Origin of the sequence: Bradyrhizobium guangxiense, from assembly GCF_004114915.1 — a bacterium.
Classification (GTDB): domain Bacteria; phylum Pseudomonadota; class Alphaproteobacteria; order Rhizobiales; family Xanthobacteraceae; genus Bradyrhizobium; species Bradyrhizobium guangxiense.
Genome location: NZ_CP022220.1, coordinates 288,358 through 346,028, shown reverse-complemented (window position 1 = coordinate 346,028; position 57,671 = coordinate 288,358). Strand labels below are relative to the sequence as shown.

Here is a 57,671-nt window from a genome sequence, read left to right as displayed (position 1 = left end):
GCCGCCATGTCGGGCGCGAAAGCCTCGATCGCGAGTGCGGTCAGCGGGCCGACCCCCGGCATTGTCTGCAGCCGCTGCGCCGTGACCGTCCGCGTCGCCAACTTCTTGAGCTGCTCTGCCTTGGCATCGATCCGCTCCGTCTTGTAGGCGATCTGATCAATGAGACTCCGACATTCCTCGCGGACCAGTTCTGGTAGATCGCTGTTCGGATCTTCGAGGATTGCGTCAATGCGTTTAAGTTGTTCGATTCCTTGCGGGATGATATGGCCGAATTCGTAGAGAACAGAACGCAGCGCATTCACCAGATCGGTGCGCTGATGAACAAGGCGCTTCCGAGCCCGAAAGAGCACTGCCCTGGCCTGCTGTTCTTCCGATTTCGGCTCGACGAAGCGCATCTCGGGGCGCTGTGCCGCGATCACGATTGCTTCGGCATCAGCCGCGTCGTTCTTTTGGCGTTTCACAAAAGGCTTCACATATTGCGGAGCGATCAGTTTCACTTCATGGCCGAGCTTGACCATCTCCCGTGCCCAATAGTGGGCGCTGCCACAGGCTTCCATCACCACCACTGCCGATGGGTGGCCCGCCATGAACTTCCGAAACTGAAGCCGCGACAGTTTCTTTCGAAATTTCAAGTGTCCCGCCATTGACGCCCCGTGGAGCTGAAACACATTCTTGGCTAGATCCACTCCGATCACCGTATCCATCAATTTGCCGTCCTCTTCGCTTCGGGGTTCAAACACTGCGTTCTTGGCACATTACGATGCCGTCTGGGGAGGGCGGCAACCATCCCATCTCATCTGGTGGTCGGTGATGTGAAGGCCAGGCAAGGCATCGATTCCCTCTTGTCGAGACGAATCAACAGCTTGCACCAGCCGCACCCAGCCGCCAGACCGGTCCGAAAAACGCGACGCCGATGGGAACGGTCCTCCGGTCGGGCTACGCCCTCCCTTCGGTCCGTCCCCATCCGCGCAGTCTCATCCTGATTGTCGCTAAGGTCTCACCTTGATCGCCGCCGCCCATGCAGGCGAGGAACCATGATCTTATATACCTACTCACGCGAGATTGAGCCGAACGAAGATCGCTGGAAAGACACAGGAATCCAGAGTTTCTTTTTTGCAGAGCTGGAAGAGGTGCGACAGATCGTTCTCGAACTCCGCGAGGAAATCGCCTCGGATGAGGACAAGCAGCCTTCATGGAGTCCAGTTCGCATCGAGCGGATTGAACTCCTCGCTCCGACAACGCAGAACGTCCTGACCCTGCTCAACGAGGGGATCGGACCGCTGATCCGGCGCTATGAAATCGTGGAAACCATTGCTTAAGTCGAGAGCTATCCGGCCAATTCACACCCGCGCAGTTGGCAGCCTCCCTTTTTTTGCAGTCGCGTTGCAACGACTGTTCGCCAGATCGGTGAAGTAAAACTCTAGTGTCCTGAGTCACAAGTTCGCAATCGTAGATTCGCATTAGATTCGCGTCGCTGTGCCAAAGATGGCGGCAAACAGCGACGGAGTCTCCGATGGCGGTCCAGCAACTTGCCCCCCTGATATTGAGCGATGACGAGCGCGCCGAACTGACGTCGCTGACGAAGCGGCGGAAGACGGCGCAGGCGCTGGCTTTGAGAGCCCGGATCGTGCTGACCTGCGCGGAAGGTGGTCAGAACAAGGACGTGGCGGCCAAGCTAGGCCTGGAGCGGGGCACAGTAGGCAAGTGGCGACGACGTTTTGTGGAGCAGCGCGTGGCCGGGCTGCATGATGAGCCGCGCTCCGGCGCGCCTCGCACGATTGACGACGCCCGCATCGAAGCCGTGATCGTGAGAACGTTGGAGAGTTGCCCTGAGAACGCCACTCATTGGAGCTCCCGGGACATGGCGAAGGCGAGCGGCCTATCCGTATCGACGGTACAACGCATCTGACGGGCCTTCGGCCTCCAGCCGCACCGGATGGAGACGTTCAAGCTCTCGACCGATCCGAACTTCGTGGCCAAGGTGCGCGATGTCGTAGGCCTTTACGTCTCGCCGCCGGCACACGCCATCGTTCTGTGTGTAGACGAAAAGTCGCAAATCCAGGCGTTGGACCGCAGTCAGCCGATGTTGCCAATGCGTCCCGGCCAGCCGGCCCGAAGGAGCCACGATTACAAAAGACACGGCACCACATCGCTGTTCGCCGCCCTCGACATTGCGACCGGACGGGTTATCGGCAAGTGCTACGGACGGCACCGTGCCGCCGAGTTCCGCAAGTTCTTGGACGAGATCGAGGCCGCTGTGCCCCGCCAACTCGACGTCCATCTCGTCATGGATAACTATGCCACCCACAAGACTCCGCTGATCCGGAAATGGCTGGCTAAACGGCCGCGCTGGCATGTGCACCTGACCCCGACCAGTTCGTCATGGCTCAATCAGGTCGAGCGCTTCTTCGCGCTTCTTACCGATAAGAAGATCAGGCGCGGCGTCTATCGCAGCGTAGCCGCCCTCAGGGCAGACATCGCCTCATTCATCGAACGACACAACGCCGATCCGAAACCGTTCCGATGGACCAAATCCGCCGACGACATCCTTGCTTCCATCGAGCGCTTCTGTCGTTACAGCGCCCCGGAAAAACAAGACCCGATGTTGCGAACTTCTGGTTCAAGACACTAGGATAAGACCTCCTTCAACGCTTCGGCCAACCTCGTCATCGTGTGGATGTCCGGCGACCGTCTTAGCAACCAGACATCACAGGCATGAAATAGCCCCGTTAGAGGCCGGACAACGCGGAAATTCTGACACGGAACCGCAGCGCGACGCCAACAGAGCCCCCTAAATTGATTCCTCCCATGATCGAGCGCTTTGTGGCGACCGACCGCGCCTTGCGATGTCCCCAGCGAAGTGACACTCATTCCGTCCCTCGAGCGGCCGAGAGATCCGGTTAGCGCTCGCGAAGCAGGTCGAGCAACCTGCGCAGCGATGAACTACCTTTTAAATCAACAGCTTAGAAGGCGTTGGGGCGCAGAGTCGCCATTTCTGATCAGTTATGCAGAGGCTCTCGGAATTTCCTGTTCTACCAAACGCAACAATCGGGTGTTGCGTATCCCCGCAACTAACGGTTCTTGCGAAAGGCAGACACTCAAAAGCTCGGCTTCGGAATGGACGCAGGGCTTCTGTTCGCGGCGAGCCGGCGCAACCCATCACCGTTCAATTTCCGATAAATGTCGGCTGCCGACTTGTGGTGAACGCCAGGGCGCTTTCAGCGCATCTTGCGTGCTTAAGAGGAAACCGATTGAACAACTGCTCTACTCGGGGCCGTTGGTAACGCGACGTCCCTGGTGCGAACGGCAAGTTCCTTTGACTTCGCGTGATCGACGAGCGAGCTTGAGAGGCTGGCGACGCCATGGGCACGACACGCCCCTCCTGTGGATCGTCAGCCCGAGCACAATCGAGCTTTACAACGGCTTTGGCCGGCCGCTTGCACAAGGCGATGCGGAAGCTAACCGACTCCACACGTTCAAGATCATCGCTAGCGAGCTAACCGCGCTGGACGAACTCGCCGGGCGCCTCGCAATGGAGAGCGGCCAATTCTGGCTTCGAAACGATTCCATCAATCGGAAGAATACCGTCGATCAAAGGCTTCTGTCCGATCTAAGCGCTCTCGAGCGGGACCTCGTCGCTGATGACCTAGAGCGAGGCATCGCTCAAGGTCTAATCGGCCGAGTAATATTTACCCAGTATCTCGTCGACCGCGGTATCGTAGATAAGCGCAAGCTCAAAAAACATTGCGGCGAAGACACGTTGCCTGACGCCTTACGCAATACGACGTCTTCGCACGCGTTATTTGCATGGCTTCGCGCCACGTTCAACGGAGACATGTTTCCAGCCTCCATGCCAATGAGCCGCTTGCGCCATAAGCACTTTGTTCGGTTGCGGACTTTCTCGAAGCCATTGACCCGGAGACTGGGCAGCATTCGCTATTTCCATACCGCTTCGATATCATCCCCGTTGAGCTGATTAGCTCGATCTACGAGCAGTTTGCTCACTCACACAACGACAGCTCACGCGGCCCCCGACACTAGCGCACGAAAGTTAGGTGTTCACTACACTAGACTTCCCGTCGCCTCCCTCTCGGCGGTGAGTGTCGCGGTCAGTTTGGCGGGCTCCAACGCGGCAATGAACGCCCGGGTGATGGCGTCATCGACCTGAACGCCGCCGATATTGAGGCAGTAAACGCCTCGGTTCTCGACCAGCACTTTGCCAGCACAGTGATAACCTGGCGAAGAATTGCGTCCGCGATAGTGGGTGTGCAGGCGGCGGCCGCAATGGCCGCAACTGACAAGACCTTGCAGGAGGGCGTTGCCCTCTCTCACGGCGCCGCCGCCCTTGTGCGGCTGGGGTCGCGTGTTCGCGGCGAGACGTTGCTGATTTGCTTCATAGGTCTGCCAGTCGATGAACCCTGGATGATGCTCGGGGATGAGAACCTGCCATTGGGAACGCGGCAAGAATCGAATCCGCCTCTTGCGGGCACCAGTGCTAAAGAGAATCGTCTCTTGACGCGTTTTGCCATAGATATAGGCGCCGACATAGACGGGATTGGTCAAGACCTGGTGGATGGCGGTGTAGCTTGCCTCGACCCAACGGATCTGGGCACGGGCGTGCAGCTGCAGCGGGAACGTGAGCCCCTCGGAACGAAACCAGAGCCAAACGCGACGCGCCGATCCCATCTCGGCAAAGCGTGCAAAAACACTGCGAATGGCGATGACGACAGCTTCGTCAGGATGGAAGCGGACCTCGCCATCAGCCTCGCCCCAGACGAAGCCGACCGGCAGCCCGCGGCGCAGTTCACCCCGCGCCGCCTTGTTGCGGATTCGCCGTTGAGGCGAGCCCGCAGCACGTGCAGTTCGGCTTCGCTCATCGTGCCTTTGAGCCTCAACAAGAGGCGATCGTTGAAGACGGCCGAATGATAGATGCCGTCGGCATCGCCGATCAGCGTGTCGGTAAATCCGGCCAGATCAATCAGGCGGTACCATTCGGCGTTATTGCGCGCGAGCCGCGAGACTTCGAGACCGAGCACCAGGCCCACGCGCGCGAGCGCCACTTCGGCGGTGAGGCGGGCAAAGCCCGAACGCGCCACCGAGCCCAAACCGGAGAGGCCAAGATCCTCGTCGATAACGATGATGCGTTCATCGGGCCAGCCGAGGTCACGCGCTTTGCCGGCAAGCGCATATTGCCGGTCGGTTGATTCGCGGTTGTGCTCGACCTGTGCGGCGCTGGATTGGCGCAGATAGACGAAAGCCTGTCGAGAGAGATGACTTGACGTAATCTTGACGCGCTCACTCATCGCTTGCCTCCATCGCCAGGTCGTCCGGGAGCAGGCGTGCAATGAGGCGCGCCAGAATCTCGATTGCCGCCATGCGGGCGGCTTCGTCGATTTGGTCCCACGCTGCTGGCGCGCTTGGTGGAACATCGGGCTGATCGAAAAACTCCAGGTTCAATTGCATGGCGACTCTCCTTGCACGGCGCCGACTCGGCACCCCCGATGCAAAGAGCGTCGACGAGCTTGCGCAAGTGGAGCAAATCACCGAGCCTGCCGAGATCGTGGACAGCGTCATCGGTCGGCGGCGTGCCTCCAAGCGGCTCAACCTTCCAATCGGTCCAACTCGCCGGAATCAACGACCGACTGCCATCTGGCAGAACTGTGAGGAGATAGCGGACGCCGCGCCGCCTAATGGTGCCGATCACGGCCAACGCCTGACCTTCGAATGCGTGACGCTTGCGCGTGATCGTCACCGAAGCTGGGATATCATGGCGATGGGTAGTGTGTGGCCGCTTCCTTCGACTCGGTCGACCACGAGTGGCTGTTGCGGATGCTGGCGCACAGGATCGCCGATCCTCGCATTCTACGGCTCATTGGGCTGTGGCTGCGGGCCGGTGTTCTGGAGAGCAGCGAGAAGCAAGAAACGGACAGGGGTACTCCGCAAGGGGCGGGCATCAGCCCGCTCCTCGCCAACGTCTTCCTGCACTACGTCCTCGATCTCTGGGCCCACCAATGGCGCCGTCGCCATGCACGCGGTCGCACCGTGCGCTATGCCCGACGACTTCGTCATGGGCTTCGAGAGTAAGGCGGATGCGCAGGAGATGCTCTTGGCCCTCAAGGTGCGGCTGGCCAGCTTTGGCCTGATGCTTCATGAGGGCAAGACGCGGCTGATCGAGTTTGGCCGGTTTGAGGCCCTCTCGCGTCAGCGGCGCGGCGAGCGGCGGCCCGAGACCTTCGCCTTCCTCGGCTTCACCCACTACTGCGGGCGGACCCGGGACGGCCGGTTCATGGTGAAGCACAAGACGGACGGGAAACGCCTGACGCGCAAGCTGACGGCGTTGCGCCAGGACGCCTGGCGGCTCATGCACGAGTCACTGGCCACGCAGCACCAGTGGTTCGCCGCTGTTCTGCGTGGACACTACGGCTACTACGGCAGGCCGCACAATTATCCAGCGCTCAACGGCTTCTACCGCGAAGTGCGTCGGACGTGGATGCGCTGTCTGAGACGGCGTAGCCAGAAAAGTCGGCGCATGGGCTGGTCGGAGTTCGAGACCCTGACGACACACTTCCGTCTGCCCGGTCCGGGCATCACTCGCACTTGGGCGCAGGCGCGGATATGACGCGGGTTACTCTCGGGAAGAGCCGGGTGCGGGAAAGCCGCCTGCCCGGATCTGTGAGGGCGAAAGCCAAATGGCTGAGCTACTCGACCACGATCCAAACAGGCCAAGTAAGATCTCGATCTAGAGCCTGTTGTTTCTCCCGAATCGACATCGTCAGAGGGGAATTGTCTGATTTAATCCTATGCTGAGGAGGAGCGAGCTTGGATGATGCAACTCTATTCGGAAGGTCCTCGCCCTAGCGGAGGCGAGGCCTGTTCGTTACGGCGCTCATCAACCGGTTCCGAGGCATGGCGCCGAAACTGTACTCGCTGACCAGCACCGCGCAGCAGCAGGTCCCTTCCATTTATAGGCTGGTGTCAGAGTATGGACAGCTTAGGGGTCTACGAGTGGGTTGGTCAGCGGCCCGACACAATGCAAGACATGTGAACCATAGGAGAGTGCTCATCATGTACGGTCGAATCAACAATTTTTCCGAGAACGAAACTTATTATCGGCAAGATGCGGAGCATTCGAATTGCGAAAGCCAAGACTTCGCGGACGCGTTCGCTAGAATGCAGTTGCAAGATTCGGCCGGCAGCTCATCTTCGCATCCGCAATATGCCCTCCTTGCAAGGCCACCCGTGGTTGAGATCGATCAAGCGACATTCAGGAGAGAGGCGCGGAACTATCATGGGGAAGCTATCAATCGAATCGCCAACAATCCTCACGAATACTCTGAGCTTGTATCTGAAAGAGCAAGGCGCACGGTAGAGGTTGCCGAGAAGTACGCCGTCAGAAGAGATTCCGAGGACGCCCGATACTACAGCTACCAGTTAGGAAATATGAGCGTCGGCCTGCAAAGGACTGAACGCGGATTCAGCATGACTGAGTTCGAAAGCGGTAGGTGGCGAGACCAGTTCCCCGGAAGAAGTGAAGTCACCTCAGTTGTCGACTTTCAGGTGGCTCATCCGCTTGTCACGAATGCTGGCGATATTCTGCTCGAGCACCAACTTCGGCAAGACGGCGAACGACCGTTGGTGAATTGGCGTCCTGCTAATCCAGAAGCGAAAGCCCGCGCGCAAGCAATGGGGTTCGTTGAAGTGGATGAGGACGACATGGTGCTCGATCCCACCCAGTCCGGAAAGTGGGAGCTAAACAGCGATGGTGAATGGCAACGTGCAACTAGTTCTCGGCGCTATCTCTCCAAAGCGGACAGTGATACTGAAGCTGCAGCAGATTCCGACGAGGACGGTGACTTTATGTAGCGCGGATCTGCAAGCGTTCGTGTCGCGGCGGGCGGTGGAGCAACGTAAGTCGACATTGTCGGCTTACGTTGAGTCCTCGGCGGGGCGAAGCCGACCGCTTTGACCGGATGAGATCCCTGGTAACAACCGCACCGTGGTCTATGAGAGTTGCGCGGCGATGATAGCTCAACAAAAGCCCCGGCTTCGAGCCGGGGCTTTCCATTTGCATCCGGAGAGGAGGAATCATTCGCGGATTGACGCCATGGGGGCCACGCGTCATCGTGCCGGTTTCCAGCCCAGTCGCGGTGTGCGCCAATGTCCACCATCAGAACGGTCCAAAGTGATTTCCGTTTGAGGAGCGAATCTGATGGTGTGTCTTCGGCCGTTTCGATCGAAGACGCCAAATCTGGAGAGATGTCGAGCCACCTCGTGCTGAGCATACCATCAAGTTGTTCGTCGGCGGCCGGTGCGACAAGCAATGCGAATTGCTTGCGTCGTGCGTAATGTTTCTTCGGCGTTGCTGTAGAGAAAAACCAGCAAATGCTCTCTCCATCGCATACACTAGGTCGCTGGAAGACAGACATGAGTGTCAGAACCAGCACACGCAATCCCAAGCCTCGGGGATAAGAGAGCATCTGCACATTGACTCGCGACTAACCCGTTAGCCGAAAAAGGACCCCAGCGGATGCAGGCTGAGCCGTGCTCAACCTACCAAACCCTGCAGGAAATGTATCGTTAGCGAGCAACGGCGCTAGCGAGATTGCGCCCCCTGATGGGCGGCTAAAACTGCTGTAGGCTCGCGCTTCCTGTTTTGGCCTTCTCATTAAGTACGAGCGACAGCTTTAAGTTGTTGCGCAGCATCGGATTATCGAGGGTCGTTGCGAGAGCTTGCCGATATAGCGCTTGTGCTTCACGGTGACGTCCTTCACTGTCAAGCACAACTCCCTTCGCAATTCAGGGCGCGCAGGTCTGCAGGGACCGCGAGCAAGACCTTGTCGAGGACATCAAGCGCCTCATCCGGGCGCTTGCGCACCAGCAGGGCACGCGCCAGAGGAATCGCCGCATTGACCTTGCCCGGTTGTTGTTTCAACGTTTCGCGAAAAGTCTCCTCGTCAGCGTCCGCTTGGAGAGCGTAGGCAATGCGGTCGCGCATAGCAGGATCGATATCCTTGTCGCCTAGCGTTCTGGAGCGGTCTCTTGCTGCGATGAAGGACTGGGCTTAGGCGAGCTCGCGCAGCCTCCGAGTAGCAGAATGGCAAGCGGAGCGAGGATGGCTGAGTATAACTTCGGATCAAGTGAGAACAACCGCCGCCAGACATTCATTTTACATAAATTCAACTGCTATCTCACGACCACTGCTGTGCCTTTGTTAGCTGGTTGCGGCGATCGGGTCACGACGCTCTCCTGGGGAAGTCTTATGTTGTGAAGCCTCTAGCTTGACGGATCCAATCGGCTGAACCGTAAAATCCGCAGCGAGATCCTGATACGAAAGAACAGGAAGGTCGATCCCGTTGCGGGTGAGAAAACCCCGGACGAAACGCCGGATATCCATCGAACCCAGAATGACGGGTTGGCTCTGACCGCGTGCGATGCTCGAATGGATCTTGCGAAACTGCGAAAGCAGCATCTCGCTATCGCAATCGTCCAAAACGAGATAAGGACCCACGGCGGTGTCGCGCACCGCACCGCGCACGATATCCTCGGTGTGGCGCTCTACGATAAAGGCTGCCACGACACGGTGGGCGTTGGCATAGCGATGACAGATCTGCCGTTTCAGACCGGAGCGAACATATTCGGTAAGCAACACAACATTTTGTTCGCGCTCACTCCATTCTGCCAACACCTCCAGGACCAAGCGAGTGTTGCGAATTGGGATGCCCTCGTCCAGTAAGCGGCGCAGGACATCGGCGATCCGGGGAACCGGCATCGTGCGCAGCACCTCCTTCACCAGATCGGCATATTCCTGCTCCATTCGGCCCAGCAATTGTCGGGTCTCCTGAATGCCCACCAGGCGCTGTGCATAGCGCATCAATGTCGACTGGACGCGCAAGGCGACGACTTCGCTCGGACGGTGATACCCTATCCCGGCTGCTTTGAGAGCCGGCGCATGAAGTTGTTCGATCCAAATCCGATTTGTCTCTACGTCTTGCCGAAAGGGGATACCGCTCAATTCAATATTCGCTACGTCGTCGTTGAGCATGAGTTGCGTCGGATCCACAAAATCTCGCCCAACGGGCACTCCCTCAACGTCTACCCTGAATTGCGATTCAGGTAAAAGCTGGTCTATCTTGGTTGGTATGCGCGGAATTGTGATACCAAGATCAGATGAGACCAGTGTCGATATTCGCACGATTGCCTGCTCGAGTTCCTCTTTGTCGATTGCACCTGCAAGGTTTGGTGCGAGGAACAGCGCGATTGGAAGGGCCTCTGCAGGCAAGGTCTGTTTCTGACCCTGCGATGGAGCTTGAGGCGTACCGGCGCTACTGACCTCCGTCTTGGCGGCGTTCTTGGCGCGCTGCACGCCAACATTGACAAAGCTCGCCGCGCCGAAGAGTACGGCCAGCATGATGAACGGAGGCAAAGGGAAACCCGGTACGAGCCCCATCACAATCAGGACGCCGGCGGCCAACCGCAGCGCTTGCGTGCTGGCCGTCAGTTGGCTGACAATATCGCCACCCAGATTGAGCTGCAAAGGACCATTGACACGAGTGACAATGGTTGCAGCCGTAATTGACAGCAGCAGAGCCGGGATCTGCGAAATTAGCGCATCACCTATGGTGAGGATCGTATATTGATGCAGCGTCTCCTCCAGGGGCATGCCCTTGGAGAGCAAGCCGATTGTGATGCCGCCCAGCATGTTAATGCAGATAACTATGAGCCCGGCGATGGCGTCGCCCTTCACAAATTTCATAGCGCCATCCATAGCGCCGTGAAGTTGGCTCTCTTGCTCCAGCGCCGCTCGCCGACGGCGAGATTCGTTCTGATCGATGTGCCCGTTGCGCAGTTCCGCGTCGATTGCCATCTGCTTGCCCGGAAGCGCGTCGAGCGTGAAACGCGCCGACACTTCTGCGACCCGTTCTGCGCCTTTGGCGAGAACCATGAATTGCACCATGGTCACAATGAGGAATATGACGATGCCAACAGCGATATTGCCGGATATAACGAAATCGCCGAATGTATGTATGATGCTGCCGGCATCCCCCTCCGCAAGAATCAACCGCGTCGTCGCGACGGTAAGCGCTAGGCGAAAGACGGTCGAGATCAGGATGACGCCTGGCAAGGACGAAAAGTCAAGCGGCGTCTTGAGATACAGGGCCACCATCAGCAGCAGTATGGCAAAGCCGAGGTTGAAGCCGATCAGCATGTCGATCAATACGATCGGGATCGGCATGATCATCATTCCGATCGCCAGAAGAAGCATCAACGCGACCATCAAATCTGGGTTAGCTGGTGCGCGCACGATGAGACTATGCAGGGTATTGGCCATGAGAAGCCTGTTATTGTTTGATTGGAGCAGCGCTCCGCAATGAAACATAGCTCTTGAAGAGTGCGCGTGCCTCGGCCATGCGGCCGGCCTGACGAAGCGCATGACTGCGCAAGACCATCAAAGGCAGGCGCGAAGACGGGTCGTCGTCAAGCTTGTCTAACCTGTCCAGTGCCGCCAATGCGTCGTCACCGTGGCCCTCCGAGATCAGAGCGTAGACCAGAATGCGGAGCAGCTCGACGTCGTAAGAATGTTCGTGAGCTACGATTTGCAACAGAGCCAGGCTCTGTGCGCTCTGACCGCAGGCAAGATGGACATACGAAAGCGCGCAGAGCAAATCACGCTCCCTTCTTGTGATGTGCAAAACCTCACCGGCACGTGATAAGTGTGGCGGCGGAGCAGGTGTGAGGTGTTGCTCTCCGTCAGGCGCGGCCATTGCTAGCCTTTGATTAAACCGTTGTCATTCTGCCGGAGCAGAATTAACCGTCGCAGCTCCAACTGCACAATCGCGAGGTCTTCACGAGACACCGAACTCTCTGGCGCGGCCGAGAGCGTATCGGCCAAACGCTCGAGAAGAATGCCCTGCTTCTCTGGGCGCAAAACATGCGAATGAAATAGGCGCGGCGTGACAAAGGAGAGCAGGTTGTCCGCGAGACTGGGACCATTAAGCCAAGCAAGTTCTGAGCCTGGCTTGATCTCACCAATCTCGCCGCGCGCCTCGTTGACATTGACGCGCGAAACGGGATCAATAGAGGTAAGGTCCAGTGCGGTTACGATCGCGGAGACAACAGGCAGATCTTGCGGGGGATCATCCTGGAAAATCGCGAAGCTCTTGCCACCATTTGCATGAGTTCTCTCGATTGCGGATTCCGTGGCTCTAGCAGTCGCCGGCGTAATAGCAGGTGGGTTGTCGTCGACCTTGAGCTCCTCAAAAGAGGCGCCGGGCTCAAGCGAATGCTCAGACAGCCTAGTCATGAGTCTTTCCTCCTTATTCGCGGGCTGAAACTCTAATAGGGGAGGGCAACAAGCCGGCCGTTCCTGCTCAGCAGCAGACGTCGTTCCTCAATCCCATTGACGGTCCATCCGTTATTCAACAGCGCGCCCACGAAATACTTTTGACCAGCGATGACCAGATATGGCTCACTTCCTCGCCAAACGGCTTCGACGGAAATCGAGGACGGCGTCTTCTCCTCCCTGATGGCGACTGCATTGACGAGAACATATGCGTCCTTTCGATCGCGATCGAACCATTCTTGAACTTCCCGCCACTTTGGGAGAGAAGCGCGCGTTACGGTACCGTCAGCAGCGACAACACCCGGCTCAGATCGGACTTTGATATCAAAAAGGCCCGCTCGATCAACTTCCTCTTGCAGCCGTGTGGCAGCTGCTTCGGCGGTCGGAGCATCAGGAGCGTTGGGCGCCAGCTTAGGTGCAACGTCGACGTTACGGTGCAAGTCGGCGTTCACGTCAACAGCGCTGTCCGTCTCGACGAAACTCGTTGAGACGGCGCCGACCGCGACGGAACTGATCAGGACAGAGGCGAGTACCGCGGTCGATCCGAGCCAGCGGCTGATGGAGCCAGCTTGTTTGGAATCCTCTATGGAACAACGGATGGACATCTCGCCCGCATGGATGACGGCGGGAAGAGAAACAGCAACGCGCTCGTTCGGGAGAAGTGCCCGTTGTCCCTCTATCCTTACTTGCGGCGCAAGAGGCTCGATTTCAATCGAATTGTGATGGGGGGGGATACGAAAGTGATGACGTTCGAGCCCTTGTTCGATGAAAACCAAGTCAGCATCCAGGTCGCTACCAATCAGGCTCGATCCAAAGCCCAATTTGCCGGTCAGCCCGGAGTAAAGCCCCGACAGCACCTCGAAATGCAGGGAGTGTGGTTCATTCACGGTCGACGGTCTCCTGAACAGCGAGAGAGCCGTACGGCTCGTTGCGAGCTTTGCAGCTTACGCAGGCGAAGAAAGGTGGAACGACGACGTCGTCCCACCTCCTCCGTTACTGCACCCGCTCGTCGGCGACCTTCTTGATCGTCGTGAGCTCTGTTGAAACGATGCGAAGTTGCACATCCCTCTCAGTCGCTTTGGTGGTTTCAGCAGTCAGAGCGGCGATTTGGGCGTGCCAAGCGGCGTCTCCGGTGACTTCAGCAGCTGCAGCACCAACTGCGGCCGTAGCGGTGCCAGCGGCCCCCCCTGCGACCGAGGCAGTAGTCGCACCAATTTTAGAAGGCATATTGTTCTCCTGTGTGTTCGGGTGTCGCCGCTCCTGGCGGCTCCTATTTCCCGACGCCGCAACATCCGGCGTCAGGAATCCTCCTCGCTAATGGCCTCATGGAAACGAGCCATTGCATTACTTGCCATTTGGACAGCCGCGGCTCCGAGAGCGGCGTTGAATGCTTGGCGCAACGCGGCCTCTTGCGAGCTACTGTCCGGAGTTGACGTGCCATTTCCAGCGCTGCTTGTACCAGGCGATTGACCATGATTGTCATTGTCGTCGGGTGTGCGGGAGCCGTTCTTGTCACCACGAGCAGCATGGAAGTCAGGAGCAACGCGCGCAGTGGCGCTTGAACTCGGAATGCGCATTAAAGGCGTCTCCTATGTCAAGGTGGTCATGCCGTCGTGGCTTTCCTCACTGTGCGAGCATTAGCTTTCGACAAGCTGACGGATCTCAGAAATTCAACCGGTTTTGGCGGATTAACGAATTCGACGTGATTGGTGCATCGGCCACGTGTGGAGATCAGACAGTTGGCACCAAGAAAGACGATCATGTTATGAAGCCGGTTGATCGGGCGGTCTCGTTGATCATCAGGCTTTGAGGCCGAGATGCTATAACGTCCCGCTCGCCGTCGCCGGCGGCATCTCCATCAGGTAAGGCATTAAGACATTTCTCCCTGCCAAGCGCAGGCGGCGATGTGCCTAGATCGGATCAAACACGACCTGGAATGTTAAGCGTGCTGAAGCGATTAGAGCGTCAAGGCAAATCCGCCAAGTCTGCTAAGCCCTCAGCGTCATCGAGCACTTTCCCGCTGAGCGGGCAAAGGGCAAGCCTCGAGCGGTCGCCCTTGGTCTCATTCGTTCTGCCCTATTGCGCATCTCAGTGCGGCGTGTGCCTTCTCGTCGACATCATCTCGTTCTGTCCCGGTGTTAAGAAAGTCGACAAGTTCAGCGTCGGCTGTTGGAACCGGACGGCCGCCTATCGAACTGTTGCGACGACGTGCCGCATTTGGGGCTGCTCTCGAAGCACCGGTCGAGTCCAGCCAAACATAAAGCGGGCCATGGTGAAAACCGGCGAAGCAAAGTCGTCGGATGTGGGTAAGGAGCTCGAACATGCTGGCAAAGCTTGCGAGCCCCTACCGGTTTGGAGTGGAGACCCAACCGCACGAGGGCTGCGCAAGCTCGTCTAGCCACGCAGTTGTGAGCCGAGAGCCCCAAGTCACTCTGACTAGCTGTAAACGCCTGCAGCTTGCATGTCCGCGGACTCAATCCGCTCCTTTAGGGAGTTCAAATAGTCCTCCGCGTAAGATTGTGCCATCGAGACCGGAAGGTTGACGCCGGCCGTCGCGGCTTCTTGAATTGCCTGCTTCGTCAAGCCTTCGCGCATGGCTAGTTTGACCTCCGGGCCGCCGATACAACCCACCGCCTGTGCCGCAAGATTGAGTCCCGCTTCTTCCAGCGCCTGCTTTATGTTGCCGCCTGTGATGGCTGTGTGCAGAAGATTTGCTGCTTGCGCCTCGCTCTCGAGTATCATTGACGCGAGATCGGTCAATTCCCCCAAACCTGGAATGAAGCCGAGTACACCAACTGCCGTCGCAGCCCAGTCAAGCACGTTGGAGCCCACCTTGAGCACTTCATCAAAGGCGTGCATGAAGGCACCTCCGTTTTTCTTGGGTGACTTGACGTCCGGCTGGTCCGCCACGCCCGTCATCATGTCCTTGACGGCCGCCTGGTCGGCAGCCGGCTGAACAGCGTGCTGCTTCAATTGGTGAGCGGTGCGGTTCGCGCCGGACATGTTGCTGAAGAAATGGGTGAAATCGTTACTGCTGATGTTGCCGGAATCGACCGTATGGCCGCCGCCGAAGTCGAAGAACTTGTGGTGGGTCTTGTAGCCTGTGATCGAGTTGTTCAGCAATCCGAACAAGAGAGGATCCGACAACAGCTGGGAGGCCGCCTTTCGCACGTCCGGGGCGAGACTCTTGTCATCGACCATACTAGTGAGCGTCTCCCGGGTCAGGTCACCCTTCCCGAAAAAAGCCGCTTGGTTCTTATTGATCGTACCTAGCGTATCCAACTCGGCATGCGTGAGGTTCATCGATGACGAAGCCATCTGCAAGAAGTCCTCTTTGTGGACCTTATCTACCGAGCCGCCATACAACTGTTTCCATTCCTCTGGATGATTGAGGAAGTATCTCGCGGCTGCGAGAACCTGAGGTGGGCATTTACCCGTTTTAGCCTCGCCATCAACGATCTGCCTGAAATCCGCGAGGCTCAGGTTCTTGGGCAAATTATCAGAATAGCGATAGAGCTCACGCAGTGCGTCGGTCTGGGTCATAACGCAGGGCTGGCCGTTTCCGGTGCCGTCCGACGGAACGTAGTTATGCTCGTAGCGCCGCGCCTGCTGCTCCTGGAATGCAGCCACTTGTGAGTGATGATCGGAGAAGCCGGAGAGATCTCCTGCCTTGATTGTCCCCCCGCAGCGGCCATCGCCTTGTGAGCCTATCGCATAGAAGAGCTCCGGATCCTGCTGCAATGCTTCGATCGCCGTCTTCAGATCCGGCGGTGTGGAGGGGTCCGTCGCCAAATCTACGAGCGACTTCCAATCTAGGGGGCATTTATCTTTATGACGGTTCAGCACCGACACAATCTGCAACTCGGTGTCAGTCAGAGTGCCACTGTTCCATGTAATCCGTGAGCTGGGTACTGGCGCCGCTGCAATCGCAGTGGAGGCCGCAGCAGAGGTTGACTGCGGGGGCTGGCTATACGCTTCTGCGTCCAATGCAGCCCTAACGTCGGGTGGCACGATATTCCCCGTCAGCTGTATGAGCTCCTCCGTCAGGTTCTTAGTCGACTCCGAGGCCGAATCCTGTGGTGCGGAATGATCGCCGGTCGTGTCATTTAAGGCGTAGCTCGCAAGCACCGCCTCGAAACTTGACAGCTCTTGCGCCGGAGTGAGCCCGGGGGCAAGCCCGGACAAAGCCACGTTCGAGTTGGCGGCGAGGGATAGGTTGTTGACTGACATTATACATCCTGTGCTGTGAGATTGCGCCACCGTCCTGTCACACCGTGCAGCCCGAGTTCGCGACGAACACCAAGTGTTGATGGGCAGATCCAACAACTCCTGGCGGCTGCTCCCGGCGGCTGAGTGAGCGTCCAGTGCTCAGGTCCCGATCAACAGGCTCATTGCCTGCTAGATATTCACCCCCTTTTATAGTAGCGGGAGTTAGCTTTCGAGAAGCTGACGGCGCTCAGCGGAATGCGCGAACGGACATGAATGCGGTGTTGCGCAATACCCGCATCCCCCCAAAAGTGTCTGCCACTCCGTCGCGTCCTCACGCGGCAGATGGCAAAAATGGGAACTCGGGCCTGCAATCCGCGGAAGATCGGCGCGGGTTCGTGCAACAAAATTAAATGATACTGCCGCGTCGTCTGGCGATGGCGAGTGGGCGCGCTTACGGCCCGTTACGAGAGGGTTAGCGTCTGCTCCGTCAGCGCCATGAAGCATTATGGGATCAGTCACCGTTTGCCGGCAAATGTACTCAAACGGTTGAGATCGTCGATCGTTGAGTGGAGCTAAAGCCGTAGCCAGCGCAAGAATGATGCTGCCCACCTTTCCAGTTGAAGGCATCACCGTCTAGGTCTCGGGCTCTCATGCCGACAGCATCAGCTTTCAACATGCTCACAAAGAAAGCCGCGACCGCATTGAGCGCCGTTGTAAGCGACTTTTGCTGTCCAATTCATCTCTGGCTTGGGCCGGGCGCGTGAGCCACGTTATCTTGATGCGTCGCCTCGGGCAAAACAGGTCCCTCCGGTCGTCCATCACGAATAACCGTACTTGAGGAGCCCCGAAACAACATCAAGACCGACGCGGGCGCCGGCTTTGCGGTTGTCGTAAGAGTTCGTCGCGCCTGGGCCTCCGCCACTAGGCCGTTGAGCATTTGGTCGACGAGCGCGATGAAGCGAGGCGGACCAGAAGCGAAGACCAGTCCATCTTCCGGTGCGGCTCTCACGACGTAGCGTTCATCGGAAATTTTGAGTGCATCGAGTGCCGCCTTGAATGCATCGAAAGTGACCGGGTTTAAGACAAGCAGGCGACTTTCCGCCTCGTGCGCGTCGGATACGTACAGCACCAGCCCGTCATAGTACCACTGAAGATTATAAAGAGTGGTCACGCGTTCGAGGAAATCTCGCGGCGCGAGATCCGGCATGCGCCCGCGAATCCGCCCCTTTACATGGGTGCTGACATTGATTCGAATATTCAAATTGTTGCCGAACTCCTGCAGTGCGGCCGCGAGATCCTGATCCAGAACTGTGTAAGTATAAGGCGTGGATGGCAGCTCTAGAGTGGCGCCGAGCGCCCTAACCGCGCTCAAGGAGATGAAAACACCAACAATTAGAATGTTCTTCAACGTGTGCAGCCTCGTGGTGTGGTTGAGTATTCCAGGCGGTCATGCGCTGGTACTCTTCCAAAGTTGGAAGACGAACTTCGTCGCAAATTGGAAGCCAATCGTGATTTTTGGATGACGTAGCTCTTGATCCACGTCAGGTTTTGGTCAGCTCGGCTCGCTAGGGTGCCGAGCCGTTCCCGGCAACGACAGCTAATAGACGCGAGAGCAATGATTCCTTCCGTGATGTTTGGCGCGATGCCGATCTCTGCCAACCTCGGCGAGTGTCTCACCGAGGGGTGTTCATCGGCGCCGGGCAACTTTCATGAGCATCTTGCAAAGGCGGCATCGAAACAAGGCGCCGCCTCTTTGGTGGCCGACAGCGCGTTGGCGCCACCTGTACCGGAGGTTCAGCGTGCAGTCGCGCAGACAGGTCCACTGGGCGATCGCATTCTGCAGAATCTTTTTGGAGCGCACTTAGGCAAACCATATCCTTCGACCGGACTCCCTTCGATCGGCGAGCCGGGCCCTTCGAAGAGCGTCCAGCTTGGGCCCGCCGCGCGGCCTATCTCGCGCTTGGACGGAGTCGATGTCCATGTTATCGGAAAACCAGAAGGTGCCGACAATTTCGAGTCGACGTTGCAGAATCTGCGGGATGTTTACAACGGCGTCATTCAGGTTTCGCTCATCTCCAAGAGTGCTGGCGCCGTCGGTTCATCTCTGAATAAGCTGCTATCAGCGGGCTGAGCGGCGGTTGATGGTTCTTTTCGCGCAAAGAAAGATCGGTCGCGGCGCGACTTCTGGAAGGCAGGTGCATGCCGTTCTCCTATTGCCGCTTGTGCTGTTGCTAGCCGGCTGCAAGGCCGATCTCTATACGAAAGTTCAGGAGCGTGAAGCCAACGAGATGCTTGCCCTTCTCCTTAGTAAGGGTGTCGATGCAGTCCGTGTTGTCGCTAAGGACGGTAGCAGCACGATTCAGGTCGAAGAAAAGCAATTGGCCGTTTCGATAGAACTGCTGAATGGCCAGGGCTTGCCGCGCCAGGTGTTTAAGAATCTTGGGGAGGTGTTCAAGGGATCCGGCCTGGTTGCGTCCCCAGTTGAGGAGCGCGCTCGTTACGTTTATGCCCTAAGCGAAGAATTGTCGCGCACAATCAATGATATCGATGGGGTTCTCTCCGCCCGGGTTCATGTTGTCTTGCCGAAGAACGACCTTTTGCGACAGGATGCGACCCCGTCCTCGGCGTCGGTCTTCATTCGACATGGTTCCAATGCGAACCTCTCAGCCTTGTTGCCCCAAATCAAGATGCTCGTCGCCAATGGCATTGAAGGACTATCATACGACAAGGTGGCCGTCGTTTTCGTGCCGGTTGAGCGAGCGCAGCATGAGATGTTCTCTGCACCAGCAGCTGCTTCGATCCACCCGACCAAGTTCACGTCAGCCACCTTTCTTGCGATCGTGGTCGGGGGTGTCGGCGCCGCGGTCGGCATTCTATCTTACGTGCTGCTGAGCACACGTGTGCGCCAGCTAGGTCAATTCTGGCGGAAAGTGCCGAATATTGACACAGCGGCGAGTATGCCCGCCGTCCTAGCCGCTGGCAAAAAGCGGAACTCCGATGCGAGATAGGCCGAATGCAATGTCCGCAACGATGACATCCAACGAACCAAATCATTTGCTCAACCAACATTCCGGTCGGCCGCGGGAGCTTGCTGCGATAATCCATCCAAGCCGTTTTGCTGAACGTCTTGATGCGTCGCTGGCGGCGTCTACAGTGCTGCAACTGCAGAAAACTCCCAGACTACAGGAAAGACTAGTCGAACTGCTCCTAGGCAGTGAACTGGTCTTGAAGGGAAGTAGCTGGGGAAGGGGCGCTTTGCTTGGGCATGATCCGCATCGTGCGGCATTGCTCGCTGGCGGCATTTGGCATGCCCGTTCGGTACTGAAGCTGGTGTCAAAGCATGATCTTGCTCCACTGATCGGAAATATTGGTGCGGAAGCACATGCTTTCGCTATCCGACATGTATCCAGCGCCGTCGAAACCCAATTGATTGTCGATCCGGAGCAACTTTCGCAGCGGATTGCACATGACGGATATGCCTGCCTTGGCGCTTTCCTCAAGCGAGCCTCAGAACTCGACCGTACGCGCGTGCTTCTCTGCTTGCCTGTCGGGACTGCCGCGGAGAGTCCAGCCGCCGAACATCACAAAGCCGCGGGCCAATTGATGTCTTTGGTGATGACCCATTTGGCCGCAGAGACACGGCCGGCATGACCGCGGGTGAGCCAGCATTGCCAGAACGCCCGCAGATACGTCCGGTGGGTCCAGTCATACCAGCCTCGGAACTTGGGATCTGGTGCGATGTGGTACAGACGCGCGCGCTAGCTCAGCGGTATCTACAGCAGGTTCGCAACTGGGCAAGGAACGCTTATCATCGCGAGCAGGCGCGCGGGCACTCCGAAGGCCTGAAGACAGGCTCGGACGAAATGGCGCGGCTGGTTGCTCGAGCTGCTTCTGAGCTGGCGCGGCGAAAAGCCGTGCTGGAACAGGAGCTGCCACAACTTGTCATTGAGGTCCTGAACGACTTGGTGGGCTCGTTCGATCCGGGCGAGATGTTAGTGAGGTCGGTTCGTCACGCTATCGAGCAAAGATATGGCGGTGCGGAATTGCGCCTTCATGTGTCTCCTGTGAACGTCGATGCCATGACATGCGAGTTCGCGTCATTCCATGGAACGCATGGGCGTCCGAAGGTCAGAATTGATCCGGACCCGGCTCTAACGCCGGACCAATGCGTTTTGTGGAGTGAGTTTGGTAATGTCGATCTAGGACTTGCCGCGCAGCTCCGCACACTGCGCCTCGCCCTTGCTCCGCCTGTTCAGGAGGACGAACAATGACTTCCCAAAGGCCAAGCTATGGCAATGCGGCTGCTGAAGGCGCGGTGCACGCAGCATTATCATCTCTGAAATCTACGGCAAAGCATGTCGATACGCGTGCTGTGCGCGGACGAGTCACCCGAGCCGTCGGCACCTTGGTCCATGCCGTGCTGCCCGGGGCCCACGTTGGGGAGCTGTGCCTATTGCAGGATCACAGTACGGGATGGTCACTTGATGCGGAGGTGGTCGGTCTGCTGCCGGATGGAGTATTGCTCACGCCAATCGGCGACATGGTAGGCATGTCTAGCCGTGCGGAAGTGGTTCCGACCGGGCGAATGCAGGAAGTTGCGGTCGGTGCCGATTTGCTGGGCCGCGTCATCGATAGCTTCGGCCGTCCGCTCGACGGGAAGGGGCCAATAAAGACGACCCACACTCGTCCCCTACGCGGCAGGGCACCCAACCCAATGAGGCGGCGGGGGATCGAGCAGCCTTTTCCGCTCGGCGTCCGCGTGCTCGACGGACTTCTGACGTGTGGCGAAGGCCAACGGATCGGAATCTATGGAGACGCTGGTTGCGGCAAGTCGACGCTGATGTCGCAGATTGTTAAAGGCGCGGACGCTGAGGTCACCGTCGTTGCGCTTATAGGAGAGCGCGGACGTGAGGTGCGTGAATTCATCGAGCGCCATATTGGCAATGCCATCGATCGGACGATCGCTGTCGTTGAGACCTCCGACCGGTCGGCAATGGAGCGCGCGCAATGTGCTCATACGGCGACGGCACTCGCCGAGTACTTTCGTGATCAGGGACAGCGGGTCGTTCTCATGATGGATTCGTTGACGCGCTTCAGCCGCGCGATGCGTGAAATCGGCCTAGCCGCGGGAGAACCTCCGACGCGGCGAGGCTTTCCTCCCTCCGTCTTTGCGCTGCTGCCGGCTCTGTTGGAACGTGCCGGTATGGGCGAGCAGGGCTCGATCACGGCCTTCTATACCGTACTTGTCGAAGGTGACGGGACAGGCGATCCAATCGCCGAAGAGTCGCGCGGTATTCTCGATGGTCATATCATTCTCTCACGCGCGCTCGCATCGCGAGAGCATTTTCCGGCCATCGACGTGTTGTCGAGCCGAAGTCGCGTGATGGATGCGGTCGTCTCTGTGTCACATCGAAAGGCCGCCTCTTTCTTTCGAGATCTTCTTTCGCGCTATGATGAGGCCGAATTTTTGATCAAGGTCGGTGAGTACAAGCCAGGGGGCGATCCGCTGACCGACCGAGCAATCGCGTCGATCGAGGACTTGCGGAATTTCTTGCGCCAGGGGCAGGATGAACCGTCCAGCTTTGAGGAGGCCATCACGTGGATGTCGCGTCTTACCGACTGAATCCCAGCCAAGCGTCGAAATTGCGGCTGGGGAAGGACATGAGGGAGCGAAGTGCGCTTCGTCAATTATCCAATACGCAAGCCGAACGCCAAATTGCGGTTAAAGCGATGGAGAAAGCTTCCAAGAATGCCGCCAGCGCCGAGAAACGCCGCGCAAGCCTCGAAGCTGAACTTTATTTAGAACTCGCATCGTCTAACAGGATGTGCGTCACCGAACTCGACCGTAGGCTTCATCTCGTCATTGGACGCCTCACAGCTGAGATCGCAACTGCACGCCAGGTGCTTGAGCAAGCGCGCATCGCTCAACAGCAGGCCCAGGCGGCGGTTGTTGAGGCGCGGGTCGTGTGGGCCAAGCGTTCGGCGGCGAGCCAGAAATGGCAGCAGATTGAGTGCGATGTGCAGCGCTCGACCAACGCTTGCTCGGAGTGTGCAGCTCAAATCGAAACGGACGATGAGGTCTTGCTCCGGTATCAGAGTGGCTCGCGAAGCCAGGCAATTGGCGTTTTGATTTAATGGCTGCTTCTCTTATGTCGGCGCGAACTGCCGACCCCGTGAACATGAGCGCGGAAAATGCGGTCGGTGAACCGGCACGATTCGTGCCGCGGCTAAGATTGTCGCATAGCGCGGTCTCGTGCCTCAATTTGATGGCCCCCCGGCGAACGGTTCTGAAGAGCCGCCTTGGCGATACGCCGGTCTCGATATGTATTAACCGGCTTGTGTGGCAGGCGCAGCAATCGACCGCGCCGATGCTTGATTGTGTATTTCGCGTCGGAGCCGAAATGGCCGTCTTGTCGGTGCCGCGCCAGTTGGCGGAGGCATTGATTTCGACAGTGCAGCATGGCCTTACGTTACCTTCGGACCCAGCCCGCTCTTTCGTCCTCGAACTTGCGCTTGAACCATGGTTCACTCGAGTAGAGCATCTGCTAGCGCAGGATTTGCAAATTATCCGCATCGACGAAGCAACGATGGAAGGTCCTTATCTGGAACTCGACATCGTCTACGGGGCGCTCGTGGGCAAGGCGCGGCTGTTCCTATTCTCGTCTCTTGAGGGTCCGGTTCCGGCTGCCTTCTGTAAGTTAGGCGAGATGCTTGGCCAATTGCCCCGAGAAATGCGCAAGCTTTCCCCGGAGTTGCCCATCATGGTTGCCAGCGAGATTAGCTCGCTGCGCGTGTCCGTCGGGCTTCTTCGCCAAGCACAAACTGGCGATGCGCTGTTGCCGGACGTCATTCCCTTTGCGAGCGGTCAGGTCATCCTGACTGCGGACAAATTGTGGGCGCCGGCGGAGATTGCTGGCGACAGACTAATCTTGCGGGGACCCTTCCGCCTGCAACCCCACCCTCTCAAGAGTGCATATATGACAACACGACCCCAAACCCAGCCATCGACCCTGCCCTCGGAAACCGACATCGACAGCATTGAGATTACGCTCGTGTTCGAATGCGGCCGTTGGCCTATCCCGCTGGGTACGTTGAGGAGCGTCAACGAAGGGCATGTCTTTGAACTTGGCCGTCCCGTTGACCGTCCGGTTGACATTGTTGCCAATGGTCGATTGATCGGCCACGGCGACATCGTGCGTGTCGGGGAGGAACTGGCCATCAGGCTACGTGGTGGGTTGGCGGTCAATGACTGACATTCAGCCAGGCATTCCTGCACTTCTTGCAGCGACGGTCGGTCTCGGTCTGCTGGCGTTCGCAGTTGTCACGACGACGGCATTCATAAAAGTTTCCGTCGTTCTCTTCCTCGTGCGCAACGCGCTCGGAACCCAATCCATACCCCCGAACATCGTTCTGTATGGCGCTGCATTGATCCTTACGGTCTTCATTGGTGCTCCAGTGCTGGAGCAGATCTACAACCACGTTACCGCCCCGCAACTTCACTACCAAACGCTCGATGACTGGGCGACAGCCGCTAAGGAGGGAAGCGAGCCGCTGCGCGCTCACCTGAAAAAGTTCAGCAGTGAGGAGCAGCGCACGTTCTTCCTGTCATCCACAGAACATGTTTGGTCAGAGGAGATGCGGGCAAACGCTACAGCGGATGATTTTGCGATTCTTGTACCGTCCTTTCTGATCTCGGAATTAAAGCGTGCCTTTGAAATCGGCTTCCTTCTCTATCTTCCATTCATCACGATTGATCTGATTGTAACGACGATTCTGATGGCCATGGGCATGTCAATGGTATCGCCCACAATGATATCTGTTCCTTTTAAGCTCTTTCTGTTCGTCACGATCGACGGATGGTCGCGGCTCATGCACGGGTTGGTGTTAAGTTACGCCACGGCCGGAGGTTAATATGGACGAGACCAGCATCCTCACGCATTTGACCCGATCGCTCGTCCTCTTCATGATGTGGGTTCTGCCACCGCTCCTAGCAGCTCTCGTGGCCGGCTTGGGTGTTGGCATAATACAGGCGGCAACGCAGCTCCAGGATCAAACCTTGCCCCTAACCGTGAGGCTCCTCGTCGTCGTCGCCGTGCTCGTTCTGTTTTCTCGGGTGCTGAGTGCGCCGCTTATCGAACAGGCCAAACATATCTTCACGGAGTTCCCCTCTCTCACATCGAGGTATTAGTGAGGAACCGAAGGCCGAGTTTGTGAGGACAAAACCGCCCATCGACATCACCGGTGAATTACCAAAGTGGCTGGCCAGTTTGTCGAGCGAGCATGAGAGTATGGGGATCGACGGCCTACCCTGCGGGCTCGCAGTGCGGCTGGGGCTCTCGTTGAGCGCTATTAGAACGAACACCGCCGACTATTTGCGGCCTTGGCGTCAAACATTAAGGCACGGCGAGCGGAACCGGTTAGATTAGCTGAGGCGAACAACGAGCGCCGCGAATGCATGCTTTGTCACCCACCGAGGCGCAAGCTCTAATTCAGAGTGCTGTCGAGTTCGTCGTTGCAGCGGGCCTTAGCGCTGCGCGGGCCTTAGGCATTATGTTGGTGCTTCCCGTATTCACGCGGCCGCAGATTAGCGGGATGATCCGCACAAGCTTGACGATCGTGATTGGACTGCCATGCCTTGCGCATGTCAAGGCCGGTCTGCAGACTCTAGATCCGGCCACCCGTCTGGCCGCGGTCGCGTTCCTCGGTCTCAAAGAGATATTCGTCGGCCTGCTGTTCGGGATGTTCCTAAGTATACCGCTATGGAGCATCCAGGCAGTTGGCGACATCATTGACACGCAACGGAGCGTTTCAAGCCAGTTGGACGATCCTGCGACGCGCAGCCAGGCCTCCGCCACGGGTCTCTTTCTCGGAACTGCTGGGGTTACTATTTTCGTTGCGTCTGGAGGTCTACAGACGATGGTTCGGTGCCTGTATGGCAGCTATCTGATCTGGCCCGTGTACCGGCTACTACCTCCTCTGACAATGCAAGGGGCAATGGAAGTTGTAGCGCTTCTCGATCATATCATGCACACGGCCCTGCTATTTTCCGGACCCGTGCTGGCTCTGCTGCTCCTGATTGAGATATCCCTCATGTTGCTAGGGCGGTTTGCGCCGCAAATTAAGCTGAACGACCTCTCCCCCACCATCAAGAACGCCGCCTTTGGCATCATCATGGTGAGTTACACCGTCTTCCTCATGGAATACATGGGAACGGAGATTATCCAGTCCTACGGAGTGCTGGAGTGGCTCGGGAAGTTCCTAAAATGAGCGACTCGAGCGAAGAGAAGAAGCGTCCGCCAACTCCCAAGAAGCTACGGCAGGCGCGTAAGAAGGGACAGATCCCGCGCAGCGCCGATTTTGTGAGCGCGCTTAGCATTTGCGCCGCATTCGGCTGTCTATGTTTCCGAGCGGGCGCGATCGAGGGCGTATGGCGTGAGGGGGTGCGGCTCGTCGACAAGCTGCAGGGGCAGCCCTTCAACAGTGCGGTCCAGCAGGCACTGGTCGGATTGATCGAACTTTCGTTGACGAGCGTTGCCCCAATCATTGGAGCGGCCGTGGCTGCAGGCATTCTAGCCAGTGTCTTGGCTGCTGGTGGGCTGACGTTCTCCGTGGAGCCGCTGAAACCAAGCCTTAAGAAATTGGATCCAATCAAAGGGCTCAAACGGATTGTCTCTCAGAAGTCGCTTGTCGAGCTTGGTAAGTCGTTGATCAAAGTGTTCCTTCTCGGCGTAACGCTGTTTTTCACCTCACTCGCAAGTTGGAAGGCGCTGGTGTACCTGCCTGTCTGCGGTTTGGGTTGTTTCAGCTTTGTATTCAAAGAGGTCAAATTCTTAATTGAAATTGCTGCTGGGGCGTTTCTGATCGGCGGCTTGACCGACCTGCTAATTCAGCGCTGGCTATTCTTGCGTGACATGCGCATGACGGAGAGTGAAGCGAAGCGCGAGTCTAAGGAGCAGGAAGGCAACCCACATGTAAAGGGCGAACACCGCCGGCTTCGTCGGGAATCGGCGAGTGAGCCGCCGCTCGGAGTCAATCGGGCCACATTGATACTGACGGGCCCCGCGATGTTAGTTGGACTGCGCTACGTTCGTGGACAGACCGGAGTGCCGGTTTTGGTATGCCGCGGTGAGGACGAACTTGCTTCACAGTTGTTTGATCAGGCGAGGGCGCTGCATCTGAGCATTATTCAGGAACCTGCTTTGGCGCGTCAGCTGATCCGAAAGGGAATAATGGGCAAGGCCGTTCCGAAGGACTGTTTCGAGGGGGTTGCAAAGGCAGTCTTTGCCGCTGGCCTGGTCTAGCTTGGCGCGGCAATGCGATGCATTCGGGCGTGTTAGTCAAAGACGTCCAGTCGCTACTTGATCTGTAAGTCACGTCGTCTGGAAAGGCGGAAGCAGATCGTGGCGTCTGCGGAAGTTGGCCGCCAGAGTATCGCCAATGCTCTTGCCGCTCAGCCATTGAGAGTGCTCATTGGGCTTCTGACGCAATGCGATTATGAGTGTCACTTTCCAAGTGGCTCTTGTTGCCTGCGGCGAGACCTCCCCGTGCGGTAAGCGGAAGCACCGCACGGTCACCACTGGTTGGCAAGATAGCTCTGTTCTCGAGCAAGTCGCCGGGATCGTTGACCGTGACCGCGAGGTTATTGCGGATCGAACAGCCGAGCGTTGGATTGAAAGAATTGTCGTCTACTGAAGGGCCGATGATTGAAAGGGATGGACAGAGCGGAGGACGTGCTTCGTAAATGATCGCCTCGATTTGGACACCGAAATGGCTGGGCAGATCTACGGGGGAAGCGGACCGGCGAATATTATAGGCGGGAACGCCCATCTCGCGGGCCTCATGAGCCACCTGCGTAATGAGCCGGGGCGAACCACTGACGTCCAGATGGAGTGCATCCCGCCGACCGCGGCTGGCGTTCGCAATGAAATTACGCAGACCATACCTCTCGGCGCGACGAAGGCTCTGTAGTCGCAAGATACTGGTCTTCTGCTCCACTTGAATCGCTTGATCAGTCGGCTCAGAATAGATCGCAGCATTATGTGTGCATCCGCCTACGGTTGCCGCTACGGCAATCAAGTGGCCCAGGTTTCGCAAGGTCATTAGCGGTCCTCATTCGATAACAAAGCCGGCTCCGCCGGTCGCGTCTGGTTCGGTGCGGGAGCCTCGCGGCTTCGCGGGGGACGCGCCAACGTATTCGTTAAAATGCGCCCCCCGTCTGATGGCGGCCGGAGGCGGTCAGTCGGCGCGCTTATCTTGGCGGCAGATGATGCTGGCCGCACGATGTAAGGGGTAACGACGATGACAAGCTCCGTCTCCTGCTTCTGAAATGAGGAGGACCGAAACAGTGCACCAAGGATCGGGACATCGCCTAACCCGGGAAACGTGCTGATGTCGGTGTTGAAATTGCGTCTTATGAGCCCGCCGATTGCAAAGCTCTGACCGCTGGCAAGCTCGACAACAGTACTGGCACGTCGCGTGGAGAGGCCAGGCAGAGACATTCCGTTGATATTGACTTCACCTTCTTTGGATAACTCACTGACTTCAGGCTTGACGTGGATATTGATCTGATTGTTGCTGAGAACGGTCGGAACGAACTCCAGACTGATTCCGAATTGACGGAATTGAACTGAGAGTTGACGATTGTCCTGCATGACCGGAATTGGAAATTCGCCGCCTGCCAGGAAGCTTGCTGATTCGCCGGACATCGCGGTAAGAGTTGGCTCCGCCAATACCGACGCGAGATGCTCGTTGGCGAGGGCGTCAAGTACAGCACTGATGTTCGTGCTGCCAACGCCGACTCCGACACTTGCCGTGCCGCCACCCCGGCTCGCACCGGAACCGCCAGGCTTGCCACTGCTAAACCCGAAAATGACCGCTCCGTTTTGGCCCGATGCAGAGAGGTTGATGCCAAGCTCCTTCACGGCGCTGCGCGAGACTTCCGCCACGCGCACGCTAAGCGTCACTTGCAATGAGCCGGCCACTTGGATGTTGTTGACGACCAGCGCGCCCGCGCCCAGAAATTGCTCGGTAATCTTCTTGGCGCGCTCAACGACGTCGACACTTGGTGCTGTCCCTCTCAGAATTGCGCCGCGTGGCGTATAGGTGACTTGGATCGGATGGTCCCCGAGCTCAGCCTTTAGTGCAGCACGCAAATCCTCGATAGGCTGGGTAACGACAACACGTAACTCGGCTAACGCTTCTCCATTGTCGTTCAAAGCAAATAGGCTGGTCCGTCCCGACTGTTTTCCAAAGACGAAGATGGTTGTATTCGATGGGGCCTGGTAGTCGGCTATCGTTGGGTCGGCAACGAATATGCTGGCCGCCGGCGCCGGAAGATGAATCGTCTGGCCCTGAGAGGAGGAAAGATTCAAGACCCCGCTAAGGCTGTCAGTTGTTGACCGTGGCGACGCCTGATTAGGGTCGCGCTTTATCTGAGCTGCGGTAGTGGGCGGCAGCACGAGAGGAAGCGAGCAAACGACATACAGAAGGCGCGAGCGAATAGCTGAGGTGACCGCCGTCGGCCATCGGCAGCTGCGAACATCAAGGGGGAACTTCAACTGAGCGTCGTTTTCAAGTGTGGCGGCAAGGCAGCGGATCGTTCTTCAGTTCAAGCGCGTAGCCGACGCCGCGCGCGGTTTTGATTCGTAGCGTTGTGCCGGACTTGCTCAAATGTGTGCGCAATCGATAGATCCCGACTTCTAAGGCATTGGTCGAGACTTCATCGTCAAACGCATAGAGGCTTTCCTCTAGCAACGCTCGCGGCACGGTGCGGCCTGCTCGGCTGAGCAGATGTTCGAGAATGCAGACTTCGCGGCGCGCAATTCTGAGTGGCCGACCGTCAACTGAGACTTGCCGGCCAATAGGATCGAAATGTAAGTTCCCGAAGGTGATCACGGGTGCCGTCAATTGCGTCGATCGTCGCAAAATGGCGCGCATTCGAGCAATAAGCTCATCGATAGACACCGGCTTAGGAAGAAAATCGTCGGCGCCACCATTGAATATCGCGATCCTGGTCTCAAGATCGCTCAGGCTGCTCATCATCATGGCAGGCATTGAATATCCTTCACGTCTCAACTGTTTCAACCAGTCCAATCCATTTCCGTCCGGCAGAGCCAACTCGAGCAAGAGAATGTGATAGCTGGCACAACTCAGCGCGGTCTCCGCTTCGTCAAGAGTAGAGATGAGGTCCACGGCAAAACCGCGAACGAACAGGGTTTTCTTGGCGGCTCGCACGAAGGCGGCGTCCTGATCGACCAGTAGGATTCGCATTGTGGTCGCCTATAGTGCGATTGTGTCGAGGCCTGAGCGCATCACTGTCGGCACGGAGCTACGATGATCCCCCCGCCTGGTCGAGCAGCTGCAATTGTCGAGCATTTGACTGAAGAGAAAATCGAACCGCACGAGTAGCTGCGTCCTCCTTGTAAAGAACGGATACGACTTACGAGGCTTCAGGTAGGATCGAAAAATCAATTTTCTTGATAGTGTTCATCCAAGCCGCGAATAGGTTGCAAAGGGAATGCACGTAGCGGCGCGGAGAGTCAGCGCCTAGCTCGCCGCGAGCCGATGAATAAGCGGAAGCAGCAACGCTCTTATGCGTTGGCTTGCCGCGTCGAAAAACAGAACCGCGAGCATCGGGCGTCGCTGTTGACGCGCAGGTTGGGTGCCGGCGCTCGATTGTGCGTCAATGTGTTCCGCTATGGCCCAGGACGTCCCATCGGCTCAACGCTTTGAAGGAGGGGGCCTCGAACGTCTCGTCCTCTTTCCGCTTCGGCCAGATCGAGGAGCCGTAATAATCGTATCGCGGCGCCGGGGATTTCGTACAGCAACGCGTGCAAGTCCAAGCTGATCAGCTTGTACGGTCAAGCCGAAGCGGCACGACGCGCTTGCTGAAGGAACTCAGCTTCTTAGGGCTGACACCCCGAAAGGGATCGACCCCTTCAAAAAGTACCGATGGAATTTGTGGCGAATCTGGCCGGAAAGCGGTTAAGGCCGTCACTCAAGGCCCTGAAGGCGCCGGCGGTGTGACTAGGGAACCCGCAGCGTTAGCTCTTGAGACTGCGGCTAATCGCCAGCGCTTCGCTATCTAACGAGTGGTCTGCTGCTCAGCTCGTGCATCCTTCTGCGGACGGAAGCGGCATTCGGGCCGTCGAGCGGGAAGCACGCGAAAGCGCCCTGAATCGGAGCCGGTGGTGCCCAGTGCCAAAGCTGCTTGCCAGCGAGGCGTCGTGATCGTCTGCTCAGCTTCGATTCTGTTGCGATCCGATCGAACGCTTCGCCTTCCTCAGTTTGAGGTTCATGCGGGGTGAACATTCAACTTCGCCAGGTTAGATACAAACTCACGGTCCCAGCAGTCGGTGTCAAGAACCCGATGGCCATGCGACCCGAAGGTGTGCCCTGCAGCATTCCGTGAGCCGATCCGAATGCGGCGATATCCAGATATGCCGAGCGAAAGTTTCGTCGAGGCATCGAGCCGTTTAGCTTTCGACAATAAGCACGATCGTACTTGTCGACCCGATTTCACACGGCTAGTCAAATTCCAATCATGACACGACTGGCAGGACAAATTGAAAGGATGCGCCCGGCTCTTGCTTCTGGACGATCGACAGGCGGCCTCCGTGAGCTTCTACGATCGAGCGGCAGATCGACAGACCCATTCCAAGGCCGGTAGATTTGGTGGTGAAGAACGGATCTAAGACTCGGATCCTATCACCCTCAGCGATGCCGACGCCGCTATCAGTCACGGAGAGCTGCACGCGGCTCTCATTGTCTCTGGATGACTGAATCATCAGTTCGCGCGCTCTGTCGTCAACAGCTTGCATGGCCTCTACTCCGTTCATCACCAGATTGATGATTACTTGTTGCAGCTGAACCCGGTCACCGAGAATTTTGGGAAGTGATGGTGCTAGCTCAGTTCGCAAGGTCACTTGGTGGTTAATCAGCTCACGCGTTACCAGCGCGATAGAGTCGTTCACAACCTCATTAATGTCTAGCGCTACCATCTCGATATCACCGTTCCTCGCGAGTGTGCGGACCCTGCGAATCACTTCGCTTGCGCGCATAGCGTCATCAATGATCCACTCTACGGATCTGTGCACGGCGGAAATGTCGGGAGCTTCGCGACGTAGCCAGCCAAGGCACGCATCGGCGTTGCTGATTATGGCCGTGAGCGGTTGGTTCACTTCGTGGGCGATAGAGGCTGTTAGTTCCCCCAGCGCCGTCAGGCGCGTCACATGCGCAAGATCCGCCTGTGCCTTTCGCAGTCCTTGTTCAGCCTGATCGGCGCGAACTTTCGCCGTGATATCAGTGGCCACGCCTCGGTAGCCGAGAAAATGGCCGCTTACATCAAATAAGGGCCTGCCGCTGCTCTGGAAGTAGATTGGTGACCTGGTCCTCCCCACGGTACGATAGACCAGATCGCGAAATGGAAGATGGGCATTTAGCGTTATTTCATGCTGCCGCCACTTCTCGGGCTCTTCTTCAACGTCGCTCGCAATCTCCCAGCAACGCAGGCCGATGACCGCTCTTGCCAAGAGGTCCGTAGCGTTGGTGTGCTCCGACAAGGTGTACCGGTGATCCGGCCCGGTCTCCCATAACCAGTCAGAAGCAGTTGCGGCGTAGTCACGAAAGCGCTGCTCGCTCTCGCGTAGCGCAGCAAGAGTGTCTTCCAATTGTTGTTTGGCTGCGTGCTGCTCAGTGACATCCATGTGCGTTCCGACGAGTTCGACAGTTGAGCCATCGCTTGCCAGCACGGCGTGCGCAACAGCATGTATGTGTCGTATCGCGCCGTCGGGAAGACAGATTCGGAAATCGTATTCAAAATTCCCTGTTTTTTGTTCAATGGCCTGACGTTGGATTTCCTGTTGCCGCGGCAAGTCGTCTGGATGAATCCGCGATCGGATGGCCTCAATGGTCACCGGCTCATCCGGGTCAAAGCCAAATAGACGACTGACTTCGGCGGAGCGATAAGCAAAACAGCGACGGTTGCAGTCCCACGACCAGGTGCTCGTGCGACTGAGCTGCTGCGCGTCGACCAGATAGGCCTCGCTACGGCGCAGTTGTTGTTCCGTCTGCTTTGCTGTCGTGACGTCCGTGGCCGCCCCGACAAACTCGATATTCCCGGACGCGGTTCTCGTAGCACGTGCCACCGCGTGAATGTACTTTATCGAGCCGTCGGGCATCAGCAATCGGTATTCGTGCTCGAAATGCTCGCCTCGAAGGGCCCGATTCAAAGTGTCTTGGACAGAAGTCTTGTCTTCTGGGTGAGTGCGGTCAATGACGTGTTGCGCCGTTACTTTGGTCTCTGGATCATACTGGAATATCCGAAAGCTTTCCTTCGACCAAAAGACCTCGCCGGTGGCCACGTTCCAGCCAAAGCTGCCTGTGTGGCTCAATTCTTGCGCCTGAGCCAAATGCGCTTCGCTCCGCTGAAGAGCAAGAACCGTCCGCTTCTGTTCGGTGATATCTTCGCAGGCAATGAGGACGATGGGCTTATCGTCGGCCCACAAGATCGCCTTGGCAGTCTCGCGCACCCACAGCACCGAGCCGTTCCTACGGACTTTCTGGATTTCCCATGTACGCGATTGGCCGATATATGTAAGGCATCGCTCGATGGATTTGCGAACGACCTCGCGATCGTCTTTCAGAAAGACTCTGAACACCGATTGGCCGATCAGTTCCGCGGGCGTATAGCCGAGGTGGATCGCGCCGAAACTATTGACGTTCAGGACGGTTCCGGTTTCATTGACCATGAAGTACATGGCCGGGTTATGCTCAAAGATCTCGCGCCAGAGTTTCTCTCGGTTGCGCAGATCGTCCGCGCTGTGCCTTAGCTCGGCGGCGACCTCACGCGCTGCTTCCTTTTCGTAGCGGAGTTTTGCGATCAGGCGCGTTCCGATGATGGACGCAGTAAGGAAAGCGATAATCACCAAAAGCTCGTGAGGGGCGTCGATCTGGGGATTGAACGTGAGGACGTAAATTAAAGCGCTGACGGCGACTATGGAAAGCGCCAACGATGCGACGAAAGTGCCAATCAGCGAAAACACCAAAATCACGACCAAATAGACAAGCGCTGTGGCTGCGAAAGGGCTATGAAGATACAAGGAAGCTAGCGTCAATGCCGCGAGCGTAATGCTAGCCAAAATAAATTGCGCCGATGAACGTCCAAACGCGATGAGCCAATTAAACATGCTTGTATCCGTCCGGCCCTTCTGGCGGGATGATTAAAATGCAGGAATTTGTTCGAGCCGCCGGACAAGCGCTCCTGAGCGCTTTCTACGTCGGCCGCCGAAATCAGCATAGCCAAAAAAAAAGGCGCATTACAAACCTTCGTATAGTTCTCTTACATGGTAGAAATCGTACGCTCACATAGTAAATCAATGGCGTATCGTGCTTTTAGCGGTCCTCCTCGTTGGCGGCAATGCTACAATCTGGATTGCCGCGGCGAGTGGCAGAGGAGTGCAAAACCAAACGGTGGACGGATGGCCGCGGGGCATTGCTGAGTCTCAGGGATTTTGAGGAGGCCGTGTGTCGTTCCGGAAAGGGCGGGGCGAAAGCCTTTTGAGCGGCTCCTTCTGATGGAGAGGAAGAGGGTGGACGGGCTAGTGTGAGCCAATCGCGAGAGCGTGCCGGCGGTTCGATCCGGATCGCTCTCCTCAGGTTTGTCATGTGCTCGAGCCATCCGATTGTAAGGCTGGTGGCTGTCCTAACGTTCTCGTCCACAGCGCCCCTTCTGCTCTCCGTATAGCTCGCTGTCTACCTGCAAGCCTTGACGCTCGCCGTAATTTTAGGCAGCGCCATGGAGATTAATTCGGTCTTGTCGATCTGCTCAAGGCAAACCGCCTAGATGCCTCCGACCAACTGAAGTCCAATTCCTTTGTTGAATTGGCTCGCTCATTCGGGCCAGAATTTGATTCACGTTTCCTATATCGGCGATACCCCGGAGCTTCTCGGGATTGGTAGCTGCCTTTGGGAAGGTAGCTGGCAACGTTTCTAAGATGTGTACGCGTGCAGACAGCTCGAGTTGCACAGGAGGGGTAGCCGAGCGTTGGACGCCAGCCGCTTGACTTGGCACGTGCCGCTATTGTCCGTCCAACGGTCGGCGCCAAGGGAGCCATAGAATGGTCGGCCGACGGCCTCGCGCAAGGGGGCGCCAGCAAATGGACCGACGCTGTCAAGATGGAGACCTCCTCGACATTATCCGCGAAAGCTGGCGGCTTGGCGATGTCGCGAAGTCGCAGATGCGGCACTGCTTTCTCAACTTGCCTCGATCGGATCGAGGCCTATCAGCCAAGGTACCCACAATAGGTCACTAGCCAGCTCCTCCGCCGGCGGCGCGCCTCGTCGCCATGTCGCAGCCGGGCGGGTTCGTCGTGCAAGGGGCGGAGCCCAAGCGCTGAAGTTCACAAAGGCCGATTTTAATGACGCTGAATGCGCGCAGCAGGCGAGTGGACTGATATGCTGTATTCTCCTTGCAATAGGCGGGAGAAGACGGTTTGGCCAACATTTTTGTGGGCCCGCGCAAGTGCGCTTGGGGCCAGCGCCGTGGCCGTTCGTCTAATCAAGCCGTCAAGGTCCGCTGTGCCCATGTCAAGATGCGCCAGGCTTTAGACTTCCGAACGGAAACGGATAGCATCGGGGCTGGCGACCCTAAGAACAAGCAATCTGGATGCAAATTGGTTAGTCGCCTTCAAGAACCCAGCCGCTAAGGCCGGCTTTCTGTTTGTCACATAGCGCTTTATGTCCGGACCACTTGGGTGTTCGCAAGCGTTGTCGAAATGCATTCAGGTGCATTCGCGAGGCTGGATGTCGTGGACGAGGTGAGCGATGTGGCGCCAAGTGTCCTCAATGTCACGCTTCTGAGCTTGCCGCGTCTAGTGGGGCGTCGTGTCGAGAGGATGCAATTTAGGGATCAAGAGAGCACGACGGCTGACCTCCGTATCGTTACTCGACTTACGGGATCATGAATCGTCTCGCGTCAAGCACGAGCGCGGATGCAGAGGCTAATCTTCAATGCGGAATTAGGTAAGTCCCCTGGCGCTGACATAGAAGATCATCGACCTCGTCGTTTAGTGCGCGTGCTGCCCTTCGCCTTTCGCCGGATTGATAGTGCCGAACGATATTGCAAAGTGTGTGCCGCTCGTAACACTTACATAGTATTCCTCCGTTGAGGGCCGCCTTGTTTGACGGAGGCGAACGCTGCAGGTCCTAGGGGTAATCCTAGGAGAAGCGCTATGACGATTTCGAGGGCGGAGGTGATCACATCGGTCGAGCGGCGGCGCCGGTGGTCGCGGGATGAGAAGGAACGGCTAGTTGCAGCATCGCTCGAGCCCGGAGCCAATGTTTCCGAGGTGGCTCGCACGGCCGGCCTTCATGTGAGCCAGCTGTTCCGGTGGCGCAAAGAGCTTTGTAAGCACGGTGAAGCGAGTATAGCGGCCGTTCGTGCCGGTCGAGAGTCGGCCGTCTGTGCCGCCGCGGGAGGTTGCCGAAGCCCCTTTGGCGACGACATCGGGGCGTCGACGGAAGAGCCAAGGCATCATCGAGATTGATCTTGGTACCGGACCCCGCATCCGGATCGATGGCGAGGTTGATGGAGTGCGCATTCCAGGGATGGTGATGGAGACGCGCTGCGTCGTGTTCTCGATGCTTTGGTGCGCCGATGATTCCGGTTCCGGCGGGTGCGCGAGTGTGGCTGGCGACCGGCCACACGGATATGCGCCGAGGCTTTCCGTCCTTGGCGCGCCAAGTGCAGGAGGTGCTGCGCAAGGACCCGCTCAGCGGTCACCTGTTCGTCTTCCGTGGTCGCCGAAGCGATCTTGTGAAAGGTGATCTGGCACGGTGTGCTGCAGAGCATGAAGGAGGTGAATATCCGAATTTGATGCGTACAGCTTTATGAGAGATGGAGGACGGCCCTCCTGCATCGGTGTTCCAGGCGCAGGTGCAAAACCACGACACTGTGGCTTCGTTTAAAAGGCGCGGTCATCAGCAAGTGTTGCAAAAGTCCCGGGTTTACGGGGCAGGTACGTATCCAGAAGGCGAGCGAAAGCAAATCTTCCGATGACGCGTCGAAAATTACTAAGGCGTCGCCAAAATCAGGGGCGCGTGCCATCCCTGAGATCAATCCGTGAGACGCCTGGATTACTGCGCGGATGGCGACCGGCGTTTAGGGACGCGATCTGGATACAGGCTCTTGTAGAGAACTGCAGGAACCAGTCGTTGTGATGCCAAGGGAGAAGTTCAAGCGGCGCACACCGCGAAGCAAGCTGCTGCTCGACGACATGCACGCCTGGCTGCTGCGCGAGCGAGAAACCCTCTCGCGCTCTTCCGAGGTCCTGAAGCCTATGAATTACATGCTCAGGCGCTGGGCCGACTTTGCGCGCTTCCTCGACGATGGCAGGATCTGCCTCAGCAACAATGCCGCCGAAAGAGCGCTGCGGCATCGCCTTGGGAAGGCGCAATTGAACCTTCGCCGGCAGCCTGCGCGGCGCCGAACGCGCCGCCATCATGCTGACGATGATCACTACCTGTCGTCTTAACGATGTCGATCCCAAAGCCGGGCTTGCCGACGTCCTCGCCCGGATCGTCGATCTTCCCGCTTCGCGTCTGCACGAACTGCTGCCCTGGGAATGGAAGCTCCCGCGCCAAGCCGACGAACCTACCGATCAGCAAGCTGCCTAACCTTCACGCAGCGCTATCATAGCGCTACCCGGCCCCCGCGCGCATGCGTCAATCAGGCGACCTTCGTCGTCTTTCAATTACCCACGAATGCTTTATTCGATTGCGGTAGCCCTGATCGAAAAATCTTGAATCGGATGAATCGCTTGTGATTCATTGTCGAGCACCTGAATCGCGACGGCGAGGTGCCTTGATGTGTTCAAGTGGAACGACATCTCGTTGGTCGGCCGGCCCGGATGGTCGCCAGGATGATGGTGATGAAAGCGCCGTCGAACACTGGACGGAGCGCGAGATCGACAAGACAGCTTTCAAGGATGCTCGTCTTGGTCAACGATTTGGCGAGCTGTTGAAGCAAATTGGTGACGGTATGGGCGGGAGCATACCGTTCGCGCGTCAGGACTGGGCGAACACGAAGGCGGCCTACCGCTTCTTCGCCAACGAGCGCGTGGAGGAAGCCGACATCCTCAGCGGCCACTTCGCCGCCACACGCGCACGTTACGATGATTGTACAGGCCCAATTCTCCTCATTCAGGACACGACGGAATTCTCCTATCAACGCGCGAACACGAGCGCCATTGGCCTAACCAAGAGCGTCAACAGCGGTCGGAACAAGGACGGTCGTTGGCGCCATCACACGGTCTGCGGAATGCTGATGCATTCCAGTCTCGCTGTGACTGTCGAGGCTTGCCGCTGGGATTGGCGGCGGGGAAGTTCTGGACACGAAAAAAGTTCAAAGGCAGGGCGCAGCTCAAGAAGAAGATCAACCCGACCCGCGTTCCGATCGAGAAGAAGGAGAGCGTTCGCTGGCTCGACAATCTCAGGCAATCGATCGAGCGGCTCCGACAGCCGGAGCGTTGCATTCATATCGGTGACCGTGAAAGCGACATCGACGAATTGTATTGCCTGACGCAAGAGCTTGGCGCTCACTTCCTTGTCCGCGCCTGCGTCGATCGGCTGGCAGGCGATGGCGGTCATACGATTGCAACCGAGATGGAAGAGACCAGCGTCAAAGGCTTGCATTACATCGACGTGCGCAACGACAAGGGCGAGACGACGAAGGCCGCGCTGGAAATCAAGTTCAAGCGGATCGCGGTCTTGCCTCCCATCGGGAAGCAGAAACATTATCCAGCCCTCGACCTTACTATAATCCATGCCACTGAGCGCGGTACGCCAAAGGGCCGTAAACCGATTGAGTGGAAGCTCATCACGGACCTAGCCGTCCGCAGGCGCTCGGAGGCAATCGAGAAGATCAACTGGTACGCCATGCGGTGGAAAATCGAGGCGTTCCACAAGATCCTGAAATCGGGTTGTAAGGCGGAAGACTCAAAACTCCGGACCGCGGAGCGACTTGCCAATCTAATGGCAGTCTTCTGCATTCTCAGCTGGCGCGTCCTCTGGCTCACCATGCTCAATCGCCTCGCCCCAAACGCGTCACCGAAGCTCGCACTGACAGACACCGAGATCGCATTGCTCGATCAACTCATCAGCGGCGCCAGCCATCGACGATGTCGGCCTGGAACCCTTGCATTTTATCTTACCAAACTTGCACGATTAGGGGGCTACTTGGCCCGGGCAGCCGATCCGCCACCGGGAAATGTTGTCATCTGGCGCTGTCTCTCGAGACTCACAGATATCAAACTCGGTGCCGAAATTGCAGCGGCTGGAAATGTGGGTAATTGAAAGCTTCGTCGTATGCGTACCTTACATACGAGATTGTGACGTTAGGTTTGCGTTCGCAACCACTTGCGTACGGTAGTAGCGCATGCTGTTTATCGCAACGGCGACGTTCGCCTGACGTTCGGTGCCCGCCAAAGTCTCCGAGCACGAGACGAGACGGGTACTGCTACGTATGTGAGTCTTGTATTGGAGAAGAGCATATGCGGCTCAATATCACATGTCTAACGAGACTGTCTTCCTTGCTTTTAGTGGCAAGCGTAAGCACGACAGCGAAGGCCGGCGAGCCTTCTGCAAAATATGTAGACGTGCTAAGTGCCCTGCGGGCCGGCAAGGTAGTAACGCTAATACTAGATCTCGATCGTTGCACAACCGTTGATGGCGGTCAGCCCGGACCAGCCATGCAAGGTGGTCTGATTATCAGCGCCTTCAGGGTTAGCGCGCAGAACGGAATCAGCTTCGCCAATGTGCATCAAACCTTGGACGACTCAGGACACCCTGTTACCGAATACATCCGCCACAGCCTTAACCGCGAAGGCAAGCTCAAGGTAAAGGCCTCAAAGTTGGTTGCTGGCGCGGCCGAAGCCGTGATCCAGGGTGAATTTGTCTGCGAGCTGCCAGACGGCGCGAAGTTCCTTTGGTAAGGGCAATAGCCGCCGTCGAGGGGCCGAGCTGCCGTTCGGCATCGGCCACCCGGGGCGTCAGCAAAGAAGCGCAACAGAGATCGTGATCGGCGCGATCTCAAGAGATTTGCTGACCGGAGCAGATGAGAACGTGGTTTGCAGCTCGACTTACCCGTTCGGAGTCGACTGCCGCTGACTGGTCGCAAGCCGGAGACGCGAAGAGCCTCGCCATCACAAAGGCCGAGGTGTGGAGCAGCCAAGAAATGAAAGCTCAATTGCGCTCGAGTTGAGCTCCGCGTTGTTACCATTTGGCTAAGCGTCACCGAGTCAACCTAAGGAAGTTACGGCTGGAATGAAGAACGTTTGGATTATATCGGCGATCGTCCTCGCCCTCGCGCTGGCGGCGACGTCTTTCGTCTACGTCGCAAGACAGCATCTCAACGCCGATGCACTCGGAGCCGGACCATCAAGTCCTTGCGTCGGCGACCCTAATGGATGTGAAGATCTTGCTCCATATCCATTTGGCCAGTATGTTTGCAACAGTTACCCGGGGGCGTGCCGACACTAGGGGGGCCGCTTACGCAGAACGTTGTGGTCAGAACGTCGCGAGTGCCGGGCCAGTGCGCCTTGCACTAGGCGGCGCAAGGCGCCATGCTAAACGTTCGCAGGAGTATATATCCCGAGATGGTAGTCAGGCTCACGACATGGGTGATGGAACTCTCTCGGGGAAAACTGCTGGTCGAAGCCGGCCTCATCGCTCCAAGCGGTAAAGGAATAGATTGATCTCATCGTCATGGCAGGAATTGATTGTAAGACCGCATGTCCGTCTCTGCCGGTGGGGTCGTTCGCCCTACACTGCGTGTCCGAGGTTGCTTAGGTCCGAGCCGAGGCGCCGTGGCGGATTATAGGGAAGCATTTGTTGGAATCGTGTCGCCAAACTGAGAAATGCCGTCGCGATTGCGGAGGCAGGCTGGGAGGGAGGGGTTCGCTTCTTCGGTGAAGTCGATGCTTCGGACGTTAACGTGCGCCGTATTGTATTATAGTGTGGATTCGCCAGCCGGTTTAATCGCATCCACTTCTGTTACGAGGCCGGCCCGACGGGCCATGGCCTTTATCGTCTGATCCAATCGCTCGGCCACGAATGCACGGTGGTGGCGCCATCCACCCTGATCGCCGCGCGACAGAGAGAGCTCGGATCGTCGCCGAGAGTCTGTTGCCCGGTGCTCAGGTGTCCGAGGTGGCGCGCAAGCACGGAGCGACGCGCTGGCAGATCTACGATTGGCGAGGGGGTTGCGACAGCGAGACATGTTGCCGCCGTGCGAAGCGTCGCAGCCGACATTCGCGCCGCTGGTCGTGGAAGGTGCGTTGGAGGAGCGTCAGGTTCCGGCGATCAAGCTTGAGATCGCGATCGGCGATGTCGTGCTGCGGACGGATATGGCCATTGATGCCGAGCAGCTGTCCCGGGTAATCCGTGCGGTGCGAGCGTCACGATGATCGCGGCTGGTGCGGATTTGCAACGCGGCCGATCGACTTCCGCGGCGGCCATGATGGGCTTGCGACGGAGGTGCAGGAGATGCTTCGTCTCGACCCGTTCCTCGGCGCGGCCTTCGTGTTCCGATCGAACCGAGGCCAACGATTGCGGACGGCGTGATGCGGATGTCGCGGGCGATGTTCGCGGCCTTTTTCGAGGGGCTGGATTGGAGGTTAGTCCGTCCGGAAGAAGCACGGCGCCCGCAGGCGGCGGGACAACTGCGGCAGAATGACTCGAAAGCTACTTTGAACGTAGCAGGCGCGGCCGCGATATGCTCGAAATAGCGCATGAGCATCGCGGCGCTGCGCGACGATCCGCGCGATCGAGGCGTACTTATTGTCGATGCTCGTGCCGCCAGGCGAAGGTCGATCTGGATGCGCTGGCCGGAGGGGAGCGTGGCCGTGTCGTGTTTTAGCGCGGCGCAAAGCAGCGACGCGAACACAGTCGGGATCAATACCGCCCTGCCGCAAGGACGATTCGGAATGGACACTCTGATTGACATGAGCACTGGTGGTCATCAAAGCGAATGTCGTGATCTGGGCCGACCTATGGCGTTCATGAAAGCGGGGGATAGTCCAAGCAAAGCGCCCAGAACTTGCTGGGCTTGACTTGACGTTCCAAGTTCGCTCGTTCTAATTTTGTTCTCCTGGGGTCCGATTCTGCCGGTCCGTCCCTTTTCAATGACAACAGCAGCGCCACGATCCGGCCAGGAACCATGCACGAGATCATCTGTCCCCACTGTGACAAGGCCTTCAAGGTTGATGAAGCCGGTTACGCGGACATCCTGAAGCAAGTCCGTGACGCGGATTTCGCTCAGCAGCTCCACGAACGGTTGGAGCTGGCCGAGCGTGACAAGCAGAGCGCCGTTGAATTGGCCAAGGCCCAGGTAAGCAGCGATCTGCAGAAGACCACGGCTGCTAAGGACGCTGAAATCCAGGAATTAAAGTCCAAGCTTGAGGGGAGCGGCGTTGCCCAGAAGCTCGCGGTTGCTGAAGCGCTCAGCGCCGTCGAAAAGGAGCGGGATAGACTCGCGAACGCGCTAGCTGAGTCCGAGCGCGAAAAGAAGGCGGCCTCGGAGCTTGCTGACGCGCTCCTGGCGAGCGAGCAGCACAAGATTGCTACTGCCAAGGAAAGGGAGATCCAGGATCTGAAGGCGAAGGTTCAGGCAGTTGAGCTTGAGAAGAAGCTCGCCGTGACTGAAGCGGTAGGTGCCCTCGAAAAAGAGCGTGATGAGCTGAAAAGCGGCATCAGTCGAGTACAGCTCGAAAAGCAGCTCTCCGAGCAATCGTTGAAGGATAAGTACGAAACCCAGATCAAAGATCGCGACGACGCCATCGAGCGTCTCAAGGATATGAAGGCCCGCCTCTCGACCAAGATGGTGGGCGAGACCCTCGAGCAACACTGCGAGACTGAGTTTAACCGGGTCCGGTCGATGGCTTTTCCGCGCGCTTATTTCGAGAAGGACAACGACGCGCGGACCGGCAGCAAGGGCGATTACATTTTCCGCGACTCGGACGAGGCAGGCACTGAAATCATTTCGATCATGTTCGAGATGAAGAACGAGAGCGATAAGACCGCGACGAAAAGCAAAAACGAAGACTTTCTCAAAGAACTTGACCGGGATCGCATCGAGAAGGGCTGCGAGTACGCTATCTTGGTCTCATTGCTTGAACCGGACAACGAGCTTTACAATGCCGGCATCGTCGACGTCTTCCACCGCTACCCAAAAATGTATGTCATCCGGCCGCAGTTCTTCCTGCCTATGATTACGCTCCTAAGGAACGCGGCAGTCAATTCGCTGAAGTACAAAACCGAGCTTGCGCTCGTGAAAGCGCAGAATGTCGATATAACCCAGTTTGAGAACCAGCTCGAATCGTTCAAAACCGCATTCTCAAAGAACTATGATCTTGCTTCCCGGCACTTTCAGACGGCTCTTACGGAGATCGACAAGTCGATCGATCATCTGCAGAAGACGAAGGATGCCTTGATCGGTGCGGATCGCAACCTGCGTCTTGCCAATGACAAGGCACAGGACGTGACGATTAAGAAGCTAACTCGGGGCAATCCGACAATGGCTGCGAAATTTGCGGAGCTTAAGAGCGCGCCTGCCGAAGCCGCGGAGTGAGGCGGTCGAAGTATTGAGTCTGCGCGTAAAATCGTGTTTTCGAATTCACGATGTCACGGCCTGACTGAAGAAGGCGGGCCGTTAGCCGAAGATATGACCAAAAACAAGGCGACGATTGCCGCAATGGCGGCCGGCGGCGCGGTCGCAATCACATTGTCCTTAACTTGTCGTCCGTTAAGAAGCCGATTGTAGCGATGAGCGGTCGCTGGCGGCCGCGATGAAGGTGGTCAGGATCAGGCACCAAAGAGCCCTCAGCCAGGCGAGGACCCGGCGGAAGTTGTGACCGACGGCGGAGAGGATGACGTTAGCCGCATCGCCGGGGCGGCCTTTGAGGTAGCATCGGCCGAGGTGACCATCGGTCTTCAGGTGTCCGATGATGGGCTCGATGGCGGAGCGGCGGCGCAACTCGCGCTTGATGACACCGAAGACGCCGCGCTTCTGGCCGGAAATGAAGACGCGACGAGGATTTTGCGCGTCATGGCCGCGGTATCCCTTGTCGACATAGGCCCGCTCGATCGCACAGCCGGTGAGTGTCTCGGTGCGGTCGATGACGTCCCGCAAGGTGTGACCGTCGTACGGGTTATCGGGTAGCGCCCTGGCGTGCAGCACGAACAGGCCGCCTGGAGCACGGCGGTTGTTGGTGACGATGGAGGCTTTGACACCGAACTCGTAGGGTGCGGCGGCCTTGCCCTTGCCGATGCACTCGACCTCTGGAGCATGGAAGGAATACAGCTTCCAGCCGCGCTGGCGCTGCTGCTGCGAGCGGATCTGCGAGGCCCTGCCGAGCGGCAGGGCGAAGGCGTTCTCGAGCACGGCCTGACCTTCGATCTTGCGGCGGATATCGCGGATGATCCGGCCCAACCGGCTGCGCAGGATGCGCAACTGCCGCTGATGCCGCTTGAATTGCTTGGCGTGGGCGTAGCGTCCCGCCATCATCGCCGCGGTCTTGGCAATGCGAAGATAGGACTGCCGCAGCTTGACCCCGTGCTTCCTCGCCAGGCGGTTGAGCCCCTTGATTGCCGCGTGCAGCAGCTTGGCATCGGTCGGGAAGGTGATGGCCTTTGGCTGCACCGTGGTGTCGACTGTGACCCGCTTGAGGTCCTGGCTGCGTAACGCGCCGGCCTCGTGCGCCACCCGCAGGCTCTCGGCCAACAGCAGCTCCAGCTTGTCGCCGAGCCGCTTGCGCCAGTGGCTCAGGTCCGAGCGCTCGTGCGGGAAGGCGTGCTGGAAGAACTCTTCGCCGGTGAAGTACTGGAAATACGGGTCGTGGACCCAGCGCTCGCACACCCCCTCATCGGACAGGCCGTAAATGTGCTTGAGCAGCAAGAGCCCGATCATGAAGCGGGTCGCGATGCCCGGCCGACCGTTCTCGCTGTAGAGCGGCGCGATCTCGCCGTCGATCCAGTCCCAGTCGACCTTGCCGGCGAGCTGAACCAGCTCGTGCTTCATGTTGATGATCTGGTCCAGCCTGGCCCGGAACAGATCGCCCGATCCCGTCGCTTTGGGCTTCTTCGGTCGCATCGCCACCTCCGATGCGAGGACGGAATCATGACTGGCGATTCGATGGAATCCTCAAAACGAAATTGCAGGGTTCCGATGCCCGAAGCATCAAAACCCTGCAATCCCAAAACAGGCAACAACGAATAATGCGATCCCAGCTCAGTCGTTTAGCCGCTCTTCACGGACGACTAACTTTTGCGACGAACTGCGCGAGTAGCGGCTTGAGGTGCGTACCCTGGGCGCCCGCAACAACCGACCTACTTGAGCCCTGAGCAGAACCGCTGAATGCGTGCACAGGCATCAAGGAGAACCTCGGTCGAGGTCGCATAAGACAATCGGAAATTCGGCCCCTGGCCGAACGCGGCGCCATGCACGACCGCGGCGCCTTCCTCCTCGAGGAGTGCCGCGGCAAAATCCTCGTCGTTCCGGAGGAACTTACCGGAGCGGGTGCTCCTTCCGATCGCGTCTGCACAGGACGGGTAGACGTAGAAGGCCCCGTCGGGAACCGGGCATTTGAGATGATCCGCCTCGTTCAACAACGACACGACGAGATCGCGCCTCTCCTTGAAGACAGAACGACTCTTGGCAATGTAATCCTGCGGGCCGTTTAGCGCTTCGACAGCCGCCCATTGCGCGATCGAGCAGGCACCCGACGTCTGCTGGCTCTGCAGCTTTTCGAGCTCCTTGATCAGCCTCTCGGGCCCACCCGCGTAACCGATGCGCCAACCGGTCATCGCGTAGGATTTCGAGACGCCATTGACCGTGAGGACTCGGTCGCGGAGAGCCGGCTCGACCTGCGCCATGGTGGTAAAGACAAAATTGCCGTAGGTGAGATGTTCATAGATGTCGTCCGACAGCGTCCATACGTGCGGATGCCGGACCAGCACCTCGGAAAGAGCCTTCAATTCATCGCCGCTGTAGGCGGCACCGGTCGGGTTCGACGGCGAGTTCAGAATCAGCCATTTCGTGCGCGGTGTAATGGCCGCCTCGAGCGCCGCCGCGGTCACCTTGAAACCGTCAGACAGACAAGTTGGCACAAAACTGGCCTGCCGCCAGCAAACAGGACGAGATCCGGATAGCTGACCCAATACGGCGCGGGAATGATGACCTCGTCGCCCTTGTTGAGCGTCGCAAGGAGCGCGTTGAAGATCACGTTTTTGCCACCCGTCCCGACGATGGTTTCGCTCGGCTTGTAGTCGATCCCGTTCTCCCGTTTGAACTTCGCGGCAACTGCCTCCCGCAGCGCCGGCACGCCGGGCGTACCTGGGTACTTGGTCTCGCCCCTATCGATCGCCGCCTTGGCGGCCTCCTTGATGTTGTCCGGCGTATCGAAGTCGGGCTCCCCGACGGAGAGGAAGACGACATCACAGCCGGATTTCTTCAGTTCGCGCGCCTTGCGCGTGACGAAGATAGTGGCGGAGGGTTGAATGCGCTCGAGCGCGTCGGACACGAATGACATCTTGCTTTCCTGGAAAAATCCTTTGATTAGGGCGCTGACGATAGAATCAGCGCCTCTCTTTCGCGTAGCGTTCCTTGGTCGCATCGTTCGGTGGATATAGACCGTCGAGCAATGCTCCCGCCTTCACCTGATCGTAGACCCACTCCTCGAAGCGATCTTTCTCGAAGGCTTCGACCGCAACGGCTTCTGCGATCGCGGCCGGCACGACGACGGCACCGTCGTCGTCCGCAACCACGATGTCGCCGGGAAATATCGTAACGCCGCCGCACGCCACCGCGACCTGCGTGTCGGCACAGAAGAACTCGGACGGCGAGGGCGGCGCGGTGGTGCCGTCCGCCCAGATCGGCCAATTGAGTTTCTTCATGCCGACGAGGTCGCGTATCGCTCCGTCGGTGACAAGACCTGCGATGCCTCGCGTCTGCATCCGAGCGCAGATGATGTCGCCGAACACGCCGGCCGACCGCAGCCCCATCGCATCCACGACCACCACGGCGCCGGCGGGAATCTTCTCCATGACCGTGCGCGGCGACGTGGGGCCGGCTACGGCCATGGTCGTCGTGATATCTTCGCGCGCCGGCACAAAACGCATCGTGTAGGCCGGCCCCGCGATGCGCTTCTGCCCTTCCACCAGCGCCCGCGGTCCGCGCAGCGAGACACGGGCGAAGCCCTTCTGCCGAAGGACAGTCGAGACGGTCGCGACGGCCGTCTTTTCGAGGGTTAGCAGGGCCTCAGTCGAAATATTCGTCATCGCCGCTCTCTTTCGATCATGAAGCTTCGCGGTCGCGGTGGCCGTAAAGACGAGCGGCCGCTTCCTGCGACAGACGTCCTTCGAAGACGTCCCTCTCGATCAACGCCGCCGGTCGTTCCTTCGGGTTGCCGAGACCACCACCGCCGGGCGTATGGATCACCAGCCGGTCGCCCGCCTCGATCGTCTGAAGCCCCTTGCCGGCGATCGGCCGTCCGGACGCGAGGCCGACATAGCCCGCCCCGCCGTTCTCGCCGCCCAGGCGTCCTCGCGCCGGATTCTTGACGCGCTCGAAGGCGGCGCTGAGCCGGAACGCGGTGCCGTCGGCGTTCTCGACCTCGATGATTTGGCCGAGACCACCGCGCGTGCGCCCCGGACCGCCGCTGTCTATGCGGAGCTCCTTGCGCCAGAACACGAAGGGGATCTGCGTTTCCGCGATCTCGATTGGCATGCACTGGATGCCCGTTGGGAACGCTGTCGCCGACAAGCCGTCCTTTGTGAAGCGGGCTCCCATACCGCCGCTGGTGGTAACCGTCAACGAGTAGTTGCGCCCCTTGCGCTCTCCGACTGTGAAGGTCCCGCGCAGTGCGATATTCCACATGCACGAACTGCCCTCGGCGGGGATGCGCTCCGGCAGGATTTGCAAGAGGCAGCCAAACACCAGATCCGGCAGCATCTGGCCGATCACGTGCCGCGCTCCGACGGGCGAGGGCTTCCTGGCGTTGACGATGCAACCCTCCGGCGCGAGGACCTTCAACAGGGACAGAGATCCGGCATTGTTGGGAATGTCGTCAGCGATGGCGCAACTGATGGCGAAGGACGTGTAGGCGGTCGCGTAAGTCAAGGGAACGTTGATGCCCTTAATCACCGCGGGGGCGCTGCCGGCAAAGTCGACAACGATGCCGTCCTCGTTAATCGTCAGTGCGGCCCGGAGCGTCAGCGGCTCGTTGTAGCCGTCGACGATCATCTCGTTTCTCCAAGTTCCCTTCGGAAGCGACACGATCTCCTTAAGCACCGCTTGGCGGGAGCGCTCGAGAATGAAGTCGGCGAGCTCCGAAAGATCATCGAGGCGAAACTCTGTCATTGTCTCTTGAAGCCGCCTGACGCCGACATCGTTGCACGCCGCGAGCGAGTAGGTATCCCCGATGGTGTCGACCGGAAGCCGCGTGTTAGCTTCGATCACCGCCATGAGCGTCTCGTTGACCGTGCCGGCGTCGATTAGCTTGATCAACGGAATGTAGAGACCTTCCGCAAATACGTCCGGAGCTTCAGTCCCCGCGCCCAGCCCGCCAATGTCCATGAGATGGCTGGTGCAGGCGAACAGAGCGACACACTTGTCTTTGTGGAAGCAAGGCGTGACAACGACGAAGTCGTTGAGGTGGCCGGTTCCGAGCCACGGGTCGTTGGTGATATAGGCGTCGCCCGGCTTCATCGTTGTGGTCGGAAAGCGACCCAGAAAGTGTTTCACGGACTCTGCCATCGTGTTCACGTGGCCCGGCGTGCCGGTCACGGCCTGCGCCAACATCCGGCCGTAAAGGTCGAATACGCCGACCGAGACGTCGCCGCAGGCGCGGACTAGTGGACTGAAGGCGGTGCGGATCAGAATCTGCGCCTGCTCCTCAACGAGGGCCAGCAGACGATTCCAGAGGACTTGATGGTGGATCGCGGAATTTAGATTTCGGGTTTCGCCCGCCTGTTCCGAGGCGGCGATCCGCTGCATGACGATGCTGCCGTCCCCGTCGATGGAGGCGGAGAAGCGTGATGTGATGAAGGTCGTGGTCTCGTCCTCCACGATGAGTGCCGGGCCGCGGATGGTCAATCCATTTGCCATCTGCGAACGATTGTAGGCGGGGACAACGATGGACTTCGAGGCCGTGCCATCAAAGACCTCGCGCACGCCTGCATCCGATGGCTCGCCGATGTTCCAAATGAGAGCTGTCGGTTCGACGGATTTGCGCGTCGTCGAGACAGTCACCGACCAGCTCAGGACCTCGATGGCAGCGCCCGGAATGAACCGGGTGAAGAGGCGTCCGTAGAGATCCTCAAACCATTCGCGCAGCACGGTGCCCGTCAGAGGCTTGGACCGGTCCGGCAGGACAACCGAGATTTCATGACCCTGGCCCACGTAGCGCATGTGCGCCACGCAACGCTCGACGAGCTCTGCGCCCTCGGTCTTCACCAGGGCGATGGTGTCGGCCGCCAAGGCGTCGAGAAAAGCGCCGATCTCGGCTGGATCGACGGAAGCGAGATTGACGTGCTTGCTCCGGATCAGTTCAAAGGAGATCGGCGCCTCTAGGAATCCGACCGCCGAGCCGACGCCCGCGTTGCGCGGCACGACCACCTTGCGGATGCCGACCTTCTCGGCAACCCAAGCGGCGTGCAGTGGGGCCGCACCGCCGAATGCGATCATCGTATAGTCGGCGATGGGCTCGCCGCGTTCGGCTGCGTGCACGCGGACCGCGCTCGCCATGCTTTCGCACACGGTCTCGGTGATGGCGAAGGCCGCCGTTTTGCTCGAAAGGCCGAGCTTCTTGCCAACGGCGGCGTCGAGCGCACGGGAGGCTGCCTGCGGATCGAGTTGAACTCGTCCGCCCGCGAACGCGCCGGGATCCAAGAGCCCTAGCGCGAGGTCGGCGTCGGTCACTGTCGCCCCGGACCCACCACCCGGGTAACAGGCCGGCCCCGGCTGCGAGCCCGCGCTCTGCGGACCGACGGTGACCCTGCGGAGCCGGTCGACGCCTGCGATGGATCCGCCGCCCGCTCCGATCTCGACGAGCTCGACGGCTGGGATCCGCAGCGGCAGCCCGCTGCCCTTCATAAAGCGGTGCGTCCGGTCGACCTCGAACGAGTTGGCGGTGACCGGCTCGCCGTCCTGAATTAGGCAGACCTTTGCGGTCGTACCGCCCATATCGAAAGAGACGACCCGCTTGTCCCCAAGCCTGCGGGCGCGCTGTGCGGCGTAGATCGCTCCGCCCGCGGGGCCGGACTCGACCAGCCGGATCGGATAGCGTTTGGCGGTCTCGATGGAAGTCAGACCGCCTCCGGACGTCACTAGGAAAAGCCGACCGGTGAAGCCCGCTGCCGTGAGCGCCGCCTCCATCCTTTCAAGATAGCCGTTGATGAGCGGCTTCACGTAGGCGTTGGCGGCCGCTGTTGACGTGCGTTCGTACTCCCGGATTTCCGGGCAGACGTCGGACGACATTGTGATCGACAGGTCGGGCATCTGCCCGGCGAGGAAGCGCGCGGCCTTCCGTTCATGCTCCGAATTCGCATATGAATGCAGGAAAGCGATCGCCACGCTCTCGACAAGGCTTTTCCTGAGTTTGTTGACGATTTCGGCGAGCTCCGCGAGATCCAGTTCGAGCTTGACGTCGCCCTTTGCGTCGATGCGCTCGGCCACGGTGTAGCGGCGCTCTCTGGGTATCAGCGGCAGAGGCTTGGTTAGTTGCAGATCGTACTGGTCGTAACGCCCCTCACTGCCGACTTCCAACACGTCGCGGAAGCCAGCGGTCGCGATTAGTGCCGTCTTCGCGCCTTTACGTTCGAGCACCGCGTTCGTCGCAAGCGTCGTGCCATGGATGAAGACGTCGACTTTCGAGAAGTCGAGGTTGACCGTCGCGAGAAGCTGCTTCGCGCCGTTCATCAACCCGACCTCGGGCTGCGCAACCGTAGTGAGGACCTTGCGGGTGACCCTGCCGAAGGGGCCATCGAGCACCACGTCGGTGAACGTGCCGCCGATGTCAATGGCAAGGCGGGTTTCGATCTTCTTGGTCAAGGAATGTCTCCGACAGATCCGGTGCTCATATGAGAAGCGACTTCAATGATTCCGCTTTCCGTCCGCACAATCCGACGAAGCGGTCGAATTCGTCATTGGTCAGCGTAGGCGATTTTTTGCAGTTGAGATTAAGCGTTCCGAAGATCGAGCCGTCGTGCCGATACAAAGGGAACGCAACTGTGCGCCATCCCATGACGAACTCGTCTTCCATCACGCTGTAGCCGCGTTTGCGCGCGGCCATGATCTCGGACTTGATGACTGCTTTATCGGTCTGCGTCGCCTCTGTCTGTGCGACCGGCTTCAGTTTCGCCAAGTAGGAGGTGAGCTCGTTTTCGGTCTTCTGGCCCAGCAGCACGCGACCGGCCGCGGTGCAGTAGGCGGGAAACCGCGTGCCCACCCCTAGCGATCGCGACATCAGTTGTTCGGGCATCGTGTAGGCGACGACGAGCACCTCTGCGCCGTCGAGGACGCCGACCAGACAGGATTGTCCTGTGATCCGCGAGAGCTCTTCACAGGCAGGCTGCAGCACCTGGGCGTGACCGCCGCTCGCAAGGTAGGACGTCGCAAAACGGACGACCTTTGGCGTCAGCCTGAAAGTACGACCCGAAGTCTCTGCATAGCCAAGCGTGGTCAGGGTGTGCAGGATCCTGCGGACGCTCGGCTTGGGAAGATCCGTCGCCCTTGCCAGATCGCTGATAGTCGGAGGCTCGCGATGATTGCCAAGTGTCTCGATGACGCTCAGGCTGCGCGATAGCACTTCGAGGAAATCGGGCCCGCGGCCCGCTGCCTGACGTCTTTCGGTGTCTTCGGCTCGCAACTTCGTCATATTGCATTCTCCGCGGCTGGACGGAAGCCCCGGGTCTCTGCCGCGTCGGCTACGACGATCTGCGGCGTGCAGTGATTCGGCAGGTGCCTGCATGGGTCGAAGCTGACGTCTGACAACCAGCCAAAGTCCATTTTGCGCTCGTGGCGTTCTACGAGATTACGGAGTTCACTCCTGGCGGGTTGTTGAGTTTCAGTTAATAACCAGGCCAAGCCGCGAGACAAGACTTGTCCATGCTTCTTGCGTCGCGGCGACCTCGGAGGCGGCATCACGACCAACGCTTGGCTTGCCGACGACGAAATTCTGCTTCATGATATTTTGCATCGCGCTGGTTGAAACGATCTTGGTAAAAGTCTTCTCGAGGATATCCGTTATCTCCGCGGGAAGCTTTGCCGGACCAAACAGGCCAATGAAGCCGCCTCGCCAATCGAATTCGGCAGGATAGCCCAGGTTCTTAAATGTCGGAATGTTTGCAAAGCCGTCGACTTCATCGGGCGATAGCATCGCCAAAGCTTTGACCGTACGGGCCTCGATTTGAGGCGCTATCGTGCTCATCGTGCCCATTGCGCAGGCCACTTGGTTACTCAACAGATCGTTGAGCATCGGCGCTTCGCCCTTGTAGGGCACATGAACCATCTCGAGCTTGTTATAGTCGGAAAATAGCTGCTGAAAAGCATGGCTCGTGGTGCCGGCGCCAAAAGTGCCGTATGCAAGTCTTTTGCCGCGAGCGTAGGCGACAAATTCTTCCATCGTGTTGGCGGGAGACAGGGCGGGGACCACGAGTGGCATCACGGTCCGGCCGAGCGAGCCGATCGTCGTGAAATCGTCCACCGCATCATAGAGTTTCTGGGCGGCAACGGCCGGCGCCTGTACAAGGCTCGACGAATTGAAGAGCAAGGTGTGGCCATCAGGGTTAGCGCGCGCGACCTCTAAAGAGCCAATCATGCCCCCAGCTCCCGCGCGGTTATCCACGATCACCGTCTGGCCAAGCTCGGTCGAAAGGGTTTGTCCTAGCGACCGAGACAGCACGTCGACAACGCCGCCGGCAGGGAATGGGCAGACCAACCTTATCGTTCTGGTCGGATAACTGGCAGACCGGGCAAAAGGCGCATTGGCCATGACGGCCGTCCCAATAACGCCGACGTGGAATAACCGTCGCGTAATCATGCTGTCTCCGCTCGTACGTTCAGCGTACATTTGTACGTAGTGGAGCACAGATTGCACGAGATCGTCAAACTCTAAAAACGTCGTCCCGTGCCCGCCCTGGTATGCCGACGTCGCCCGAGAATAGAATCTCGGAATCCATTTCCAGGATGAAGAGGCTGAGCGAAGTATCGAGATTACGCACAGTCCTCGCGCGCATGCCGACCTCCGCGCTGTTGGTAGGAGCGGCGATAGCGCAGCTTCTTCGCCGGTCGCTCAGATGCCGACACGATCTCGCTACAATTCCGGGATGCTGACGGAGAGGTTTGCGATGCGCCAGTCGCGTGCGGCCGGCGACAAGCTGTTCGTCGACTGCGCTGGCGACCGCGGGGGTGATCGAGGGATTCGCCGGCGAACGGCGCACCGCGCCGACATCGCGAAAGCGATCAACTTGCTGCTGAACCGGTGGGCCGCGTTCACCCGCTTCCCTCACCAACAACGCTGCTGAACAGCGCGAGGGTGTCGGCCGGCAGATGAAACTCGACCTTCGCCGGCTCAGACGCCGGTAATCACCGTGCTAGAGGGCGTCTACACGATCATCGAACCTGCAAGATGACCGATGATGATCCCAAAGCGTGGCTCTCGGACGTCCTGCGCGGCTACTTGTGCGTCCAGCCAACAGAGTCGCCGACCAGCTGCTGTGGAATTGAAGGCCTCTCAGCAAGCCATCGTCGCTCCCTGACGAGCGTTACCTGCGCTATCTGGGGTCTTCTGGATGCGCACAGAAAAATCACAGCAACGACGCATCAAAGAGCGGCCCCAGCGGAGCTTTCGATATCCGCCGATGCTTGCCTGAAGGCGCTCGCACGCTCTTTTTCTTAGATTTGCGACGTCTCCTTCAATGGCTTCGTCATCGGGAAGTTCAGTTCCGATAGCTTAAAAGGCCAAGATGAGTAGTTGTAGCAGAGCCACGTCTGAAATCCGCGGGCGAGATCGCATCATGAGCTCAGACCCGATAGCGTTGACACATCGCCAAATGATAGTATTATGCACTACTACCATCATCTTTGTGGAGCCTTTCGATGACCTCTGTGTCGACCCCCCAGCAATCTGAGGCCCTCATCGGCCTAACGATGCGTTTCGCTGAGCACGTTGCTTTGCTCAAGTTCGAGGAAATTCCCGCTGACGTCAGCAACAAGGCGAAGCTGATCCTGCGCGATGGCGTTGGTAATGAAATTGCTGCATCCGCTATCAGCGAGCCAGCAAATAAAGTCATCGAGCTTGTCAAAGAGTGGGCCGGCACGCCGCAGAGCACCATCATTGGCCATGGCATGAAAGTGCCGACGCCCAATGCTGCGCTCGTTAATGCGATGATGGGGCACGGAATCGAGCTGGACGACGCGCATGGCTCTGGATTGATAAAGGCCGGTTCCGTTCTCGTTCCGGCAGCCTTTGCAATTTCGGAACTGTCGGGCGCTTCAGGTAAAGACGTCCTCACGGCGGTTGTTGCAGGCTATGACGTGGCAATCCGAATCGCGAAAGCGATCAATCCCGGTCACCGCCAGCGCGGTTATCACACGACTGGAACCGTTTCAGCCATCGGTGCTGCTGCTATGTGCGCGAAGCTTCTGGGCTGCAATGCTGAACAGATCGCCTGGGCCATCGGATTGGCTTGCATGCAGTCGGCGGGCATTCAGTCATATCTCGACGATCCTTGCATGGCAAAACCCTTTAGCCCCGGTAAGTCCGCCTTTAACGGCGTTCTCGCGGCGATCATGGCGAGCCGCGGCTTCAGCGGTCCTAAGAAAGTGCTAGAGTCGCGCGAGGGCTTCTTGAATGCCTTCACGGACAGTGTCCGCCTCGACGACTTGCAAGACAACCTCGGCAAGCATTTCGCGATCATGGAAGTCGGATTCAAGCCACATGCGGCGTGCCGATATGCCCACGGCCCGATCGACCTCGCGCAGGATGCGTTCGCGCTCGACGGCGTGCGTCTCGACAATGTCGATCGTGTTACCGTTCATATGAGCGAGCTTGCGATTCGTCAGGCGTCAAAGCCAAAAGTTACCAACCTCAATGCGGCGATGGGCAGCACGCAATTTAGCATCGCGCTGGCGTTGGCCTCCGGAAAGAATGGCCTGAAGGAATATTGGGACGGCTACAAGCAGGCGGCTGTCCACGAGGGCATGGGGAAGATCGAGTTGCAGAAGGAGGCGGCCTATGGACTGGGCGGACGTCAGGCTCAGATCGACATCGCGCTGAAGAACGGCAAAGTCGTGACTCGCAGCTCCCTCGAGCCGAAGGGTGAACCGTCCAATCCTCTCACCTCCGACGAGCTGGAAGCGAAGTTCTTGGCGATGACGACTATGGTGATCGAAGAGAAGCAAGCACGTCGAATCAGCGACCTCATGATGTCGCTCGAAAAGCAACCCAAGGCCGATGTCGTTCCTCAAGCTGCCGTGGTGGATAATGGGCCGTCGCTTCGAGCAGCATAACGCAAACGTCGATCCGGTCATGCCGTCCGCAATGAATGCGGGCGGCGGAGATCAAATCCCGATCCGCTGCACATTTATGCGCGGGGGATCCAGTCGGGGGGGCGTGTTCCTGGACGACGATCTGCCGCAGGATGAAGTCCAACGGGCTGCCGTCCTGCTCGCGGCGTATGGATCGCCGGACGACCGCCAGATCGATGGTATCGGTGGCGCAGATCCACTGACCAGCAAGGCCGCCGTCGTGAAGTTGTCGTCGCGCCCGGATGCCGAGATCGAGTATACATTCTACCAAGTCGGCATTGATAATCCTTCGGTTTCGACAGGTGGCAACTGCGGTAACATGCTTGCCGCGGTCGGGCCGTTCGCTATCCGTCGCGGTTTGATCGATGCGGTCGAGCCAGAAACGATTGTGCGGATATATAACACCAATACTCGGCAGGTCGTGGTATCCCGCATTCCGGTTCGCGATGGTGAGCCGCTGTCAGACGGCGACTGCGCAATCGCCGGTGTGCCCGATACGGGGGCGCCGATCCGTTTAGATTTCGGCAATTGTGCCGGCGCCGTATCAGGCAAGCTATTGCCCACGGGGCGCGCTCGCGAAGCTATATCGATCGATGGCAAGACCATTGAAGTGTCACTGATCGACGCGGCCACACCATTCGTTTTTGTCAACGCGGTCGATGTCGGGGCAGTCGGCACCGAGTCGCCGGACGCGCTACGCATCAACGAAATGCTAATGTCCCGCTTGGAGCAGGTTAGGGGATGGGCGGCTGTTAAACTCGGTCTGGTGACAGATCAAGCCGAGGCCCGCACCAAAAGCCCAAACATTCCGCGTGTAATAATGGTCTCGCCGCCGAGGTCCTATTCGGCTATTGGTGGCCATGAGGTCGCGGCATCGGACATCGATATCTGCGTTCGGCAGCTCGCCATGCAGCGCCCCCACAAGGCGCTCGCCGTCACCGGTGCGGTGTGTACCGCAGTGGCCTGCTCGGTCCCGAACTCGGTAGTTGCGGCAGCCATCGGCAAGCCGTTGCAGAACGTCCGACTTGGCCATCCGAGCGGCGTGCTGCGAGTAGCCTCGAGTATCGCTCAGGGAGCAAGTGGCCCGATCATCGAGAGCGCGCAAATCGAGCGTACGGCACGGATCATTATGGATGGGGCCGTGTATATTCGCCGACGGAAGTTTGAGGAGCTGGCCGCTGCTCTGGCCAGAAAGATAGCTTGATGAGTGAGATGCAATCGCACGACGATGGCTTTGTTCCCCCCGCGCGCCAGGGGAAACCCCGCAAGCGAGGGATGACAGCGGTTATCGACTACGGTCCGGACGGCTTCGGTTGGACGGGAGAGCGAGGCGTGGCCGATCTGCTTGATTGCGCGGCCGAGTATATCGACTTCGCCAAGATCTATGCGATGAACGCACTGCTTTTGCCAAAACCGGTCGTGCAGCGGATCGTCAAACTGTACCGCGACTCGGGAGTGAACTGCTATTCAGGCGGCATTCTGTTCGAATATGCTTATCAGCGCAACGAAATCGATCGCTTCAGTAGTCATCTGTGTTCGATCGGCTTCACTTCTCTGGAGATTTCGGAAAATTACATCACGCTGAACGACAACGAGCGTCTTTCGTTCATCGAGCGCTTTCAGCGCCTTGGGCTTTCGGTTATCTACGAATTTGGGCGTAAGAACCCCGAGCAGCCGATGCGGATGGAAGAACTTGAAGGTCTCGTCACTTCGTTAACCAATCGAGGCGTCGACCATATTATCGTGGAGCAGTCCGAGATAGACATGGCTGCAAAAAGCGCGCCCGATCTGCTCAAGGCGCTGGCGGCCGCGCCTTGGTTCGAACGAATTTTGATTGAGGCTGATCCGTACCGCTACCCAAAACAACATGTCGGCCTGCTGCAGGATTTCGGCCCGGATGTCAATCTTGCCAATATCGCGCCCGGGCAGGCCCTGAGACTGGAGGGTTTGCGTCGCGGGATAGGTCGCGCTGTCAATTATTCCATTCTCGCCGAGTGATACGCTTAAGTCACAGCATCACTGCGAACAAAGTTCAGCGACGGCAAATGCGGCGCGCAGGAAATTGACGTTGTTTGCAACGTAGGGCCGAGTCCTCGGCGCATGAAGGTGGCGACGTGCTCTATCGTCGCCGCCATTCCGTGCTCCACGCTTGAATGCGTTAGGCTTAGTCGCCAGCTCGGCAGATCGCGCTGTGGTTATCTCCTTGCCAGCCAGGCTGTAGATCGTGTTATTGTCGGGTTTGGCCTCTCGCAGCATGCCGTCCACGATCTGACGTACGCACTCGGAATCTGCGGCGGCCAGCCGGTTTGACTGCGCGCGCAATGGGTGGCGGTCAGCTGCGGAACTTTTGCGAGTTCGTCCCCGTTTGCCAGATAGTGTGCTGGCCGTACTAGTGTCTCTGCACAATTATTATGACTCTTTGGAAGTGTCGGGATAGGCGCGGCCCATTTTGGCGCGGGCCCTGTCTGTCGTGAACATCCATTTGATGCGGGAGCGTGCGGCATTCCTCTGGCGTTCCCAAATGGCGATTTCGCGGCGCAG

Annotated in this window: 48 protein-coding genes and 11 pseudogenes (2 of these 59 only partly in view); 34 read left to right on the top strand and 25 right to left on the bottom strand. The window is 58.4% G+C overall.

The genetic code is table 11. The features are described 5' to 3' along the window. Window positions 1-704 carry the 5' portion of an IS110 family RNA-guided transposase gene (locus X268_RS36170; RefSeq protein WP_164934317.1) on the bottom strand. It extends 322 nt beyond the left edge of the window, so the window shows 704 of its 1,026 coding nt (coding positions 1-704); it begins with the start codon at window positions 702-704; its stop codon lies beyond the left edge, outside the window. A 330-nt stretch (window positions 705-1,034) separates the two neighbouring features. Between X268_RS36170 and X268_RS36165 the strand changes: the two genes are divergently transcribed. From X268_RS36165 to X268_RS36150, 4 genes and pseudogenes are all read left to right on the top strand, one after another. Continuing rightward, on the top strand, window positions 1,035-1,319 hold the full coding sequence (locus tag X268_RS36165; protein WP_128929728.1) for a hypothetical protein: 285 nt from the start codon (window positions 1,035-1,037) through the stop codon (window positions 1,317-1,319). A 194-nt stretch (window positions 1,320-1,513) separates the two neighbouring features. Beyond that, a pseudogene (locus X268_RS36160) lies at window positions 1,514-2,632 on the top strand (IS630 family transposase). A 119-nt stretch (window positions 2,633-2,751) separates the two neighbouring features. Beyond that, the gene (locus X268_RS36155; protein WP_128930165.1) at window positions 2,752-2,904 is read left to right on the top strand and encodes a DUF2274 domain-containing protein; all 153 of its coding nucleotides are present in this window, start codon (window positions 2,752-2,754) and stop codon (window positions 2,902-2,904) included. A gap of 439 nt (window positions 2,905-3,343) precedes the next feature. Continuing rightward, on the top strand, window positions 3,344-3,976 hold the full coding sequence (locus X268_RS36150) for a hypothetical protein (RefSeq protein WP_128929727.1): 633 nt from the start codon (window positions 3,344-3,346) through the stop codon (window positions 3,974-3,976). Between the two features lie 86 nt (window positions 3,977-4,062). On the opposite strand, the gene X268_RS40240 is transcribed toward X268_RS36150, so the two are convergent. The 5 genes and pseudogenes from X268_RS40240 to X268_RS41085 form a co-directional block, all read right to left on the bottom strand. Next, complete coding sequence (locus tag X268_RS40240) at window positions 4,063-4,332, bottom strand: recombinase zinc ribbon domain-containing protein (protein ID WP_232995653.1); 270 nt, start codon at window positions 4,330-4,332, stop codon at window positions 4,063-4,065. Window positions 4,333-4,428: 96 nt separating this feature from the next. Next, window positions 4,429-4,659, bottom strand: a pseudogene (locus X268_RS40235) (recombinase family protein); the annotation flags it as partial. After that, complete coding sequence (locus X268_RS40230) at window positions 4,560-5,303, bottom strand: recombinase family protein (protein WP_232995596.1); 744 nt, start codon at window positions 5,301-5,303, stop codon at window positions 4,560-4,562. The gene X268_RS40230 and the pseudogene X268_RS40235, both read right to left, overlap by 100 nt. Next, window positions 5,296-5,463 carry a DUF2309 domain-containing protein gene (locus tag X268_RS39755; protein ID WP_164933827.1) on the bottom strand — a complete coding sequence of 56 codons (168 nt, stop codon included), beginning with the start codon at window positions 5,461-5,463 and terminating at the stop codon, window positions 5,296-5,298. The genes X268_RS40230 and X268_RS39755 overlap by 8 nt, the downstream gene beginning before the upstream one ends. A gap of 103 nt (window positions 5,464-5,566) precedes the next feature. Beyond that, a pseudogene (locus tag X268_RS41085) lies at window positions 5,567-5,704 on the bottom strand (hypothetical protein); the annotation flags it as partial. A gap of 125 nt (window positions 5,705-5,829) precedes the next feature. Here X268_RS41085 and X268_RS40225 point away from each other — a divergent pair. The 3 genes from X268_RS40225 (at window position 5,830) to X268_RS36135 (ending at window position 7,863) form a co-directional block, all read left to right on the top strand. Then, on the top strand, window positions 5,830-6,084 hold the full coding sequence (locus tag X268_RS40225; protein ID WP_232995652.1) for a hypothetical protein: 255 nt from the start codon (window positions 5,830-5,832) through the stop codon (window positions 6,082-6,084). After that, entirely contained in the window at window positions 6,050-6,619 is a 570-nt protein-coding gene (locus X268_RS36140) for an RNA-dependent RNA polymerase family protein (RefSeq protein WP_232995595.1), read from the top strand. Before X268_RS40225 ends, X268_RS36140 begins: the two co-directional genes overlap by 35 nt. Window positions 6,620-7,065: 446 nt before the next feature. Next, window positions 7,066-7,863 carry an effector protein NopP gene (locus X268_RS36135; RefSeq protein WP_276575808.1) on the top strand — a complete coding sequence of 266 codons (798 nt, stop codon included), beginning with the start codon at window positions 7,066-7,068 and terminating at the stop codon, window positions 7,861-7,863. A gap of 910 nt (window positions 7,864-8,773) precedes the next feature. On the opposite strand, the gene X268_RS40220 is transcribed toward X268_RS36135, so the two are convergent. From X268_RS40220 to X268_RS36095, 8 genes are all read right to left on the bottom strand, one after another. Further along, entirely contained in the window at window positions 8,774-8,995 is a 222-nt protein-coding gene (locus X268_RS40220) for a tetratricopeptide repeat protein (RefSeq protein ID WP_232995594.1), read from the bottom strand. 216 nt (window positions 8,996-9,211) lie between these two features. Then, window positions 9,212-11,329 carry a type III secretion system export apparatus subunit SctV gene (gene sctV, locus X268_RS36125; RefSeq protein WP_128929726.1) on the bottom strand — a complete coding sequence of 706 codons (2,118 nt, stop codon included), beginning with the start codon at window positions 11,327-11,329 and terminating at the stop codon, window positions 9,212-9,214. Window positions 11,330-11,339: 10 nt separating this feature from the next. Next, window positions 11,340-11,762, bottom strand: a complete 423-nt coding sequence (locus X268_RS36120; RefSeq protein ID WP_128929725.1) for a histidine kinase — start codon at window positions 11,760-11,762, stop codon at window positions 11,340-11,342. Between the two features lie 2 nt (window positions 11,763-11,764). Then, a complete protein-coding gene (locus tag X268_RS36115; RefSeq protein ID WP_128929724.1) occupies window positions 11,765-12,301 on the bottom strand; it encodes a hypothetical protein in 537 nt (178 codons plus the stop codon). A gap of 32 nt (window positions 12,302-12,333) precedes the next feature. Continuing rightward, the gene (locus X268_RS36110; protein ID WP_128929723.1) at window positions 12,334-13,227 is read right to left on the bottom strand and encodes a SctD/MshK family protein; all 894 of its coding nucleotides are present in this window, start codon (window positions 13,225-13,227) and stop codon (window positions 12,334-12,336) included. A gap of 106 nt (window positions 13,228-13,333) precedes the next feature. Further along, complete coding sequence (locus X268_RS36105; protein ID WP_128929722.1) at window positions 13,334-13,567, bottom strand: hypothetical protein; 234 nt, start codon at window positions 13,565-13,567, stop codon at window positions 13,334-13,336. A gap of 1,209 nt (window positions 13,568-14,776) precedes the next feature. Further along, window positions 14,777-16,570, bottom strand: coding sequence for an HrpF/NolX family T3SS translocon protein (locus tag X268_RS36100; protein WP_128929721.1), 1,794 nt, complete (start codon window positions 16,568-16,570; stop codon window positions 14,777-14,779). Window positions 16,571-17,285: 715 nt separating this feature from the next. After that, window positions 17,286-17,957, bottom strand: coding sequence for a nodulation protein NolW (locus tag X268_RS36095; RefSeq protein ID WP_128929720.1), 672 nt, complete (start codon window positions 17,955-17,957; stop codon window positions 17,286-17,288). Between the two features lie 207 nt (window positions 17,958-18,164). Between X268_RS36095 and X268_RS39750 the strand changes: the two genes are divergently transcribed. The 11 genes from X268_RS39750 (at window position 18,165) to X268_RS36040 (ending at window position 26,850) form a co-directional block, all read left to right on the top strand. Next, on the top strand, window positions 18,165-18,680 hold the full coding sequence (locus tag X268_RS39750; RefSeq protein WP_232995593.1) for a nodulation protein NolB: 516 nt from the start codon (window positions 18,165-18,167) through the stop codon (window positions 18,678-18,680). Window positions 18,681-18,690: 10 nt separating this feature from the next. After that, window positions 18,691-19,557: a type III secretion system inner membrane ring lipoprotein SctJ gene (sctJ, locus tag X268_RS36085; RefSeq protein ID WP_128929719.1), complete on the top strand. Its 867-nt coding sequence runs from the start codon at window positions 18,691-18,693 to the stop codon at window positions 19,555-19,557. Window positions 19,558-19,567: 10 nt separating this feature from the next. After that, complete coding sequence (locus X268_RS36080) at window positions 19,568-20,200, top strand: nodulation protein NolU (protein ID WP_232995592.1); 633 nt, start codon at window positions 19,568-19,570, stop codon at window positions 20,198-20,200. Next, the gene (sctL, locus tag X268_RS36075) at window positions 20,197-20,820 is read left to right on the top strand and encodes a type III secretion system stator protein SctL (protein ID WP_128929718.1); all 624 of its coding nucleotides are present in this window, start codon (window positions 20,197-20,199) and stop codon (window positions 20,818-20,820) included. The genes X268_RS36080 and sctL overlap by 4 nt, the downstream gene beginning before the upstream one ends. Next, window positions 20,817-22,172 (top strand): type III secretion system ATPase SctN, encoded by a 1,356-nt coding sequence (sctN, locus tag X268_RS36070; RefSeq protein WP_128929717.1) that lies wholly within the window; start codon window positions 20,817-20,819, stop codon window positions 22,170-22,172. Before sctL ends, sctN begins: the two co-directional genes overlap by 4 nt. Beyond that, window positions 22,148-22,684 carry a hypothetical protein gene (locus X268_RS36065; RefSeq protein WP_128929716.1) on the top strand — a complete coding sequence of 179 codons (537 nt, stop codon included), beginning with the start codon at window positions 22,148-22,150 and terminating at the stop codon, window positions 22,682-22,684. The genes sctN and X268_RS36065 overlap by 25 nt, the downstream gene beginning before the upstream one ends. Before the next feature lie 44 nt (window positions 22,685-22,728). Continuing rightward, the gene (sctQ, locus tag X268_RS36060) at window positions 22,729-23,802 is read left to right on the top strand and encodes a type III secretion system cytoplasmic ring protein SctQ (RefSeq protein WP_128929715.1); all 1,074 of its coding nucleotides are present in this window, start codon (window positions 22,729-22,731) and stop codon (window positions 23,800-23,802) included. Next, window positions 23,795-24,460 carry a type III secretion system export apparatus subunit SctR gene (sctR, locus tag X268_RS36055; protein WP_128929714.1) on the top strand — a complete coding sequence of 222 codons (666 nt, stop codon included), beginning with the start codon at window positions 23,795-23,797 and terminating at the stop codon, window positions 24,458-24,460. The genes sctQ and sctR overlap by 8 nt, the downstream gene beginning before the upstream one ends. A 1-nt stretch (window position 24,461) precedes the next feature. Continuing rightward, entirely contained in the window at window positions 24,462-24,737 is a 276-nt protein-coding gene (locus X268_RS36050; RefSeq protein WP_128929713.1) for an EscS/YscS/HrcS family type III secretion system export apparatus protein, read from the top strand. Window positions 24,738-25,000: 263 nt separating this feature from the next. Further along, entirely contained in the window at window positions 25,001-25,816 is an 816-nt protein-coding gene (gene sctT, locus X268_RS36045) for a type III secretion system export apparatus subunit SctT (protein WP_128929712.1), read from the top strand. Next, window positions 25,813-26,850 (top strand): EscU/YscU/HrcU family type III secretion system export apparatus switch protein, encoded by a 1,038-nt coding sequence (locus tag X268_RS36040; protein WP_128929711.1) that lies wholly within the window; start codon window positions 25,813-25,815, stop codon window positions 26,848-26,850. The genes sctT and X268_RS36040 overlap by 4 nt, the downstream gene beginning before the upstream one ends. 166 nt (window positions 26,851-27,016) lie before the next feature. Here the strand turns inward: X268_RS36040 and X268_RS36035 are convergent, their stop codons facing one another. From X268_RS36035 to X268_RS36020, 4 genes and pseudogenes are all read right to left on the bottom strand, one after another. Next, window positions 27,017-27,649 carry a CpaD family pilus assembly lipoprotein gene (locus tag X268_RS36035; RefSeq protein ID WP_128929710.1) on the bottom strand — a complete coding sequence of 211 codons (633 nt, stop codon included), beginning with the start codon at window positions 27,647-27,649 and terminating at the stop codon, window positions 27,017-27,019. A gap of 9 nt (window positions 27,650-27,658) precedes the next feature. After that, a pseudogene (locus tag X268_RS36030) lies at window positions 27,659-29,049 on the bottom strand (type II and III secretion system protein family protein). A 70-nt stretch (window positions 29,050-29,119) separates the two neighbouring features. Further along, a complete protein-coding gene (locus X268_RS36025) occupies window positions 29,120-29,818 on the bottom strand; it encodes a response regulator (RefSeq protein ID WP_128929709.1) in 699 nt (232 codons plus the stop codon). A gap of 1,271 nt (window positions 29,819-31,089) precedes the next feature. Continuing rightward, window positions 31,090-33,735: a PAS domain-containing protein gene (locus tag X268_RS36020; RefSeq protein WP_128929708.1), complete on the bottom strand. Its 2,646-nt coding sequence runs from the start codon at window positions 33,733-33,735 to the stop codon at window positions 31,090-31,092. A gap of 2,043 nt (window positions 33,736-35,778) precedes the next feature. Between X268_RS36020 and X268_RS40940 the strand changes: the two genes are divergently transcribed. The 12 genes and pseudogenes from X268_RS40940 (at window position 35,779) to X268_RS35975 (ending at window position 43,172) form a co-directional block, all read left to right on the top strand. Continuing rightward, complete coding sequence (locus X268_RS40940) at window positions 35,779-36,093, top strand: transposase (RefSeq protein ID WP_128929707.1); 315 nt, start codon at window positions 35,779-35,781, stop codon at window positions 36,091-36,093. Between the two features lie 110 nt (window positions 36,094-36,203). Continuing rightward, a pseudogene (gene tnpB / locus X268_RS36010) lies at window positions 36,204-36,368 on the top strand (IS66 family insertion sequence element accessory protein TnpB); the annotation flags it as partial. 427 nt (window positions 36,369-36,795) lie between these two features. After that, window positions 36,796-37,222: pseudogene (locus X268_RS36005) on the top strand (IS66 family transposase); the annotation flags it as partial. Between the two features lie 190 nt (window positions 37,223-37,412). Next, window positions 37,413-37,607 (top strand): annotated as a pseudogene (locus X268_RS40760) (transposase DNA-binding-containing protein); the annotation flags it as partial. A gap of 296 nt (window positions 37,608-37,903) precedes the next feature. After that, window positions 37,904-38,899, top strand: coding sequence for an IS4 family transposase (locus tag X268_RS36000; RefSeq protein WP_347341924.1), 996 nt, complete (start codon window positions 37,904-37,906; stop codon window positions 38,897-38,899). A 197-nt stretch (window positions 38,900-39,096) separates the two neighbouring features. Next, complete coding sequence (locus tag X268_RS35995; protein ID WP_128929705.1) at window positions 39,097-39,537, top strand: VirK family protein; 441 nt, start codon at window positions 39,097-39,099, stop codon at window positions 39,535-39,537. An 873-nt stretch (window positions 39,538-40,410) separates the two neighbouring features. Next, a pseudogene (locus X268_RS40935) lies at window positions 40,411-40,679 on the top strand (IS110 family transposase); the annotation flags it as partial. Further along, window positions 40,658-40,756, top strand: a pseudogene (locus X268_RS40930) (hypothetical protein); the annotation flags it as partial. The pseudogenes X268_RS40935 and X268_RS40930, both read left to right, overlap by 22 nt. Window positions 40,757-40,821: 65 nt before the next feature. Further along, window positions 40,822-41,010, top strand: coding sequence for a hypothetical protein (locus tag X268_RS40215; protein WP_232995589.1), 189 nt, complete (start codon window positions 40,822-40,824; stop codon window positions 41,008-41,010). Next, window positions 40,988-41,167: an IS66 family insertion sequence element accessory protein TnpB gene (tnpB, locus tag X268_RS40925; RefSeq protein ID WP_128929704.1), complete on the top strand. Its 180-nt coding sequence runs from the start codon at window positions 40,988-40,990 to the stop codon at window positions 41,165-41,167. Before X268_RS40215 ends, tnpB (X268_RS40925) begins: the two co-directional genes overlap by 23 nt. 167 nt (window positions 41,168-41,334) lie before the next feature. Beyond that, window positions 41,335-41,655, top strand: a complete 321-nt coding sequence (locus X268_RS35980) for a hypothetical protein (RefSeq protein ID WP_128929703.1) — start codon at window positions 41,335-41,337, stop codon at window positions 41,653-41,655. Window positions 41,656-41,762: 107 nt separating this feature from the next. Further along, on the top strand, window positions 41,763-43,172 hold the full coding sequence (locus tag X268_RS35975) for a DUF2130 domain-containing protein (RefSeq protein ID WP_128929702.1): 1,410 nt from the start codon (window positions 41,763-41,765) through the stop codon (window positions 43,170-43,172). Window positions 43,173-43,346: 174 nt separating this feature from the next. On the opposite strand, the gene X268_RS35970 is transcribed toward X268_RS35975, so the two are convergent. From X268_RS35970 to X268_RS35945, 6 genes and pseudogenes are all read right to left on the bottom strand, one after another. After that, window positions 43,347-44,693, bottom strand: a complete 1,347-nt coding sequence (locus tag X268_RS35970; protein ID WP_128929701.1) for an IS5 family transposase — start codon at window positions 44,691-44,693, stop codon at window positions 43,347-43,349. 236 nt (window positions 44,694-44,929) lie between these two features. Further along, window positions 44,930-46,131 (bottom strand): annotated as a pseudogene (locus X268_RS35965) (pyridoxal phosphate-dependent aminotransferase). 46 nt (window positions 46,132-46,177) lie between these two features. Beyond that, the gene (locus tag X268_RS35960) at window positions 46,178-46,879 is read right to left on the bottom strand and encodes an RraA family protein (protein WP_128929700.1); all 702 of its coding nucleotides are present in this window, start codon (window positions 46,877-46,879) and stop codon (window positions 46,178-46,180) included. Between the two features lie 16 nt (window positions 46,880-46,895). Next, window positions 46,896-50,651, bottom strand: a complete 3,756-nt coding sequence (locus X268_RS39745) for a hydantoinase B/oxoprolinase family protein (protein ID WP_164938223.1) — start codon at window positions 50,649-50,651, stop codon at window positions 46,896-46,898. Window positions 50,652-50,676: 25 nt separating this feature from the next. Continuing rightward, a complete protein-coding gene (locus tag X268_RS35950; protein WP_164933829.1) occupies window positions 50,677-51,477 on the bottom strand; it encodes an IclR family transcriptional regulator domain-containing protein in 801 nt (266 codons plus the stop codon). A 189-nt stretch (window positions 51,478-51,666) separates the two neighbouring features. Beyond that, window positions 51,667-52,593 carry a Bug family tripartite tricarboxylate transporter substrate binding protein gene (locus X268_RS35945; protein WP_164933830.1) on the bottom strand — a complete coding sequence of 309 codons (927 nt, stop codon included), beginning with the start codon at window positions 52,591-52,593 and terminating at the stop codon, window positions 51,667-51,669. 355 nt (window positions 52,594-52,948) lie between these two features. Here X268_RS35945 and X268_RS39740 point away from each other — a divergent pair, with 355 nt between their 5' ends. From X268_RS39740 to X268_RS35930, 4 genes are all read left to right on the top strand, one after another. Further along, on the top strand, window positions 52,949-53,125 hold the full coding sequence (locus tag X268_RS39740; RefSeq protein WP_164933831.1) for a hypothetical protein: 177 nt from the start codon (window positions 52,949-52,951) through the stop codon (window positions 53,123-53,125). A 574-nt stretch (window positions 53,126-53,699) separates the two neighbouring features. Continuing rightward, entirely contained in the window at window positions 53,700-55,112 is a 1,413-nt protein-coding gene (locus X268_RS35940) for an MmgE/PrpD family protein (RefSeq protein WP_128929697.1), read from the top strand. Continuing rightward, window positions 55,057-56,334 carry a 2-methylaconitate cis-trans isomerase PrpF family protein gene (locus X268_RS35935; RefSeq protein ID WP_206733161.1) on the top strand — a complete coding sequence of 426 codons (1,278 nt, stop codon included), beginning with the start codon at window positions 55,057-55,059 and terminating at the stop codon, window positions 56,332-56,334. Before X268_RS35940 ends, X268_RS35935 begins: the two co-directional genes overlap by 56 nt. After that, the gene (locus X268_RS35930; RefSeq protein WP_206733162.1) at window positions 56,334-57,128 is read left to right on the top strand and encodes a phosphosulfolactate synthase; all 795 of its coding nucleotides are present in this window, start codon (window positions 56,334-56,336) and stop codon (window positions 57,126-57,128) included. The genes X268_RS35935 and X268_RS35930 overlap by 1 nt, the downstream gene beginning before the upstream one ends. A 411-nt stretch (window positions 57,129-57,539) precedes the next feature. Here the strand turns inward: X268_RS35930 and X268_RS35925 are convergent. After that, window positions 57,540-57,671, bottom strand: a pseudogene (locus tag X268_RS35925) (IS630 family transposase) (it continues 983 nt past the right edge of the window).

Bases quoted from the DNA above. Each gene is read 5' to 3' on its own strand.
- X268_RS36165 (WP_128929728.1), top strand. From the start codon at position 1,035: ATGATCTTATATACCTACTCACGCGAGATTGAGCCGAACGAAGATCGC.
- X268_RS40230 (WP_232995596.1), bottom strand. From the start codon at position 5,303: ATGAGTGAGCGCGTCAAGATTACGTCAAGTCATCTCTCTCGACAGGCT.
- X268_RS39755 (WP_164933827.1), bottom strand. From the start codon at position 5,463: ATGCAATTGAACCTGGAGTTTTTCGATCAGCCCGATGTTCCACCAAGC.
- X268_RS40225 (WP_232995652.1), top strand. From the start codon at position 5,830: ATGCTGGCGCACAGGATCGCCGATCCTCGCATTCTACGGCTCATTGGG.
- X268_RS36140 (WP_232995595.1), top strand. From the start codon at position 6,050: ATGCCCGACGACTTCGTCATGGGCTTCGAGAGTAAGGCGGATGCGCAG.
- X268_RS36135 (WP_276575808.1), top strand. From the start codon at position 7,066: ATGTACGGTCGAATCAACAATTTTTCCGAGAACGAAACTTATTATCGG.
- X268_RS40220 (WP_232995594.1), bottom strand. From the start codon at position 8,995: ATGCGCGACCGCATTGCCTACGCTCTCCAAGCGGACGCTGACGAGGAG.
- sctV (WP_128929726.1), bottom strand. From the start codon at position 11,329: ATGGCCAATACCCTGCATAGTCTCATCGTGCGCGCACCAGCTAACCCA.
- X268_RS36120 (WP_128929725.1), bottom strand. From the start codon at position 11,762: ATGGCCGCGCCTGACGGAGAGCAACACCTCACACCTGCTCCGCCGCCA.
- X268_RS36115 (WP_128929724.1), bottom strand. From the start codon at position 12,301: ATGACTAGGCTGTCTGAGCATTCGCTTGAGCCCGGCGCCTCTTTTGAG.
- X268_RS36105 (WP_128929722.1), bottom strand. From the start codon at position 13,567: ATGCCTTCTAAAATTGGTGCGACTACTGCCTCGGTCGCAGGGGGGGCC.
- X268_RS36100 (WP_128929721.1), bottom strand. From the start codon at position 16,570: ATGTCAGTCAACAACCTATCCCTCGCCGCCAACTCGAACGTGGCTTTG.
- X268_RS39750 (WP_232995593.1), top strand. From the start codon at position 18,165: ATGATTCCTTCCGTGATGTTTGGCGCGATGCCGATCTCTGCCAACCTC.
- sctJ (WP_128929719.1), top strand. From the start codon at position 18,691: ATGGTTCTTTTCGCGCAAAGAAAGATCGGTCGCGGCGCGACTTCTGGA.
- X268_RS36080 (WP_232995592.1), top strand. From the start codon at position 19,568: ATGTCCGCAACGATGACATCCAACGAACCAAATCATTTGCTCAACCAA.
- sctL (WP_128929718.1), top strand. From the start codon at position 20,197: ATGACCGCGGGTGAGCCAGCATTGCCAGAACGCCCGCAGATACGTCCG.
- sctN (WP_128929717.1), top strand. From the start codon at position 20,817: ATGACTTCCCAAAGGCCAAGCTATGGCAATGCGGCTGCTGAAGGCGCG.
- sctQ (WP_128929715.1), top strand. From the start codon at position 22,729: ATGAGCGCGGAAAATGCGGTCGGTGAACCGGCACGATTCGTGCCGCGG.
- sctR (WP_128929714.1), top strand. From the start codon at position 23,795: ATGACTGACATTCAGCCAGGCATTCCTGCACTTCTTGCAGCGACGGTC.
- X268_RS36050 (WP_128929713.1), top strand. From the start codon at position 24,462: ATGGACGAGACCAGCATCCTCACGCATTTGACCCGATCGCTCGTCCTC.
- sctT (WP_128929712.1), top strand. From the start codon at position 25,001: ATGCATGCTTTGTCACCCACCGAGGCGCAAGCTCTAATTCAGAGTGCT.
- X268_RS36040 (WP_128929711.1), top strand. From the start codon at position 25,813: ATGAGCGACTCGAGCGAAGAGAAGAAGCGTCCGCCAACTCCCAAGAAG.
- X268_RS36035 (WP_128929710.1), bottom strand. From the start codon at position 27,649: ATGACCTTGCGAAACCTGGGCCACTTGATTGCCGTAGCGGCAACCGTA.
- X268_RS36025 (WP_128929709.1), bottom strand. From the start codon at position 29,818: ATGCGAATCCTACTGGTCGATCAGGACGCCGCCTTCGTGCGAGCCGCC.
- X268_RS36020 (WP_128929708.1), bottom strand. From the start codon at position 33,735: ATGTTTAATTGGCTCATCGCGTTTGGACGTTCATCGGCGCAATTTATT.
- X268_RS40940 (WP_128929707.1), top strand. From the start codon at position 35,779: ATGACGATTTCGAGGGCGGAGGTGATCACATCGGTCGAGCGGCGGCGC.
- X268_RS35995 (WP_128929705.1), top strand. From the start codon at position 39,097: ATGCGGCTCAATATCACATGTCTAACGAGACTGTCTTCCTTGCTTTTA.
- X268_RS40215 (WP_232995589.1), top strand. From the start codon at position 40,822: ATGTTGCCGCCGTGCGAAGCGTCGCAGCCGACATTCGCGCCGCTGGTC.
- X268_RS35980 (WP_128929703.1), top strand. From the start codon at position 41,335: ATGAGCATCGCGGCGCTGCGCGACGATCCGCGCGATCGAGGCGTACTT.
- X268_RS35975 (WP_128929702.1), top strand. From the start codon at position 41,763: ATGCACGAGATCATCTGTCCCCACTGTGACAAGGCCTTCAAGGTTGAT.
- X268_RS35970 (WP_128929701.1), bottom strand. From the start codon at position 44,693: ATGCGACCGAAGAAGCCCAAAGCGACGGGATCGGGCGATCTGTTCCGG.
- X268_RS35960 (WP_128929700.1), bottom strand. From the start codon at position 46,879: ATGACGAATATTTCGACTGAGGCCCTGCTAACCCTCGAAAAGACGGCC.
- X268_RS35950 (WP_164933829.1), bottom strand. From the start codon at position 51,477: ATGACGAAGTTGCGAGCCGAAGACACCGAAAGACGTCAGGCAGCGGGC.
- X268_RS35945 (WP_164933830.1), bottom strand. From the start codon at position 52,593: ATGGCCAATGCGCCTTTTGCCCGGTCTGCCAGTTATCCGACCAGAACG.
- X268_RS39740 (WP_164933831.1), top strand. From the start codon at position 52,949: ATGCGCCAGTCGCGTGCGGCCGGCGACAAGCTGTTCGTCGACTGCGCT.
- X268_RS35940 (WP_128929697.1), top strand. From the start codon at position 53,700: ATGACCTCTGTGTCGACCCCCCAGCAATCTGAGGCCCTCATCGGCCTA.
- X268_RS35935 (WP_206733161.1), top strand. From the start codon at position 55,057: ATGTCGTTCCTCAAGCTGCCGTGGTGGATAATGGGCCGTCGCTTCGAG.
- X268_RS35930 (WP_206733162.1), top strand. From the start codon at position 56,334: ATGAGTGAGATGCAATCGCACGACGATGGCTTTGTTCCCCCCGCGCGC.